Source organism: Geobacillus stearothermophilus ATCC 12980 (genome assembly GCF_030369615.1).
GTDB classification, from domain to species: domain Bacteria; phylum Bacillota; class Bacilli; order Bacillales; family Anoxybacillaceae; genus Geobacillus; species Geobacillus stearothermophilus.
On record NZ_CP128494.1, the window covers coordinates 2,674,159 to 2,729,714 of the forward strand.

The following is a 55,556-nucleotide window of genomic DNA, read 5'->3' on the forward strand; positions in this document are numbered from 1 at the left end:
AATTCCTAACGCTAAAAAGAAGTGATGGGCCACGACGCTGAACAAGGCGGCCACGCCAATCTGTTTCGCCTCCTTCCAACTGACTCGTTCCAGCTTGCCGAACCCCCATAAAAACAAAAGCACGACCAACCCGGCCGTTAGAATGCGCAGCGCTGTCAACGCGACGGGTGAAAAATGCTCCACCAAAACTTTCAACGCCGTCACATTCAGCCCCCAGGCAACCATGATCCCGACAAGCAACACATAAATGAATGATCTCTTCATCCCTCTCTCCCTCTCCTGCACGTTCGGTTTTTCTCAACATGGAAAAGGAAAAACGGAGCCGATGGACGCTCCGCTTTCCCACCCGTTTCCACATAGAACGAATGAATTCAATTCCGCTGCAATGGCTTCTACCCTCTATTTTACTACACCACAGCGGATTTTTTGACTCAAAAGCACCGTCATCTCAAGCCCGCAGCATGTTCTTCCTTTCTCCGCCCATATCGGCCGTCCATTGTGCATATCGTATAACAGAGAGGAGAGAAGACCCCATGTTTCCACGCTACCGTCAAAAAACGATCCGAGCCAGGACGGGGGTGGCGGTTCTCACTGCCGCCGCCGTGTTGGTGGCGATTTTGACCCTGTTTCTTTCGAACGAACAAAATGAGGCGAAGGAAATCGTGGACAAGTTTTACCGCTATGAACAGGCAGGGGATTTTGGCAGCTCTTGGGGGCTGTTTCACCCGCTCATGAAAAAGAAATTCCCAAAAGACGTCTACATCCAGCGCCGTGCCCACGTCTTTATGCAAGACTTCGGCGTCGAGACGTTTGACTACCGCATCGATGAGGTGGAAAACCTGTCGTCATGGTCGATGTCTGATGAGAACAAACCGCTTCACGACGTGTATCGCGTCCGCGTCATTCAGACGTTCCATAGCGCTTTTGGCGTGTTCGAAATCCATCAAGACGTCTTCGTCGCCAAAGAAAAAGGGGAAAAGAACATTTTGTTCCCTTACCGCCCGTAACCCCAACATCGACGCGGCCCCGATATCGACCGGGCGCCGCTTTCACCGCTCCTTCCATTCCTCAGTGATCTCAAGCGTCCGATTCATGCCGACATTGTATATCAACAGCTTAAGCAAGTTTTCCCGCTCCTCTTTCGTAAAAAAGAGATCGCCGTCAATGATCTCAAGCGGGACAGGGGAGAGCTCGGCATACAGCTCATCATCAACCTTCTGTCCTTCCGGTTTTAGGACAAACGTTCTCATTCGCGCCATCCTCCTTTTCCCCTACACGTTTTGACAAGAAACACCCGTTAGGCAACGCTCCCTGTCAAGTATAGACTAACGCACAGCGCGTTCATACGGCATGGCGGCCGCATGCCATGCGCATGAGACTCTCTTCCCATTTGAGCAACCTTATTCGAATCTTCTCATACACTAATGTATCATCAATCGGAGCTATTTTCTCCATCCAGCGAAAAAAAGGAGCGAAATGCCATGTACAAACATATCGTCAAACACGGGGAAACGATCGCCTCCATCGCCCGCGACTACCGCACATCTGTTGAGGCGCTCCTTCGCGCCAATGGTTTGACCGCCGCGTCCGTCATCTTTCCCGGGCAAGCGATCATCATCCCCCACCTCCCGGCGAAAGGCTCGATTCCGTATACGATCCATGTATCGATCAGCCGCCGCCAGCTGACGTTAAAACACCGGGGACGAACGATCCGCACCTACCCCGTCGGCGTCGGCAAAATGGTCACCGCCACGCCTGTCGGCGATTTTGTCATCGTCAACCGCCAGCCGAACCCGGGCGGTCCGTTCGGCGCCATGTGGCTCAGCTTATCCAAAATCCATTATGGCATTCACGGCACGAACGACCCGTCCTCGATCGGCAAATACGTATCCAAAGGCTGCATCCGCATGCACAACAAAGACGTGCTCGAGCTCGCCTCCATCGTCCCGAACGGAACGGAGGTGTTCATCCGGCCGTGAGGGCAAAACAGCGCCATTCATCCATCTGTTCCGGGTCGCAACCCGTTTGATTTTTCAGGAAGATGTCATTCACTCCCATCGAACGAACACCGTGTTTCCGCTCACGATGGCAGCTGACAACCGGTCGGGCAAGTAGTATAATTGAGATAAAAAGCGAATAGAGTGGAGACGATGCCGGGCGGGATCTCGCATCACGCCAAAGACATTTTGTTCAAATCACTCAGCGCATTGTACCAAAACCAAGCCCTCGATGTATACGGACTTCACGGACTCCCGCGGATCAAAGCACTGCTGCCAACCGAATTTCCGTCTGTTCGGGCGGACGAACGGCGCGCCGACACCGTGTTTCTTCTCGAAGACGATTCCATTTTGCTTCTGGAATACGAAAGCAACGAACGATTTCTCGACAACCATTTGAAGTATCTCGATTATGCCTGTCGGCTCCTCCACACATACTATCAACAGGAAAAACGAATCCGCCCGATTCGCATCGTTGTGATCTACACAAGCGATGTCACGAGCGCCCGCGAACAGCTTGACGCCGGCGACGTGCTTCTTTCATCCAAAGCGGTGCTGCTTGGCGAATTCAACGGCGATGCCATTTTCCATGCCATTGAAGAAAAAGTCCACAACGGCGAACCGCCCACTCCGGAAGAAACGATGAAACTCATCCTCGTTCCGCTCATGCACACCCGCTTCGACCGGCAAACGATGATCGAAAAAACGATCGAACTGGCGAAAACGATCGACGACGAACCGAAACAGCTGCACATCATCGCCGGCGTCCTGACCGCCACAGACAAATTCATCGACCGGTCATACGCCGAAAAAGTAAAGGAGTGGATCAAAATGAACAAAGTGTTTCGCCTGTTAGTCGAAGAACTTGAACAAGAAAGAGAAGAAATGTTGAAGTAAAGTGATGCAGGAAAAAGAACGAGCTGTGCAACAAGCTCTGCAAGAAAAGGAGCAGGCGATCAAGCAAACGGAAAAAACGGAAGGCCATCGAAATCGCCAAAAATTTGCTTGACGTCCTCCCCATTCACGAAATCGCCAAACGGACCGGCCTGACCGTCGCCGAAGTCGCCGATCTTGCAAAGGAAATGGACAAATAGGCAGCACAAAAGAGCCGCAACCGCGCGGCTCTTTTCATCTTCCCTTTGCTGCTTGGCAAGATCTCAATTTCTTTTGTTTCCTTTTTTTCTTTTGTTTCTCCAGCCAAAATAGTATAATGGATATAAACATCAAGGAGGGAAAGAAAAATGAGTACTTTGTCCCGCAAAACAGAAACCCGAAAGACAGCCCCCCCACCTCTTCACGAAACTGTACTAAGCGACAACGTTCGACGTTATGTAGAATTGGTCCAACAGTCGCTTGAACTTGAGAAGCGAAAAAAAGAAATCTATTCCAACCTAAGCGACCAGGAAAAACAGAGCGTACGGCATATTCTTACCGAAATGGCGGAACAAACAATTCCAGATGATCTCCATGTCCGCGATGTGGCTCTTCTGCTTGATGTCACGCCGCAAATGGTGCGTCGTTATTGCGCAGAAGGAAAAATCGAGGCTTACCAACGGCTTGGAGACAGTGGAAAATGGATCATCCCGGCCGCACAGTTTTTTCACCACCCAAACTGGCCTTCATTTCTCCAAATGAGAGAACAGCTGAAAAGCCAGTCGATTCGTATCGCGGAAAAAATGGAAAAAGAGTTTGGAGAATAGGAGAAAGTTCTTCATGAGCGGAAACGGCACGGAAACAAAAGCATATTTGCTGGATACAAACGTATTCCGATACAAGTCAAGCCCATCTGCCCACACGAACCACAAAAAAGCCGCCAAGCGTTTTTGGAAAGATGTTTTGCAGGAAGTTCGCCATGAAGAGGCTGTGCTCTATATCCCTAAAGAAGTCATCCGAGAGCTTGAATTGCAATCCTACACACTTGGCGAAAAGGAAAGGCAACGGATCTCGGAATTGTTGGAAAATATAACGATAACGATTCCCGATTGGACAACTCCCGATATGGAACATCAAGTAAGGAAAATGGCGGCTTATATTCGCTCTGAATACCAGAGGAAAATCAATGCCATGAGAGACATGGAATACGGCAGCGTGTCTGATGCCCGTATCCTGCTAACCGCTTGGCAATACGACTGCATTCTCGTCACAGCCAATATAAAAGATTTTGCGCTTTATCCTCTTCTGTTTCCTCAACACGAACATAGACTGCTTAATCTTTTATCAAATGATTATGTCACCATTTCCCCGAGCATATATGACACCATTCATCATGACCCAATATTCACGGGCATGCTCCAAGAATTGAATGACTTCATCAACAGATGATTTAGACCGCATCGTCTTCCTAAAAGCACAACAAAGTCATTTCTCTATTTTGCCGGTCGCCAATGGCAAACCGCAGAGCCGATCAAAACGAAACAAGCATTCCTTGTTATCACTTCCTCCCAGAATGATGTTCCTGATGCCGGAAACAACAAAGCGAACCGGGCTGACCGTCGCCGAAGTCGCCGACCTTGCAAAGGAAATGGACAAATAGGCAGCACAAAAGAGCCGCAACCGCGCGGCTCTTATCACTGGTCTTTTCCCTATGGCTCTTGGCGTGTGGAACAAGCAACAGTCGGACTTTTCCCTTGGCCTTTGGCCGCCAAAGCGAGCGCACGTCCCAGTGTGTCAACCCCTCTACTCGCCGCTTGCCAATCGCTGACGGGCTTCATCCGTTAACAACAAATACGGACGGCGTTTCCCCTCCTCCTGGCGCATCACTTTCTCCGTCCACGGGTGAAGCAAAAACAGCCCTAACTTTAGACGGGATTCTGGGTCCACCATTTTTTGCCGCACGCCATCTTCATGGGCGATGAGTTTTTCAATCACGTTGAGCATCGCCTTCTTGCTTAGAAACACTTCCTTTTCCTTCGAACTCAAGCGCACGGTAATCCCCTCATCGGAAAACGAGACGACGCGAAACGCTTCCTTCCCTTTGAACGTCGATACGATTTTTCCTTCGTACAGTTCAACCAACAACGATTTCCACATGTTCTCGACAAACGTTTGTCGATCCATCCGTTTCACCCCCTATCCTTCTTTATCCCTCATTCCATTCGCCCCATCCGCACCGCTCGAACTGAACGAACGCCGAACATCCGCCAATTGCAACGCCAGTTTTTCCAATTCATCAGCGCAACCGATCGCTTCCACAAACCGCTTCGGCAGCTGGCTGTATCCGATTTCCAGCCCTTTCAGTCCTCCCGCAATGGCTGCAATCGTATCGCTGTCTCCACCCATATTCGCCGCCGAAATGACGACATCTTCGAACGAGTCACAACGGAGCAGCCAATGCAGCACCCACCCCATCGTATGGACGACATACCCGTCAGGAGGGTAGACAGGCGTCACCATAAGCAGCGGCTCATAACGGGTATGCTCCACTTCTTTCCGAATCGCCTTGGCGAGCGGCTCTCCTTGAAGCACCCGAAAGGCGACCCATGTCCGTCGATGTAGATGTCCGTTGTTTAATTTCGACCTTTTTCCTCAGAACCCTTTTCCTTCCATAAAATTTTTAAGAACGAAGACCCAGGACATAGGGACTTCCCAGCATTTCGGTGTTGACTAGTTCACAGATTTTTTCCCATAAATAAACCGCTCTATCATCAGGACGGACTTCCCGTTGGCATATGGTTCGTTATACGATGTTCGTTTCCATAGATTCGCCAATCCCTAACATTTATGCGCCATCGTTCGCCCGCCTTTGCCGTTTGACTGCCCGACTGCTCCCCATCTGATCCAAAATCCCCAGACAGGACTTTGCATTCCTATGCCTCCCAACATACAAGTTAGGCAAGACCCCTCCGCAGATACGCGGCAAACGACAATCAGCAACGCATGCTTGGGCCTCTCCCCCCATAGCCATCAAGTTAAGAAAACAGGAATAAATGACAGAAGGAAGGACAATGGAAACAGAAGGCGAAACGAAAAGGGGCCGCGTACGTGACGCGACGCCCCCACTCAATATATGTATATATCACCAATATTCCAGCGATTGATACCTCTTTGCACGACATTCATACGCTGTATTCTCTTCGCTGGCAAATTGAATTGGTATTTAAGACATGGAAATCCCTCTTTTTTACTTTAAAAAGAGGGCTCGGACTCCTTATAATAAGAGTTTTCTAACTCCTTCTCTCCTCTTTTTCCTACGTTTTTAAAAACCTTTAATGGATTTCAAGGCAAGTCCACACGGTAATTTCGAATCATAGTGCACAGGCGCGCAAGAAAAAAGAAGAGCGCACCGCCTTCGCGGAAACGCTCTTCCGATAATCTTCATAGGGAAATCAGACGTTTGTCATTTTAAGTTGCCCGGAACGGATTTAGAAAGTCTTCCCGAGTTGGACGCCGCAACTGGCGATACCGCTGGACGTAAAATGCGCATATCGTTTCACCTCCTCCTTTGCCATCCCGTTAAGCACTCAAACCGCCTAACAGCGCGGCATCATCGCACCGACGTTACTTTGATTTCGATTGCTGCGCATGAATCAAGCGCAGTACCTGTTTAATTTTTCGTTTTTCATAAGGACAAGGACGCTCTCCTTTACGTATGCGATACAACGGACAATGATTCCCTTGGCATGCCGGGCGGAAAAAACAGGCTTGGCACATTTCGTCTTGTTCTTCTCCCGACGTGACCCATAAGGCCAATTTATCAAAATCAATATCCATCGTTCCATCGGCATGAAGCCATCCGACATGGTTATATTCCTCGCCAAGGAAACACGTACATTTATACACTCGACCGTTGGCCCCAATGACGAACGAATGCGGCTTGGCCGCGTAACAAACCGCCCCGGAAGGCATAAGCATCGACTCAATAATCGAGCTCATATGCAACCCTTTGTTGATCCCTAATTCCGTAAACTCCCATATTTTCGTTTCCGCGGTACGATGGTCGCAGATCGGCAGCCCTTCATCGTTCGCTCCGCCCCATCTTCCAACAGGACGACAAAAAATTTGAAAGCGCGAGTCTCCGGCAAAATAACGGGCCAACTCCTCTAAAAACGCTGGAACGTGGGAAAGATTGTCTTCATCAAAATTAATACGAATGTAAATTTCAAACGAATCATCTAACGTCTGGATATCGAGCAAATGGTTGACGATCGTCTCGTACGTCGGCCCCCGATTCGCAAGAGCCCGGCGCGAATCATGCACGTCTTTGCTTCCATCCAGCGTCACCATAAAGCGATTCACTTTATATTTCAATAAACGCTGCAATGTTTCTTTGGATAAATAATAGCCGTTCGTGGACATTTCCGCTTGATACGTGACGCCGTGCCGCTTTGTCCATTCGACGATCGCTTCGCTTAACTCTTCGATGATGTCCAGCGCCAGCAACGGTTCACCGCCAAACCAGCTGACCGTAAGATGCTCGAGCCGCGGAATTTTCTTTTCCAAAAAACGTTTTAACCCATTGATCACATCACGGCTCATATTTCCGCGCGAAAAATCTTGATAACAGTATGTACAGCGAAAATTACACGCTTCTGTCGGAAGGACAATCAGATGCATTACATCCGTCCGATGCAGCGTCTGATGCAAAAACCGCGCGCGCTGTTCCTCGTTTACGCTCTCTGCGACGAGAAATCCGCATTCGACAAGCGTTTTTTCAACAGGCAATAAGTCCCGCTCGATGCCGCTTCTCTTTAACGCTTGCATCACCGTTTTTTTCTCTTCCTCCGCTACAACGCCGATCGCCCCTGTATAACTGTTGTAAAGAATGAGCTCACTGTCTTCCGTTTGCGAAATCGCATTAAATCGAGATGGAATCCACTTCATGCTTCTCTACACCCTTTTAACATCATAATAAAAATTTGCCGCTGTCCGCTGTTACATCGGTCACAACACCAACTTTCACACGCAGCGCCGCTAATTATTGTAAAAAAACAAACAGCGAGAAACCCATCTTGTTTTTGAATATTAGGTTGATATTTTCCGAAAAAAATTTGACAAGGAACAAACAAGAGGAAAAGAAATGGAGATGCTTTGGACGAAAGATCTAATGGCAGAATGTCCCAGAGGTAAGATGAATCTCCCATTAGAGGAGCATTCCTGGAATGAAGAAAATCGGGGGAAAGTGTGAACATTGGTTGATTTATGCATAGATGATGGTTTTGCAAGGTACCGTCAAGAATTTTGGGTAATGCGAAGATAGATAAAAATAGATAGCGGACTGATTTTCTCCACACAGGGGACTGAATATTCAGTCTATTGCGCAGACAGAGGAAATCCCCTTGTTCATCGACAAGTGGCAGGCACCCACACAATCCCAAAGGAGAAGAACAATAAAAAACGGAGACCCTGCAAGCTCCGTGTTTTAATACTTTTTCCCTATCGCTTTCGAGCGATGAGCAAGCGCCCCGAATTCATCCAATACACCGCTGCCTAAAACGACGCCGAGCACAATCAAAATAAATCCCATCATTTGGGTAAGGGAAATCGATTCTCCGAGAAATAAATAAGCTCCCAGCAAAGAGAACAAAGGATTTAAATTAATGAAAATCGCCGATTCCACCGCGCCAATATGTTGAATCGCTTTGTTGTAAAACATATGGCCCAGCGCAGTGGCAAATACAGCGGAAGCAAGGAAGATCATCCATAGGGATGGTGTACCGCTTGCCAAGCTCGATAAGCCGTTCGGTTCCATCCACAAACTAATGAAAAATAAAAGCAAAGACCCAAACAACAACATCCAACCTGTCATCACACGCGCATCGACCGTTGCTTTTTTAATCATGATAAAACTGATTCCTTGCGATAATACGGCCAGAAATACATAAAAATCGCCAATGGACACATGGTGAATGCCGCTTTTGCCGTTTAACACGACAAACGCCACGCCGATAAACCCGAGGAAAATCCCAACAAACCGGAACACTGTAAGCCGATTGCCTAAAAAGATGGCCGCCAACACCGATGTCACCAGCGGAATAAGCCCTAAAATCAACCCAGCATTGGACGCTGTCGTTTTTGTTAATCCGAGCGCAAGAAAAAGGTGATGGGCAACGACACTGAACAAAGCAGCTATGCCAATATACATCACTTCCTTCCAAGTTAATTTCCGCAACTGCCCCATGAATAGCAAAATCAGAATCACAACGATCCCTGCAGTAAAAATCCGAAACGACGTTAACGTCACCGGCGAAAAATGTTCAACTAAAATCTTGATGGCAATCACGTTCAATCCCCAAACCATCATAATCAAGACGAGGGAGATATAAACGAACGATTTCGACATGTTTAAACTCCCCTCACGCAAAACATGAAGTCATAAAAAAACTATTTTGGAAAAGTACTGCCCAAAGATGCGGCATGCATTATTCTAGCAACCATCCAACGGAATGACAATCAAAGTGATATTCAACGGATGATAAATTGTTCGTGATCCATTCCTATAATATGTATGTGTTTCTTCACGACATCATGTTTGTTGTTTCCATTATGTAATATGAGTTGCGAATAACATCTGGTGCACCGAAGAGAGAAGCTTTCCCGATCCATCAACGTCACGATGATTGGGGGAACACTTTTTGCATTACCTTTTTTACAGATCAACAATAGCACATATGTTCGTTTGTGCGGAATAAAAAATTGCCGATCCGTCTCCTCCTACACGCTGTTTAGAAGAGAGAGGCTTCTCGAAGAAAATGTTACTTCTTGTTCTCAATAAAGAATTCCAAATGGTGACAGGCATGCAACGATGACATACATTCCTCTCAATACTACTTATGATTATTCCCTTTAAAAATTGGTTTTAACTGATGAACAAGCTCCTGAACCATGTCTTTCGCGGTAATATTGGCGGATAATTCCCCGCGTTGATACGCTTCGATTAATATATGTTTGAAACGCTCGGTTTCTGGTCGCAGAGGCTTTTTCTTCATAACAGAAGTCACCTCCAAATAGGAAAAATAAATGCAGCCTCCCGCTGAAATCATTCAGAGGGAGGCTTTCTATTATTCTGTATTTTGGCTATGCCACTTCCATGCACTTTCGATGATTTGTTCTAACGAATATTCCGCTTTCCAGCCGAGTTCTTCATAAATTTTTTGCGAGGATGCGACAAGGCGAGCCGGATCATCCAGACGGCGGGCGGTGGATTCAATAAAGGCTTTGCGGCCGGTTACTTTTTCACATGTTTCCATCACTTCTTTAACGGAATAGCCTAAGCCGTTGCCAAGGTGGTAAGCGGCGGTTTTCTTTTTGCCTGACAACAATGCTTCCAGTGCTAAAATATGCGCCTTCGCTAAATCGGTAACATGAATATAGTCACGAATGCATGTCCCGTCTGGAGTATCATAGTCCGTACCGAAAACGGAAATTTTGTCGCGCTGGCCTAACAAATGCTGCAAGACAAGCGGAATCAAATGTGTTTCCGGGTTATGGTCTTCACCAATTTCCCCCGACTCGTGCGCCCCAGCCGCATTAACGTAGCGAAGGATAATATAGTGGAATCCATTCCAGAGGCAAAATCGCCGAAAACTAATGGATTTGTTCGTTAATCATATGAAAATTAATATTCACCGGTATAAACTTCTTTATACGCTCAATATCCCGCTTCTTGTAGTCCATAATCACAATGCCAGTAATGACCTCATCCTCTTCAGAAAACCGGATAAACACACCAGGAGCTGCTTCGTCATCGTACGACACTTTTGGTTCGCCCAAATAAATATAAAGAACATCGTGATCATAGTCATAGGAGTATTTAACGTTTTCCTGTAAATTTTGGACGAACATAAATCGCACCTCCTGTCTCTTGGTTTAACCTGCTTTTGGCGATGACGGTAACAACGTCACCATACGCTTCATCTTCATGGTCGACAATAACGACCAACGCCTTTAGCGACTTAAACTTAGGCAATTGCACAAGATCTATATATTTTTGTCTTGTATCATGCTGATCGTCCGGATTATTTGGCAATATAAAACAAGGATCTTGAATGACGCTCTTGACCATATCTTCTTGGCCTATAAACTCTTCCCTTGTATGATCCCCACCAACAATATGATAATTCCACGTTGTGCTTTTAAGCCGCACCTCTCTGCCTAGAGGGTTCTCACATCCGAAAGCATAAAGCGAAACAAGAACACGTTCCTTTGCCTCTTTCACCGACGCATCCGGCAACCCAACAATCACCATCGCCGCAATCCCAGGCACCTCCTGCACCTTCACCTGCACCCGATACCCTTCTAACCCCCTTAACCCAATGCTTAAAATCTTCACCGTCACTCATCCATCCCTCCCAATCACAGAACATTAGTTCTCGCCCATCATTGTAATACCCTCCCATTTATCTTTCAATTACTAATATTTCGACAAATTTCGGGCGGTGACAGGCACCAAACCCAATAAGCAAAGGAGTCTCCATATGGGAAAACTTCTGGATCGATTTTCAAACTATATCGGCCAACTCACCCATGCAGAAAAACACGTTTTGTACTATATCGATGGACATGTGGAACAAGCGAAACAATTATCGCTAACTGCTATGGCGAAAAAAAACAACGTCAGCACCACCACCATCATCCGTATGTGTCATAAACTGGGCTTAGAAGGTTTCTCAGAGTTGAAATATATTCTGAAAACGATCGACGACCAAGCCATTCCGGTTGGAGAAAATACGATTGAACGGTACAAAGCCGATATGAATCAGACACTTGATTCGTTGGAACGAAAACATGCGGAAGAAATTAGCCAGTTGATTTTTGAGGCCAATCGGGTGTTGATTGTGGCAGTTGGTCTATCCAAAATGATCGGGGAATATTTTAGCAAACTTCTCATCCAAGTAAACAAACCGAGCTCGTATGTGTATGAATCACATATTATTGACCTTTTACCCAACATGGTTCAACCAAAAGATATGGTCATTTTCATTTCATCCAGCGGAGAGACAAAAACCATTGTGCAAGCGGCAGAGAAACTTCGCTTTAAAAACATCGAAACGGTAGCGATCACGAACAGCGCCGATAGTACATTAGCCAAGCTTGTACGAAAACATATCAGCGCCTACGTGCAACGTGTCCAGTTTGCAGGTTATGACCTATCTGCCCGTTCGACCCTCGTTGTTCTGATTGACATTTTATTTGAATTTTTCATGAAAAACTATAAAGCATAACCAGCGGTATCGAAACTGCCTTTAAGCCACGTTCACTTCATTCGCTGCAACAATTGATTAACCGCCTTTCCACCTGAATGGAGACTCGTAAAGGACGAGAAACAACTGTTTCTTGCCACACAATGTTCTCAAGAGCCATCGAGAGGAACATCAAATCGTTTTTCCAACTACATCACCATCCTTATTCATGCCATGAAGCACATAAAATGGCCCTTGTCTATTCGACAAGGGCCATTGTCATGATCAAATACTTTTTCGTTCACTTCATTTGGCGCATGGTTGATCGTGTATCTTCTTGAAAAAACGAAATCTTTTCGCATCGCGAGAAAAGGAATGCTTGATACATAGTGACGTCAGCCGGGAAAGAATCTTAAACCATTTCACAGCTTTTTCTCGGATCGCCTACCAAACCGTGGTTCTCTCCCATTCATCATTTCAAATGACCAGGCACTGATTTCGTCAGCCGCCCAGAATGGGACAACGCAACAGGCGATGCGGCAGGACGCAAAATACGCATATTCTCACCTCCCTTTCCCTTCATCTCGTACGAATGACTGCGCATCAATCAGCCGGAGCACTTCTTTGATTTTTCGCTTTTCGTGAGGGCAAGGACGATCCCCTGTTCGCAGGCGGTACAACGGGCAATGATTTCCTTGACACGCCGGCCGGAAAAAGCAAGCTTGGCACTGTTCATCCGTTTCCTCGCCTGACGTTACCCATAGAGCGAGCTTATCCATATCGACATCCATCGTTCCATCGGCATGCAGACGGCCGATACGGTTATATTCCTCGTCAAAGGCGCATGTGCATTTATACACTTGGCCGTCGGCCCCGATGACGAAGGAATGTGGCTTCGCCGCATAACAAACCGCCCCAGAAGGCATCAACATCGACTCCACCATCGAGCTCATCGAAAGTCCTTTCTTGATTCCGTATTCCGTCAACTCCCATATTTTCACCTCTGCCGTCCGATGGTCACAAACCGGCAACCGCTCATCATTCGCCCCGCCCCATCTCCCAACGGGACGGCAAAACAGCTGAAAACGCCGGTCCCCGGCAAAGTAACAAGCCAGCTCGTCTAAAAACAGCGGAATCCGGTCAAGGTTGTCTTCATCAAAATTGACCCGGATGTCCACTTCAAATGATTCGTCAAGCGTCTGAATATCACGCAAATGGCCAAGAATCGTCTCGTACGTCGGTCCCCGATTCGCCAGCACCCGCCGCACATCATGCACGTCTTTACTTCCATCAAGCGTCACCATAAAACGGGTCACTTCACACCGCAACAAACGCCGCATCGTTTCTTTCGACAAACCGTAGCCGTTCGTTGACATGTCCGCTTGATACGCAACGCCATACCGTTTCGTTTGTTCGATGATCACCGTGCTAATCTCTTCAATCACATCGATCGCCAACAGCGGTTCGCCGCCAAACCAGCTGACCGTCAAATGGGTGAGACGCGGAATCGTCTTCGTCAAAAAACGTTTCAACCCGTCAATGACCTCACGCTTCATCTGTCCGCGCAAAAACTCTTGATAACAATAGACACAACGGAAATTACACGCCTCCGTCGGCAAGATCACGAGATGCATCACATCCGTCCGGTGCAACGATTGATGCAAAAACTGCGCCCGTCGCTTCTCATCGACGTTCTCAGCGACAAGAAACCCACACTCCACCAGCGTTTGTTCCACCGGTGACAGTTCGCGGTCAATCCCGGTTCTCTTGAGCGCCTCAAGCACGGCGGCTCTCTCGCCTTCCGCCACCGCGCCAATCGCCCCTGTATAGCTATTGTAGAGAATCAATTCACCTTGCTTCGTTTGCGCCATCGCGTTAAATCGGGACGGAATCCACTTCATGTCTCCAACACCTTTTTGTTTACCATTCTATCAATCCTTGCCGTTTTCCGCTGTTAAATCGGTCACATTGGTACTCCTAGACAACCTCATTCATCAAGCTGCGGCACAGGCTAGACCGGCCATCGCCAAAGCGGCAAAGGCAATGGACAAATAGGCAACACTAAAGAGCCGCACAGTCAGCCGCCCTAGGAGCTATGATCTTCTCGTATTTTAACGATAGCCTATTCTGGGTCATTAACCGTATGCTTGGAATAAAAGAAGTGAAAGAACAAATTTTAACATGGTCAATTCCAACAACTCTTGCATGGGATGTATCCTTAATCACGCTACTAATCGTTAATGCATTTTTTGGATAATATATAACTCACATTTCGCACCCTCTCGACGAAAATCGGGAGGATTTTTTCGTTCCGATGTCGAATGAATCCTTGACACACAAGGAACGTAAAGGAGTTTTTCTCTTATGAACGTTCAAGTCAAAAAGGTCTATCGCAATTCTTATTTACCCGTGGTGCTAGATAAACTTGAGCAAGCATAAAAATAGCCCTTGCTGGCGGATCTCCTGTAGAATGAAAGTGCGACCTGCCATTCGAAAGGAGAATCCCCATGCAAGAGCACTTTCATTTTACTACAGATCGAGCCAAGATTCAAAAGCAATATGCCGCCATTTTCGTTTTTGTTTCTGCTCAACTTTCATGCATTCAGGTGCATCTTCATCGTCGAAATCGCCATTTGGTCAAGCAAGAGGACGCTGTCATCATCGCCATTCATCTTTTAGGAAAGCTGCTCGGTTTTACATCCGAACGGGCATGGCATCGTTTTGTCACGGGAAATTTGTTCACAAACGGCTCGTTTCTCGAACGTTCCCGGTATAACCGCGCTGCCGGGCGCTTGGCTTCGCTATCAAATGGATCCGTCATGAGCTGGCAAAACGCGGTCAACATCATGCCTATGCCGTCGTTGACAGCTTGCCGCTCCCGTTGTGCCATACGGCAAGAATGCATCGCGTCAAACGGTTTCAAGAGATCGCCGACATCGGGTATTGCGCTTCCAAAAAGCAATGGTACTACGGGTTGAAGCTGCACCTTCAAGTGACCGATCAAGGGCTGCCGATGGGATATGTTGTCACTGAAGCGTCTTGTCACGACCGGGTGGCCGCTGAAACCGTCATGACGCAAATTCCACATCCGTATAACTTCGGTGACAAAGGGTATATCAGCCAAACGCTGCGAAAGAAGCTGTACGAAGAGCACCGAGTCGCGTTTTGGACGCCCGTCCGAAACAATCAGCGAATTCGCCAATCGGATGCATGGAAACAATGGATGAAGCGAAAACGTAAAGTGGTGGAAACCGTGTTTTCGATTTTAGTCGATTCGTATCGGATCACCAAGATTCGCGCGAACTCGGTTTCTGGATTTGAAACGGCACTGGATGGTATTTTACTGGCTTACTCACTTGTTGTTCTCGGGCTAGTTGAGCGCTAAAGCTCAACTAGCACCACGGGTGTTTGCTTTTTGATTTCTTATTGTGTACTGCACATCTATTGCAACTGCGTATTCCCTAAAAAAATCATTTTTTTTTGCTGGAGCTAACCCCCACTTTCTATCTCTCCTCCTAAATTATTGATTACAGGAGTCCCTTAAACTTCTCCAAAGTCCTTTTCTTTTTTAAGAATTTGTTCCATAAATTGAATCAAATCTTCTCTTAACTCCTCATTCTGCAACGCAAACTCAATCGTCGTCTTAATAAACCCGATCTTTTCTCCGACGTCATAACGCTTGCCTTCAAATTCGTAGGCAAACACACGCTGAATTTCGTTCAGCTTTTGAATCGCGTCGGTGAGCTGGATTTCGCCGCCGGCGCCGGCTTCTTGTTTTTCAAGGAATAAGAAGATTTCCGGTGTAAGTATGTATCTTCCCATAATGGCTAAGTTCGATGGCGCGGTGCCTGGCGCTGGTTTTTCGACGAATTGGCGGACTTGGTAGCGGCGTCCGTTTTGTTCGCTCGGGTCGATGATGCCGTAGCGGTGTGTTTCGTTGTCAGGTACTTTTTTGACGCCAATCACAGAGCTAAGTGTTTGTTCGTATTGATCGATTAATTGTTTTAAACACGGCGTTTCCGCTTGGACGATGTCGTCACCAAGCAGAACGGCAAACGGTTCGTCGCCGATAAAGTTGCGCGCGCACCAGACGGCGTGGCCGAGCCCTTTCGGTTCTTTTTGACGAATGTAGTGAATGTCGACTTTCGATGGCTCTTTTACTTTTTCGAGTAAGTCGTATTTGCCTTTTTCAATTAAGTTTTGTTCAAGTTCAAACGCGTTGTCGAAATGGTCTTCGATGGCGCGTTTTCCTTTCCCTGTGACGATGATAATATCTTCAATCCCTGATGCGATTGCTTCTTCAACGATGTATTGAATCGTTGGCTTGTCAACAATCGGAAGCATTTCTTTCGGCATCGCTTTCGTTGCTGGCAAAAATCTTGTGCCGAGCCCCGCTGCCGGGATGATTGCTTTGCGTACTTTTTTCATGTGGTACGTAACCCCCTATGTATAGTTGGGCCCCTATGCCCCCGCGCATCGGTGCAACCGCAGCTGCGCCGATGCGCCGATGCATATGGGCATAAAAAACAGCCCCTTTTCGGGACTTAGTTTGGCAGTTTTGATTTCAGATTTAAAATTTCTTTTTCATGATCGATCAGTTTGTCAAACATCACATCGGATCGGCGCTGCAAGTACGAGACGGTGACATCGACGGATTTTCTGATGCTCGTGACATCGTTTAAAATGAGGGCTTGATTGTGTTTGGAAATGCGCAGCTCTTCGAGGATTCGCTCTTGCATCTGCTTCATGCCGGCCATCTCGTGTTCTAGTGTTTGTTGGCCTTGTTGCAGCTGGGTGATGTCTTTTTGGATTTGGGAGACCGTCGTTTCCAATGTCCGTTGGCCTTCTTGGAGCTGAATGACCTCACGCTGCAATGCATTCTGGCCTTCTTGCAACTGGACAATGTCTTTTTGAATTTGGGAAACCGTCGTTTCCAATGTCCGTTGGCCTTCTTGCAGTTGGGCGACATCACGCTGCAACGCCTTCTGCCCTTCTTGAAGCTGGGCAACGTCCTTTTGAATTTGGGAAACCGTGGTTTCTAATGTCTGTTGGCCTTGTTGCAGTTGGGTGACATCCTTCTGAAGTTGTGATACGTCTTGCTGCAGCTGCGATACGTCTTGACGAATGTGCCCGACTGCGCCTTCCAACCGCTCAAGCCTGTCGTGGACTGGTTTCAGTTCTTCTTGCAAGACGGAACGAAGCAATTCTTTCAGCTCTTGGCTCATGGCTTCACCTCCCTGATCTGATTATAGCATGGCCAGTGAAACACATAGAAACAAAGTCAGTTAGATCGGGCATCTAACCCGCCCTCACGCCACACCCTCGACGACGGGCGTCTAAGGTGCCGGGACCGTCATCGTCCCCACCCACGGCATGGCCGAGTGCCTCCGTTGATAACGGTAAGGAGACATCACCGGAAAAAGCGCGAAGCAAGAAAACGGCCTGTCTTTAAGACAAAGAAGCCGCTGCTAGGAATCTCTCGCCGCGCGCCGAATTGTCTTAAAGAAAGAGCCGCTGCTATTGGATGCCGTTCGACATGATCCTGAATCGTTCTACAAGAAACAAGCCATGTTTCGACACCGAACGGACAAAAAAAGAAGTATCTCTTCTACTTTTTTATATCATACTCCCAACTATTTCTAAAAGAGGCCGAGGAACTTTTTCTTTCTCACTCGCTGCGGCTCATCGCGGAATACGGCTTGGCCGCGGATGAGCTGCTCGGCGTTTTCGCGGAAGTAGTGGAGCGCCTCGGTGCCGAATTCTTTGCGGACCGTTTCGTACGCCTCGCGAAGGCGGAACGGCCGCGTTTTCGTGTTATGGACGTCCGAGGCAATGAAGTGGGCCAAGTTCGCTTCGATCAGCTGAAAGGAGAACGTTTTGATGTTCTTGCCGAAATGGCCTGTAACGCTTGATGCCGTCAGCTGGGTCAAGGCGCCGCGTTTGACGAGCTGGTACAGACGCTCTGGATATTCGATGATTTCAACGTTTCGCTCCGGATGGGCGATGATCGGGGTGAACCCTTTTACTTGCGCATCAAAGAGGAGCTGTTCCGCATACTTCGGCACATGATCGGACGGAAATTCGATCAAAATGTATGGCGTATCGGCAAGCGTCATCACCTCGCCGCGAGCCAGGCCGTCAAGCAAGTCGCCGTGGATGCGCACTTCCTGGCCTGGAAGCACGTTCAAGGTAATGCCGCGCCGTTTCAATTCGTCGTTCAACTCAGTTGCCAAGGAAAGGACAGCTGGTCTTGGGTTTTCATACGTCCCATTTTGATGATGGGGAGTGGCAATGATCGTCGTGATTCCTTCCTTGGCCGCAGCCTGCGCCATGGCGATGGCGTTCTCCATCGCAGCCGCTCCGTCGTCAACACCGGGCAAGATATGGCTGTGAATATCGATCATCGTCCACTCCTCCTTTTTTCGCTCTGCTAAACATCTATGTATGGTAACATAGGAAAAACAGTCTATCAATGGGAGGAATTTGTCTAGTGTTGTCGAAACAAAAGGGAGTTCCCATTGGTAATAGGATCCATAAGGAAACGATTGAAAGTTCAGTTGTCTTCACTCGGAAAACGGTCTATAATCGAAATGGCATGCACGAAAATTTCGCAATGGAAAAGGAAGAGTGCGCATGAGAGCAGAACGTCGAAAAAAGAAGAAAACATGGCTCCGCTGGGTGGCGGGATTGCTTGTCGTGTTATTCGCTGGAGCGGGAATATTCGCCTATTCTATTTATCATCATGTGAAACAGACGGCAAACCAAATGCACGAGAACGTCAACTGGGAGTCGGAGAAGCGGAAAGAGGACGTTTCGTTTGAACGGAAAACGCCGATTTCCATTTTGTTGATCGGTGTCGATGAACGCAAAGGGGATCGCGGGCGTGCAGATACGCTGATTGTCATGACGGTGAATCCGAACAAGCAGTCGATTGAGATGGTCAGCGTGCCGCGCGACACGAGAACAGAGATTATCGGGAAAGGGACGGAAGATAAAATCAACCACTCGTACGCCTTCGGCGGGGTGGAGATGACGATGGCGACGGTGGAGCATTTCTTAGATATTCCGATTGACTATTACATTAAAGTCAACATGGAAAGCTTCCGCGACATCGTGAATGCCGTCGGCGGGGTGACGGTGAACAACCCGTTCGCGTTTACGTATGAAGGAACGCATTTCCCGAAAGGCGAGATTACATTGAACGGAGACGAAGCGCTGAAATATTCGCGCATGCGCTACGACGACCCGCGCGGCGATTTCGGGCGCCAGGACCGGCAAAAGCAGATCATTCAAGCGATTATTGAGAAAGGCGCCAGCTTCTCGTCGCTCACAAACTACAGCGATGTGCTCGCGGCGATCGGGAAAAACGTGAAAACGAACTTGACGTTTGAGGAAATGAAAGACATTCAGGCGAATTACAAAGACGCCCGCAAGCACATTAAGCAGCTGCATATTACGGGACAAGAGACGAAAATCAACGGCATTTATTACTTGCTTGTGCCGGAGAGCGAACGGTTGGCGATTTCAAATGAGTTGAAGGAGCATCTGGAGTTGAAGGCAACAGCGGCGAAGTAAATGAGACGCGCACCTTGTAAGGTGCGCGTTTTTATTGGGCGATGAAGCGCTTGGCGAGCGCATTGGCCCACACTTTGGCGCCTTCTGCGGTCGGCAGGTCGGTTTGCGGGTCGACATAGCGGTTCAGTTCTTCGCTTTGATCGTCGGGCCAGGCGGGCCAATGGTTGAGATACGGATAGCCGTTCTCATTGGCGAACGCTTCGAGCCGTTCCACTTGACGCGGATAGTAGGTCGCGTTGTAAATCGGGTTCGGCGGCTGCAAGATCACGACCGCATTCGGGGCGGCGGATTTGAGCTGGTCGATGATCGATTGGATGTGGGCGAGCGTGTCGTCGATCATCACGACGCCGTTGTCGTTTAATAAAAACGGTTCAAGCAAGACAAGATCCGGCTTATCCTTGGCCCAGTCGGCGGCGATACGCTGCCGATCGGCGTCGGCGGTCGTCAAACCGTCGTATTCGTGGACGGTGATGTGAAACTGTAGAGCTGCTGCTCCGATTTCGCTTGGTTGACGAGAATTTGTGTCGATGCCTGATAAATCGGCGTTAATAGAAAATAGCTGACCACACCGCTTACAACGGTCGCTAGCGCGGTGATCAGGACGATGAGCCAAAGCCGTTTGCGCAATGTTTCGAACAGCTCACGCAGGCTGATTGTTTCTTCCACCAGTATTCCCCCTCTCTTGTCTGTCTCCTTCTTGGTTGACGTTCGCGGTACGTACGCCCCCTCTGATGCAAAAGGGAAGGTTGTACAAATGTTTCCTCCGCAAGAACATCCCGATGTTCGACCTCTGTCCCGATCTTTCGAACATGAATCGACATTCCCATTATAGCGAATGAAGCGAAACATATCTAGCCGAAATCGGTACTAATTTTGGCCAAATGAAAAGGCCGCCTCGATCGGCAGCCTTTTTTCGTTATTCGTCTATATTATCTTTGTCGTTAGCGTCTTGCGGGTCTTCAATTGGGTCTTCGCGGTCCGGAACCGTATCGCGCTCATCATCGCCCGGTCCGTTGTTCGTGTCATCTCCCGGCGGGAGTTGATTGTTTTGGTTGTCGTTCAAATCAACATCGCGGTTGTCCGGGATGCCGTCATTGTCTTTGTCGTTGTCGACGTCATCGTCTTGGTTGATGTCATCGGCCGGGTTCACGTCTAGGTCGTTGACATCGTTTTTATTGTTGTTTGGCGGCGGCGGATTGTCTTTGTCGCCATTGCATCCGGACGCTAAAAAGAGGGCGACGATGGCGCTGAACAGTTTGAACAGCAACGCCTTTTTTTTCATGGCACCTTCTCCTTTCTTCGTGTTGTTGTGACCTTATGTAAGACCGGTCCTTGTTTATCTTTCCCAGAAGAGCGCATTTCATGCAAGGGGAATGAAACAAATGCGGAGGTGGCGTTTAGGGGAATGAACATACGCGCCCCGCAAAGGAGCGCGCGTTGGTCAGCCGTTTGTTTTCTCACCAAGGGCGAACATGAGCTCTGTTTCGCAGACGAGTTCGCCGTCGACGGTGGCGGTGCCTTTGCCTTTGCCGATGGCGCCGCGGGCGCGGAGAATTTCGACTTCCAGGCGAATTTGGTCGCCTGGTTTCACTTGCCGCTTAAAGCGGCAGTTGTCGATGCCGGCGAAAAAAGCGAGGCGGCCGCGGTTTTCTTCGCTTTGCAGGAGGACGACGGCGCCGACTTGGGCGAGCGCCTCGACGATCAACACGCCGGGCATGACCGGGTATTCGGGGAAGTGGCCGGCAAAAAACGCTTCGTTGGCGCTGACGTTTTTGATGCCGACGGCGCGCTTTCCTTCTTCGATTTCCAGAATGCGGTCAACAAGCAAAAACGGATAGCGGTGCGGGATGATGGACTGGATTTGTTGGATGTCAAGCATAGAAACACTCCTTTTTCATGATCATCAAGACGATGACGCGGCGAGGTGCTGCTTACGTCCCTTTTTCGACAAAGTCGAGAATGTGCTGCCACGTCGAGGGGCGGAACACGTCAAGCCACGCTCCGTCGCCGATGGCGCTGTAGCCAACGACCGCTCCCGCCGCAAGGCAGATGGCCATAAGAACGGTGACGATCACGAGCCGAAGCCAGATCGGGATGAGCCGGGTGCGCGCGAAACGGCGCGGCGCGGCCGCCTCCTCTTCAGCCGGAAGGGCTTGGGCTTCCGGTTCAGCGGGAGCCGGCGGGCTCTTTCTCACTCGGCCTTTCCGCCTTGCCATCCGGGAAGACGGCCGATGCATACGCTCTTGATGCCTCTCGTCACTCATCGCGATCCTCCTTATGAGGAGCGCATGCCGTTAATCAGCCCGAGCATTTGTTCCGAAATGGAAATGGCGCGGGCGTTCAGCTGATACGCTCGGTTTGTCGCCATTAGGCCAACCATTTCTTCGCCAAGGTCGACGTTCGACTGTTCCAAGGCGCCTTGCTTGACGCCGATTTGGCCACGCAAATTGCCGTTGAGCTCCCGAGCGGCGCCAGGGACATCCGGCAAGGTGAAGACGTTGTCTCCCTGGGCTTCGAGAAGCTGCGGACGGTCAATGGCGGTGACGCCAAGGTTCACGCGGGCAACAACCGCACCGCTGGCATCAGTGGCCGTCAGCATCCCGGTTGGGGAGAGCTGAAAGCCGGTTGTGCCGGTGGGAAATTCGATGGGCCGATTCGCTTCATCGAGCACCGGGCGGCCGTCGCTTGTCACGAGGGCAAGACGTCCGTCCATAGGAGTGACAGAAAAGTTGCCAGCGCGGGTGTAGCCGATCGTTGTGTCACCGTTGGCATTGGCGACTTGAACGCGAAACCATTGGTTGGCGGCGGTGAAGGCGAAATCGAGCGCGCGGCCGGTCTCGACGAGCGTTCCTTGAACAGACACAAGCATCGTCGAGGCGAGGCGCGCCCCGTTGCCGTAACGCACGCCGGCCGGCGTCTCACGTGGCGCTTCGTCGGCGGGAAGGCGGTCGACTTGCTGGGCGAGGAGCTCAGCGAAGCGCGCTTCGCGCCGTTTAAAGCCGACGGTGTTGCTGTTGGCGATGTTGTGGCTGATCGTATCAAGCCGCTCTTGCAAGGCGTTCATCGTGTTGGCGGCGGTGAGCATCGAACGAAGCACGGGCTTGTCCTCCTTTTGTCATCATTTCAGGCGGCCGACTTCATTGACGGCCTTGTCCAAGCTGCGGTCGTACGCTTGGATGATTTTTTGGTTTGCTTCAAACGTTCGGTAAGCCGCGAGCAAGTCGGTCATCGTCCGCTCAACGTCCACGTTCGACCGTTCGAGAAACCGCTGCTTGACGGTATACGTGACATTGCCGGGCGCCTGCGGCAATGGCCCTGCCGTGCTGCGGAACAGGCCGTTTCCTTCCTTCACCAATGTTTGCGGGTTGGCGGCGAAGGCGACGCCAAGGCGGGCGATTTCCCGGTTTCCGGTGATGATCGTCCCGTCGTCGCGGACGGCGAACGTTTCATTCGGAACGGCGATGCGCTCGCCGTTGCCATCGAGCACATACCAACCGTCTTGCGTGGTTAAATAGCCGTCCGGGCTCACGGTGAAATGGCCGTTGCGCGTGTACCGGATGTCGCCTTGGCCGTTTTCGACGGCAAACAAGAGCGCCCCGCGCTGCCCGCTTGCCGGGTCGACCGGGACTTGTCCATCGACTAAGGCTACATCAGTGGAGAGACCGGTTTCTTTAATATCCCCTTGGCGGAAGTTCGGGATGAGTTCTTGCATATAGACACCCGTCTGGAGCGGCCCGATCGCCGTTTGCGTCAGAATGGCGCGCGGCGGGGCGGTTGGAATCGGCTCGTCCTCGAGGCGGCTCATCAACAGTTCCGGAAACGCTCTCATCGCTCCTGCATCAGCTTTGTATCCCGGCGTTTCGGCGTTCGCCAAGTTGTTGGTCAGCATCTCGACGCGCCGCTCCTGGGCGAGCATGCCGCTCGCGGCGGTATACAATCCTCTTAGCATGACAGCTCCCTCGCTTGTCCATGAAAATTCGTGGCAGAAAGCCGCTGCCGGCGTTGGCGGGCGGCTTGTTGATTCCATTATAGGCGGGCGGGGGCGGCAGCCGCATCCCCTGCTTTTCCTTTTTTACACCAACTGCGATTTCGACGCGCGGTCGATGTTCTCAAGCATCAGCCCGGTGCCAAGGGCGACGCAGTCCATCGGATTTTCGGCGATGAACACCGGCAGCTTCAGCTCTTCGGCAAGCAACTGATCGATTCCATGCAAGAGGGCGCCGCCGCCCGTTAAGATGACGCCTCGGTCGATGATGTCGGCCGACAGTTCCGGCGGCGTGCGCTCGAGCACGCTTTTCGCGGCTTGTACAATCAAGGACACCGGCTCGCGAAGCGCCCGTTCGATCTCCTCCGAACGGACGGTGATCGTGCGCGGCAGTCCGGTGACGAGATCGCGGCCGCGGACGTCGATTTCTTCGGTCCGTGCGCCTGGGAATACCGTTGCGACTTTGATTTTAATCTCCTCGGCCGTTCGTTCCCCGATGAGCAGCTTATATTCGCGCTTGATGTAGTTTAAAATTTCCATATCGAACTTGTCCCCGGCCATTTTAATGGAAGAGGCGGTGACAATGTCCCCCATCGAGAGAACCGCCACGTCGGTCGTGCCACCGCCAATATCAACGACCATGTTTCCGCACGGCTGAAAAATGTCCATTCCGGCGCCAATGGCTGCGACTTTCGGCTCTTCCTCCAAGTACACTTTTTTGCCGCCGCTTTTTTCTGCTGCCTCTTTGATCGCTTTCCGTTCGACCGATGTCGTGTTCGTCGGGCAACAAATCAAAATGCGCGGTTTGGCGAAAAAGCCTTTTAGGTCGAGCTTGCTTAAGAAATGCTTCAGCATCGCTTCTGTAATGTCAAAGTCGGCAATGACGCCGTCTTTGAGCGGCCGAATGGCAACAATATTCCCAGGAGTACGTCCGACCATTCGTCGTGCTTCTTCGCCGACTGCGAGCACTTTGTTCGTGTGTTTATCGATCGCCACGACGGACGGCTCATTGAGCACGATGCCTTTGCCTTTGACGAAAATGAGGACGTTCGCCGTGCCTAGGTCAATGCCGATATCTCGTGAGAACATACATGCTCCTCCTTGCCTCTGCTCTGAAATCATTCCTAATAGATTATTCTACCATATTTGCCCCCCGGAATGATACTGCAAACGGCAGATGGCAAGGAAAAAGTCAGTTGTTTTTCACCGTCTGCTTTTTATACTTTTTCTTCGTTGCCTCCCCGCCCCGCAAATGGCGGATCGATTTATGGTAATCGAGGATTTGTTTCACTTCTTGGGCCAGCTCCGGATTGATCTCCGGCAGCCGTTCGGTCAAGTCTTTATGCACGGTGCTTTTCGACACGCCAAACTCTTTCGCGATGACGCGAACGGTTTTCCTCGTCTCCACGATATACTTGCCAATCTTGATCGTACGCTCTTTGATGTAATCGTGCACACCACTCGCCCTCCCTAAGTTGGATGTGAGAAGTGAGAAGTGTGAAATGAGACTCGTCTTGCCACTGATGAGCGCCGCTTTCGTTGGATGTCTTGGAAGCGTCTTCGCCGCGTCGCTTGCCGGTTGTGAACGATCCCCACCTCAACCACTCTCATTGCTGTTCAATTTGTAACATTTTATTAGACAAAACGGGAATATATACCAGAAATATCAAGGCGGACAACGGTTTTTTCACAATTTTTTTGCGGTTTGTAACGGAAGGGAAATGGGAAACGACTATGTATAGAGAGGAAAAAAGGAGGATCTGGCATGGGCAAAGGAAAAATGATCGGCGTCGCAGCCGTGTTGGCCGGGGTGGCGGCGGCGAGTGCGCTGTTTATGTATAATAGCGGCAACGAGCGCCCGCAGGCGAAAGATGATTTGCTTGGCCCCGCTCCAGCGGGCAAACCAGCGCCCACAGGCGGGAAAGGGATCATCGCCGGAACGTTGGAGCCGTCACTCACATACGAAAAGCAAAACGATGCTTACGTGTTTACGTTTACGGTCAAAAACCAAACGGAGCGCGTGCAAACGGTGACGTTCACGAGCTCGAAAAAGTATGACTACATTTTGTACCGCGATGGCCAAAAGGTGAAGCAGTACAGCGAAGGGAAGATGTTTGCACAAATTTACGAAGAGCGCACGTTAAAACAAGGGGAAGAGCTGTCGTTTCAGGAGACGTTCCGCGGCCTGGAGCCCGGAACGTATACGCTTGAGTGGTGGCTCGCCGACCAAAACTGGCCGAACGCGCGGGCGAAAGTGACGTTTACGGTGCAATGAGGCTTCGGGCGAATGACAAGTCAAACGGCCGGCCGCATGCGGCGCATGCCAAACGCCGCTCGTGCCGAGTTGGCCAACAGCCCGGTGAGAGAGGGCGTCCGTTCGCCTGTCAACGGCAACAATGACGACAAGAGGGATGTTTCCGTCACTGTGAGGAAGCATCCCTTCCATCTTTCTTTAGCCATAGAGGCCATTCATGGCGAGAGAAACACCGCCCCGTACACGAGCGCCAAGGCGATGACGTACGCCGGATGGAGGCGCCATTTGCCGAACATCAACAGGGCGCTGGTGGCAGCGAGACACACCATTTGGACGAGCCCGGCTCCTTCGTACGACTCGCGAAAAAAGTCGATCGCCATGATCCCGAGCATGACGACGCGAAAAAAAGCAAGAAATAAATGCCATTGGTTCATCGAAGTCATCCCTTTATCGTGAGTCTCACCAAGCGGCGACCGCCCCGTCCGTGTGCGGCTCCGTCCCGGCGGCAAGCACGCCGGTGTCAGGATCGCGCCAAATGATTTGTCCGCGGCCGAACGGACCTCCGTCTAAGGCAAAGCGAATGTCATGCCCTTTGCGGGCGAGCGCTTCGGCGATATGGCGCGGGAAGTGCGGCTCGACGAGCACCGTTTTTTCTTCCATCCACTGCCAGCGTGGCGCATCGAGCGCCGCTTGCGGGTTCAAGTCAAAATCGATGGTGTTCATGATCACTTGCAAATGCCCTTGCGGCTGCATAAATCCGCCCATGACGCCGAACGGGCCGACCGGTGCGCCGCCTTTCGTCAAAAAGCCGGGGATGATCGTATGGTACGGCTTTTTCCTTGGCGCCAGCCCGTTCGGATGGCGTTCATCGAAGACAAAGTTATGGCCGCGGTTGTGCAGGGCGATGCCCGTGCCTGGGACGACGAGGCCGGAGCCGAAGCCCATGTAATTGCTTTGAATATAGGACACCATATTCCCTTCGCCGTCGGCGGCGGCCAAATAGACCGTGCCGCCTTTGGGCGGCGTTCCCGGCTCCGGCGTCAGCGCCTCCGCGCCGATTTGCGCCCGGCGCATGGCGGCAAACGACTCCGACAACAGCTCGTCTGGGCTGCAGCTCATATAACGGCGGTCGGCGATGTACGCTTTTCCATCGGCAAAGGCCAGCTTCATCGCCTCGATTTGCCGGTGGTGCGTCTCGACATACGGGACGCTTGGCACGTCAAACCCGTTCATGATGTTGATGGCCATCAACGCGACAAGCCCCTGCCCGTTCGGCGGGATTTCCCACACTTCATAGCCGCGATAGGAAACGGAGATCGGCTCGACCCATTCCGGTTCGTACTCGGCGAGGTCGTCCGCCGCCAAAAAGCCGCCGTATTGCTTCGAGAAGGCGGCGATTTTTTCCGCCAGCTCGCCGCGGTAAAAGCTTTCCGCCTCCGTTTCGGCAATGGAGCGCAGCGTCGCCGCATGATCCGGAGAAGCCCACACTTCCCCGATCTTCGGCGCGCGGCCGCCCGGCGCAAACGTCGCAAACCACGAGGCGAACTCCGGCCCGTTCAGCGCTTCTTTGTACACCCGATAAGCGTTCGCCCAGTATTTGCCCAGCACCGGCGATACTTGACACAAAAGTGCTTGCACAAGCCAAGTTACACGACATGACCTATCGTCTACTTCGATCAAGCGTGCCAAGTACAAACGAATGCGAAAAACCCTCCAGCAAAAAGGGACGGCTTCTGCGCGTCGGAAGTTGAAAACAATCGGACAACGAGAAAACCGTTGGATGACGGATGTGAACCATGCTGTCACGAAGGCACTCGTTCGTCAATATGGAGAACGTACCCTTTTGGTCGCTGTGCTTCCCCGTTTGGATTTCGAAACATCAAAACCAAAAAGACCCGCCCGCTTGTCTTGGCAAACGGACAGGCCTTTTCGTCGCGTTTTTCGTTTCCTCTTGCTCGACGCCTTGTCGATTACGCTCTCGCCATGCCGATCGAGGCGTCTGGCGTTTTGTAGGAAGACGCGTCATCATGTTGGTCTTGCTCATGGTCGCTTGGCGCCGTTTTGTTGTCATCAGCCGGCGTTTGTTCGGTTTCCTTGGCCGGGCTTTGTTCACTCGGCGCGGTTTCGTCGCTTGGCGTCACGTTCTTCTCTTCGCTTGCGTTGGCGTTATCTGTTCCGGCGTTGTCTTCGGCTTTGTCGGTCAAGGCGGTCAACGGTTTGTCGATATAGTCGATCGGGTTGACCGGTTTGCCGTCTTTGCGAATTTCAAAGTGGACGTGGATGTCTGCTTGTTTGTTAAACTCGCTTTGCCCTGCCTTGCCAATCACTTCGCCTTGTTTCACCGTATCGCCTGCTTCCACTTTCACGTCGGCCAGCGATTGATAGACGGTCGTGACCCCTTGTTCATGATTGATTTCCACAACGTAGCCTAAAATCGGGTCTTTTTCCGCTTTCGTTACCGTGCCGCTTAATGCAGCCGTAACGTCAAACGTTTTGCCGTCTTGGCGCACAAGGTCGATCCCTTGGTTCGGATGGTACGTATGATCGTAAAAGACGAGGGCTGCTTCCTGTTCCTGTTCTGATGCGTTGTCATCATAGAACGGTGTTTTGACTTGCACGGCGTTCGGGTCAAGCACAGGCATCGCGATGTTTTCGACCGTTTCATTGACCGGAACAGCCGGGTTTTCCTGCTGGGCGGTGCCGTTTTTCACGGTGTCGTTTTCACCCGACTTCTCTTGTTTGCCCACTTGGAACCAAAGTGCGCCTGCGACGATCAACGCTGCGCAAGATAGATAAATAGCCGGAAATACCCAACGCTTGCGGAAGAAACGCTTCAGCGACGGTTGTTTTTGTTCCTCTCTCATGTTCATCACCTCAACAACCATTTTGAACAGAAAGAGGAAAAGATATACACGCCGAATACAATTTTTTCGCTTATTTTTTGATATTCCCCCGCATTTTATGCAAAAAAAAAAAATCGGAGCGGACGCCCCGTCATTGTTTGGCGGTCAACTTGTTCAAAAAGGCGGTCGCTGAAGAGATGCGGACGCCTCGGTAATAATGCTTCACGATGTCGGCGTACGTTTTCCCTTCTTTGGCCATAAAGTTGGCGCCGTATTGACTCATGCCGACGCCATGGCCGTAACCTTTCGTCGTAATGATGATGTCATTCCCGCTACGCACCCAGGTGAAATCACTCGACGGCAAGCCGAGCCGTTCACGCACTTCGCGGCCCGTGAACGTCTTTCCGCCGATTTTCACCTCGCCGACTCGACGGCCGGGCGTGCGCGATAAAATGACACCGACGGATCCGTCTTTTGGCAGCACGATTCCGAGCCTCCGCTCAAATTCGACGACAGACATCGTTTTTCGCTGATAAAACTTCGGGGATTGTTTGTCCCATAGGCTGACGACGCTTTTTAAATACGGGATATCGTTTTTCCAGTACGCTTCAGAATTTTCTGTATACCCGTTGCTTGTGGAAAAGAAGAGCGCTTCAATCGGTTCGTTGTTGTACGTTAAAATTTGCCCGCGCGTATCCAGAACCGCTTTGGTCACTTTTTTGATCTTCCAGTCGTAATCGCTTCCCCATAACTTCCGCAGTTCGTCATCGCTGTAATACACTTGGTGCGCCACTGTGTCGGTCACATTCGCTCCTTGCGGCAGGCGGAACGGCTGGTTGGCGAGCATCTGTTTGACGATATACGTTCGTGCCGTTAAGGCCTGCGCCTTTAACGCCTCGAGCTCAAATTCGGCCGGCATTTCCGCCGCCACCACTCCGATGACGTACTGTTCAAGGGGGATTTTTTCCACGCGCTGTTCTTTGCTTCGGTAAACCGCCACGTCAATGGACGGCCCTTCGGCTGCCTGCGAACGCTGGAGTTGTTCGTGCTTCTGCAACTGTTCCGTCAATTTCGCCACCTTCCCATCGTAAAACGGCAGGACAAGCGCTGCAGGAATGACGAGGATGGCCACAAACAGGCATAGTGCAAGTACGATGACCGGTTTCAGTCGTTTCACCATAGCCGAGCCCCCAATATGCATTTTCTAAGCCCAAGCGGACATGATCAATCAATGCCTGCATGGCTTCCGTTCGTTACTTATAGTTATGGGCTCGGACAAGTATATATGACTGTTTTCTTTCGCGTCTCCTCCTGTCCTTGAACGAGCGGATGCGCGCCCTCTTCCGTGCAGCGGAAAGCGGAGAGCCGGCATTGGCCGGCCAAGCGGGGGGGAGAGAATGCAAAAAACGACCATTCGATAAGCGTCAATTCCCGTTTTTAGGTCTGGGCGTGAGAAAATGCAAAAAACGACCATTCCCCGCCGAAACAGGCAGTTCACGGTCGTTTTTTCGCCATTATCCGTTCCATTCGATCGCTTGGATCGGGTCGAGTTGTTCTGTTTCTTCCCGAACGCGTTCAATGTCAGCGCCAAGCGCGGCCAGTTTTTCATGAAAGCGGACATAGCCGCGGTCAAGATGACGAAGCTCGGTCACGCGCGTGTAGCCGTCCGCCGCAAGTCCAGCCAAAATCAAAGCGGCGGCAGCACGCAAATCGGTGGCCGCTACTTCAGCGCCTTGCAGCTGGCACGGACCGTTAATAATGACAGAGCGCCCTTCAATTTTAATATCAGCGTTCATCCGGCGGAATTCTTCCACATGCATGAAGCGGTTTTCAAATACCGTCTCGGTGATCATGCTTGTGCCTTCGGCTTTTAACAAGAGAGCCATCATTTGCGATTGCATGTCAGTTGGAAAACCTGGGTATGGCATCGTTTTAATGTCGACGGCTTTCAACGTTTCCGGACCGATGACGCGCACACCGTTTTCTTCTTCGATAATCGTCACGCCCATTTCTTCCATTTTGGCAATGAGCGAGCTTAAATGTTCGGGAACCGCTCCTTGCACGAGGACGTTGCCGCCGGTGATGGCGGCTGCCACCATAAAGGTGCCAGCTTCAATGCGATCCGGGATGACGGTGTGGGACGTGCCGACGAGCTCGTCAACTCCCTCGATTCGAATCGTGCCGGTCCCGGCGCCGCGCACTTTGGCGCCCATCGCGTTCAAAAAGTTCGCCAAATCGACAATTTCCGGCTCTTTGGCGCAGTTTTCGATCACAGTTGTACCTTCCGCGAGCACCGCGGCCATCATAATATTTTCCGTTGCCCCAACGCTTGGAAAGTCCAAGTATACTTTGGCGCCGCGGAGACGGCCGTTCACTTCTGCATCGATAAAGCCGTTGCCGACTTTCACGGAGGCGCCCATTGCTTCAAATCCTTTTAAATGTTGATCGATCGGGCGCGAACCAATGGCACAGCCACCCGGCAAGGCGACGCGGGCGCGGCCGTTGCGGGCCAACAGCGGTCCCATGACGAGCACGGAAGCGCGCATTTTCCGCACATATTCAAACGGCGCTTCCACCGTCAGCGGAGCGGTCGCATCGACCGTTACCGTATTGCCGGCGATTTGCACATCGGCGCCTAAATAGCGGAGCACCTCACTGATTGTATATACATCGGAAAGAGCAGGCACATCATGAATCGTGCTAGTTCCTTTTGTCGCTAATAAGGTGGCAGCAATGACGGGCAAAACGGCATTTTTTGCGCCTTCCACTTTGACGGTGCCGCTCAACCGGTTTCCGCCACGGACGATGATCTTTTCCAAGGCATTCCCCTCCGCGTCCAATTTCTCTATATTAATATTCAATGGTAATGATTGGGGTTCCAACAACGACGCGCGTCTTGCCGCCCAATCTTTCCCTCAAGGCGAGTTGCAGGTTGATCGGCTGTTGCTTGGCGGCCGGGAGAACGTTCTTCCACTGCCCAGTATATGCAGACAGGGAAACGAATGACTCTTCCCGCAACCACTCAACCGGTTTCGCTTGAAAGTTGCGCACCAGCCGAGAAGCCTGATCGAACAAACCACCTTTCATATTACCATTGAATTCGCCTTCAATACAAGCATAAAATGTAGGGTCGTTCACAAATAGGCCGTTCGTCTTCATTTGAATCTGGCGTGCTGCTTCTTTCCACCCAATCCGGCTCCATTTGGGGCCCGTTGCTTCATAGAGGATATACGTTTGCGGCGTACCGTTTGTGACGGTCATCACGAGCTGGATTTGTTCTTGGAAGAAGGCGTGCTCGTTTTTGCCGATCGCTTTTTGCCAATGTCCGCTTTTGGCAAACGACCAGTGAAACGAACGATATGTTTGTTTCAATTCCGCCATTTTTTTGAAAAAGTCCGCATCATTTTGAATATCGCGGGCATACTCTCTTGTGTAAATGACCCAGCGGCCAAGCGAAGCACCGTGTTGCGCCAGCGTGCGCGCCATCGTTTCCATCGGTTTTGACCATTCGTCCCCCTGCGCGCCTTCCGTCCGGTATTGCCAGGCGGCGAAAAACAGGCTGGCCAGCATGAGCGCCAGCAGCCATTTCATCCGGTTTTTTCTCATCTTCGTTCCCTTCCTCTCCTTACTTGTTATTGTTGCCACCAGGACAGGGAACATACGTCCAAAAAATCGACAACCGGTGATTTTTGAAATCGTTTTCATGCATAAAAATAGAGTGGACGGATCGTCCACTCGGCCGAAAAAGACCCGGCCACCCATGCAGATCAATGGCGCCATATGGAAGATGCGTCGGCCGCGCGCGGCCGATCGCATAGCCTGTTGCGGCCAAAACGAGCGTGTCGGCGGCATGAAGCCTGCCCTGCCGCAGACGGGGCGCTGCTAGTCGCGAAACAAATACGGCAAATCGGTCGACCATGCCCAATAGTCGAGGAAAAAGTTCGCAACCGTTGAGCCGATCGCAATCGTCAATAAAATGTACAGCAGCCGCCCTTGGACGACGCGGTTCGGCTTCAGAAGCACTTCAAGCCGGACAGCTTGCAGCGTCCACCACGTCACCGCCATGAACACTAAATGAATGATAATCGACAGCAGCGCCTGTTGACCGATGATGGGCATCACCGCGCTCCACCTCCTCCTAAACCATGCAAACGTCCCCCATCCTCTTGATGAGGCGGTTTCCCCTCTGTTCAACAAAAAAGAGGAGAGGGTTCCCTCTCCCCTTATTGTACCGTTACGGCAAAAAATCGCCAAAATGCCCAAATTGGGCGAGCACATCGTAGGCAAGTCCCGGCATCCAGCCGATCACCAGCGTTCCGAGCGCGCATACGACCACATCGGCCGACAGCCCGGCCGGCAGCCGGCCAAGCGGCGCGAGGGAAGCCGGACGGAAAAAGAGTTGAACGAGCAAATTGAAGTAGTATACATACGAGATCACCGTCGTCACCGCCATCACCGCCGCGAGCACGTAATGGCCCGGCTCGGTGACGACAAGGCCGATGAACAAATAGAGCTTGGCGATAAAGCCGGCCGTCCCCGGAATGCCGGCGAGCGAGAGCAAGAACAGCCCGAGGGCTGCAGCGAGCAGCGGGCGATGGCGGTACAAGCCGGACAGCCCATCGAAATCATCGGAGCCGGTCTGGTGCGCGATATGCGCAACGATGGCAAACGCCCCGATGTTCATAAACACATAAGCGAGCAAGTAAATCCAAAGCGAATCGATCATCGCCCACGACATCGCGGCAACCCCGGCGAGCAAGTAGCCGGCGTGGGCGATGCTTGAATAGGCGAGCACATGTTTCAACTCGCTCTGCCGGATCGCCAACAGCGCGCCGTACAATACGTTTATGACTCCCACCACCGCGATGACGCCAGCAAACGTGCGAAACTCGTCCGGAAACAAGCCGATCCCGAAGCGGATCATCCCGTACGCCGCAATCTTCAACAGCACCCCGGCGTGAAGCATGACGACCGGCGGCGGCGCTTCGACGTGCACGCGAATGAGCCAGCGGTGAAGCGGAACGGCCGGCAGCTTGACGGCAAACGCCAACAACAGCCCGCCAAGCAGCCAATGCCGCCCCTCTTCGGTGAGCGGGGCGATCAGCTGCCCTTGAGCGACCGGGTTATGTAACATCTCACGGAGCAACGCGAAGTTTGCGGTCCCGGTGCGGGCGACAAGGACGGCGATCACAACAAGCAGCAAAGCCGAGCCGAGCCCGTTGTACAACAAGTAGCTGTACGCCGCCCGCTCGCGCTCAAACCCGCCCCACTTGCCGACAAGCAAAAACATGGCGACCAACGTCACTTCGAGGAAGAGGAAAAACCAGATGAAATTGGCGGTTGCAAATACGCCGAGCATGCCGATCTCCAATGCGAGCAGCCACATAAAATATCCTTTTTTCTCCGCTTTGACCAACAAGGACGTGGCAGCCGCCAAAGTCGCCAACACCGCGGTCAGAACGATAAAGACAAGCGACAGCCCATCGATGCTGAGCTCATAGCGGATCACATACGCTGCATCCGTTAAAAACGGAAGGTTGGCAAGCCGCACCCAATCGTGCGCCTCATCGAGCCGCTCGAGGCGAAACCCGCGTCCAGACTGAATGAAAGCAAACAACGCCAAAATGAGCGGCGGTACGGTGGCGGCCGTTCCGAGCCATTGAATCATTCGTTCATCCGTTTTGCGGACAAACAGCAGCAACATGATGCCTAACAGCGGCGAAAAGACGAGCAGCGATAAAAAAATCATAGCCAGTACCCCCCTGTTAAGGCGAAAATGACGACCAAAATCGCCAATCCGGCCACCGTCACCGCCCCATACGTCTGCGCCTGCCCGTTTTGCCCGCGCGACCCAGCCGAGGCGGCCGCGCCGACAATGCCGGCGGCAAGCCGGGCGAGCCCTTCAACAAGGAAGCGGTCGACATACGCCAACAGGCGGCTGATCCATGACACAAGCGACACGACCGTCAAACGGTAAATGTCATCGATGTAGTAATGACGACGCAGCAGCTCATCAACATACGGAACACGCGCGGACAACCAATCGCGCGGCATTTTCTGCGCCCCGTACATCAGCCAGGCGAGAAAAATCCCTGCAAACGACACGATGGTCGCCAAAACAGCGATCCATCCCGGCGCCGCTTCATGATGGTAGGATCCGTCCGTCAGCCACTCGCCGAGAAACGAACCGAACCACGGCGTTTGCATGTATCCGGATGCAATCGACAGCACGCCGAGCACAAGCATTGGCGCCACCATCGAGGCCGGCGCTTCATGAGCATCCTCATGATGCCGCGCTTTGCCGGCAAAGACGAGGAAAAAGAGCCGGAACATATAAAACGACGTCAACAGCGCGGCAGCGACCGCGAGCCAAAAGAGGAGGCGCGGCCCGTTCGTCCAGGCGGCGGCCAAAATTTCGTCCTTGCTGAAAAAGCCGGCGAATAGCGGAACCCCGCTGATCGACAGCGCCCCAATGAGGAACAGCGGCGCGGTCCATGGCAGCCGCTGCCAAAGTCCGCCCATTTCCTCAATGTTTTGCGTACGGACGGCATGAATGACGCTCCCGGCGGCCAAAAAGAGGAGCGCTTTAACTTCCCTCCGAAAGAAGTCTCCTACTTCTAAACGTGAAGGTGCGCCAGCACCAGTGAAAGTGGGAGATGAATATTGGTTGGCGTTAGCCAACGAATAGGATAGAATATGGCTAGAACGGACACCTTCGGAACGAAGGGAAGCGTAAAGGGTTCTTGTGTGTGGCTTACCGTTCAGCGAACACACACAAGTCGCTTGAAGCCCCCACCTCTAAGCGAAGCGTAGGTGGTGGGTAGTTCACTTTATGAATGCCGTAAATGAGCGCCGCAGGGTTTGGTGGACAGCCAGGTATGTACACGTCAACTGGGACGATTTGGTCAACCCCTTTGACGACGCTGTATGATTTCACATACGGCCCGCCGGCTGTTGCACACGAACCCATGCCGATCACCCATTTCGGCTCCGGCATTTGCTCGTACAACCGGCGCAACAGCGGCGCCATTTTTTTCGTCACCGTTCCCGAGACGATCATGACGTCTGATTGCCGCGGCGAGGCGCGGAAAAACGAGCCAAACCGGTCGAGATCGTAATGGGCGCCGCCGACCGCCATCATCTCAATCGCGCAACAGGCAAGGCCGAACGTCAGCGGCCAGAGCGAATTGCTGCGCGCCCACCCTTTTAACTGCTCGAGCGTCGTCAAAAAAACGTTGCGCTTCACTTCTTCCATTTCCGCTTGCGAGAAGCCATCCCATTTTACATCCATCGTAACACCTTCTTTTTCCAAGCGTAGATCAAACCAATGGCAAGCAAGAAGATGAAGATCACCATTTCAATCAAGGCAAACAGGCCGAGCTGGTCGTAAACAACCGCCCAAGGATATAAAAACACCGTCTCGACGTCAAAAATCACAAATAGCAAGGCAAATAAATAATAGCGGACTTGAAACTGGATGCGCGAGTCGTGAAAGGGTATGTTACCGCTTTCATAGGTCGTTGCCTTCGCCTCGTCCGGCACATGCGGCCGCAACAAGCGTCCAACCGCAAGCGCCCCGATCGGCAGCAGCACCCCGAGGCAAAGGAAGACGAAAATAATCAAATAACTGTTCGCATAGACGTTGCTCAACACGCTCGCCCCCCTTCCGGTTTACTACATACGTATGGTGTTAATGTTAAATTTTTCAATAATTCCTTCGATTTTATTAATTATAACATTTATATCTAGCCGTTTCAGCAAAACTTCGGGTTCTCCCTGTCAACATGATGGCAAAGCTCCGCGGAGTATGATGCCAATGCCATGGCTGCAATGATGCCCCTTGATCGTTGCCGCCTCAAAGGGGAAAGGGGGAAAGGACGAGGAATGACGCATGTTTCGGCTTGCAGAAAGACCGCAACGCAGAGGAGAAAGCCGCGGCTTCAAGTGATCTGGCAATAAAAAAAGCAGAGGAACATCCGCTCCTCTGCTTACTTCATTTCCGCTACATTCAAACGGTTCAAGGCGCGTTTCAACGCCAGTTCGGCCCGGTTGAAGTCGATGTCATCCTGCTGGCTTTGCAGGCGGCGCTCCGCCCGCTCTTTCGCCGCTTTGGCGCGGAGGACGTCAATGTCCTCCGCCCGTTCAGCAGCTTGAGCCAAAATCGTCACGTTGTCCGGGCGGACTTCCAAAAAGCCGCCGCTGACAGCAATGTATTGCGTTTTGCCGCCTTTTTTCAGCCGGGCCGCGCTGATCTCGAGCGGGGCGACAAGCGGGATGTGCCCCGGCAAAATGCCGAGCTCGCCGCTTTTCGCTTTGATGCTGACCATTTCAACATCGTCTTCGTACACCGGGCCATCAGGAGTAACGACGCTCACGTGGATCGTTTTCATTGTCCAATCCCCCTATCCCGGGTCACACTTCGACACCCATCGCTTTCGCTTTTTCAACGACTTCTTCAATGCGGCCGACTAAGCGGAACGCATCTTCCGGAAGATGGTCGTATTTGCCTTCCAAAATTTCTTTAAAGCCGCGCACCGTTTCTTTGACCGGCACGTAGGAGCCCGGTTGGCCCGTGAACTGCTCCGCCACGTGGAAGTTTTGCGACAAGAAGAACTGGATGCGGCGGGCGCGGTGAACGACGAGTTTGTCTTCGTCCGACAGTTCTTCCATCCCCAAGATGGCGATGATGTCTTGCAATTCTTTATAACGTTGCAGCGTTTGCTGCACTTTGCGGGCGACTTGATAGTGCTCCTCGCCGACGATTTCCGGCGCCAGCGCGCGCGACGTCGAGGCGAGCGGGTCAACGGCCGGATAAATCCCCATCTCCGCGAGCTTCCGCTCCAGGTTCGTCGTCGCATCCAAGTGCGAGAACGTCGTGGCCGGAGCCGGGTCCGTATAGTCGTCGGCCGGGACGTAAATCGCTTGAATCGAGGTGATCGAGCCTTTCGCCGTCGACGTGATCCGCTCTTGCAATTGGCCCATCTCCGTCGCCAATGTCGGTTGGTAACCAACAGCCGACGGCATGCGTCCTAACAATGCCGATACTTCCGAACCAGCCTGCGTGAAGCGGAAAATGTTGTCGATAAACAGCAGCACGTCTTGCCCTTGCTCATCGCGGAAGTACTCCGCCATCGTCAAACCGGTCAAGGCGACGCGCATCCGCGCCCCCGGTGGCTCGTTCATTTGCCCGAACACCATGGCGGTTTTGCTGATAACGCCGGAGTCTTTCATTTCATGGTACAAGTCGTTCCCTTCGCGCGTCCGTTCGCCGACGCCAGCAAAGACGGAAATCCCGCCGTGCTCTTGGGCGATGTTGTGGATCAGCTCTTGAATCAAGACCGTTTTTCCTACGCCAGCGCCGCCGAACAAACCGATTTTTCCGCCTTTAATATACGGGGCAAGCAAGTCAATGACTTTAATCCCCGTTTCCAAAATTTCGACTTCGGTCGCCAATTCCTCGAATTTTGGCGCCGGACGGTGAATCGGGTCGCGGCGGGCGTCAGCCGGAATGTCGCCTTCGAGGTCGATCGGCTCTCCCAAGACGTTGAACACGCGGCCAAGCGTGACTTCGCCGACCGGCACCGAAATCGGTGCACCGGTATCGATGACTTCCATGCCGCGGATGAGGCCGTCTGTGGACGCCATCGCGATCGTCCGTACTGTATCATCGCCAAGGTGCAAGGCGACTTCCAATGTCAAGTCGATGTCGACTTCGTTTTCGTTGCGCGCTTGATGTTGAATTTTCAGGGCGTTGTAGATCGCCGGCAAGTGGCCGTTCTCAAACTTGACGTCTACAACCGGACCCATGACTTGGATAACGCGTCCTCTTGTCATCGTTTTCCCTCCTAACTTGCTAGTCCGCTATTGCAAGGCGTTTGCTCCGGCGACAATTTCCGTAATTTCTTGCGTAATCGCCGCTTGGCGAGCGCGGTTGTAGGAAAGCGTCAATGTGCGAATGAGCTCGTTCGCATTGTCCGTTGCGTTCTTCATCGCCGTCATGCGGGCGGCGTGTTCGCTTGCTTTTGCATCGAGCAATGCGCCGTAAATGAGGCTTTCCGCATACTGCGGCAATAAGACGTCCAAAATTTCTTCTTGCGACGGTTCAAATTCGTACACCGTGCGCTGCTTATTCTCCGCCAAGTCAGTGAGCGGAAGAAGCTTCCGTTCCGTCACCTCTTGCTGGATCGCGCTCACGTAATGGTTGTAATACATATACAGCTCGTCAAACGTACCGTCGGCGAATAACCCAACCGTTTTGCGGGCGATTTCTTTAATATCGTCAAACGACGGCTGGTCCGGCAAGCGGGTGATGTCGAGAATGACCGGCATGTTCCGCTTGCGGAAAAAGCTCAACCCGACGCGGCCGATGACAATGATCGCATATTCGTCCGGAGAAGCATGGCGTTTTTGGATCGTTTGGTACACGAGGCGCAACACGTTGCTATTGTACGCGCCAGCCAGACCGCGATCCGACGTGATCACGAGATAACCGGTTTTTTTCACCGGGCGCGAAACGAGCATCGGATGCGAAGCCCCTCCGGCGCCAAGCGCCACATTGGCCACGACTTCTTGAATTTTCTCCATATATGGAACGAACGATTTCGCGTTTTGCTCCGCGCGGTTCAGCTTCGACGTCGAGACCATTTCCATCGCTTTTGTAATTTGGCTTGTCTTCTTCGTCGCATTGATGCGCGTTTTAATATCGCGTAACGATGCCAAAGGTTTCACCACCTTTTTGCTGCACGGGTTCTAACAGGCATGAGGGGGCGATATGCCCCCGCCGGCCTTATTGTGAAACGACAAACGTTTTCTTGAACGCTTCGATCGCTTGATTGAGATCGTCTTCGTTCGGAAGATCTTTCGTCGTGCGGATGTGCTCAAGCAAGTGTTGGCCGTTTTGGTCGAGCCACAAGTAAAACTCTTTCTCGAAACGGCGCACATCTTTAACCGGAATGTCGTCCAAAAAGCCGCGCGTCAATGCATAGATGATCAACACTTGTTTTTCGACCGGAATCGGCTGATGCAAATCTTGCTTCAGCACTTCGACCGTGCGCGCCCCGCGGGCGAGCTTCGCCTGCGTCGCTTTATCGAGGTCGGAGCCGAATTGGGCGAACGCTTCGAGCTCACGGTAAGCGGCCAAGTCCAAACGAAGCGTCCCGGCTACTTTTTTCATCGCTTTGATTTGTGCTGCCCCACCGACGCGCGAAACGGACAACCCTGCGTTGATCGCTGGGCGGACGCCGGAGAAGAACAAGTCCGATTGCAAGAAAATTTGCCCGTCCGTAATCGAGATGACGTTCGTCGGAATGTAGGCGGAAATGTCGCCCGCTTGCGTTTCGACGAACGGAAGCGCAGTCAACGAACCGCCGCCTTTGGCATCGCTCAATTTCGCTGCGCGCTCAAGCAGGCGGGAGTGCAAGTAGAAAATATCCCCCGGATACGCTTCACGACCCGGCGGACGGCGAAGCAAGAGCGACAATTCACGGTATGCCGCGGCTTGTTTCGATAAATCGTCATAGACCACTAACACGTGTTGGCCTTTATACATGAAATACTCGCCCATCGCCACACCGGCATACGGCGCCAAGAACAAAAGCGGAGCCGGCTGCGACGCCGAAGCGGTGACGACGATCGTATAGTCGAGCGCGCCGTGTTTGCGGAGCGTTTCGACAACGGTGCGGACCGTCGATTCTTTTTGCCCGATGGCGACATAAATACAAATCATGTTTTGGTCTTTTTGGTTGATGATCGTGTCAATGGCGACGGACGTTTTCCCCGTTTGCCGGTCGCCGATGATGAGCTCGCGCTGGCCGCGGCCGATCGGCACGAGCGCGTCGATCGCTTTAATCCCGGTTTGCAGCGGCTCATGCACCGATCTCCGGTCCATAACGCCCGGCGCCGGGCTCTCGATCGGGCGCGTTTCGGTCGTTTCCACCGGGCCTAAGCCATCGACAGGCTGGCCGAGCGGGTTGACAACGCGGCCGATGAGCGCCTCCCCGACCGGCACTTCCATGATCCGGCCTGTGCGGCGCACTTCGTCTCCTTCTTTGATGCCGGTATACGGCCCTAAAATAACAATCCCGACGTTGTTTTCTTCCAAGTTGAGCGCCATGCCCATCACGCCGTTGGCAAATTCAACAAGCTCGCCGGACATGACGTTATCAAGCCCATGAGCGCGCGCGATCCCGTCGCCGATTTGGATGACGGTGCCGACATCGCTCACTTGGATTTGCGATTCGTAGTTTTCAATCTGCTGCTTAATGAGCGCGCTGATTTCTTCCGCTCTAATGCTCATGCCTTTCACCCCTGTCTCCAAATGTTAACCAATGAGCTGCCGCTGAATCCGTTCAAGCTGCCCGCTGACGCTGCCGTCATAAATGCGGTTGCCGATGCGCAGCTTCACGCCGCCAATCAGTTCCGGCTCGACGATATTTTCAATGTGGAGCGTTGCTTTGCCAACCTTTTTGGCAAACACGTCAGAAAGCGCCTGCAGTTCTTCGTCCGTCAACGGGCGCGCCGAATAGGCGATCGCTTCAGCGATGCCGCGCGCATCGTTGGCAAGGGCGATAAACTGATCGGCCAGTTCAGGCACAAGGCCGAAGCGATGGCGCTCAAGAAGAAGCAAAAGCGTGTTTTTCACCGGAGCAGAAACGCCGGCGAACACTTCACGAACAAGCGCTTTTTTCTTTTCTAAAGAAAGATTCGGGTTGGAAAGAAGAGATAAAAACTCGCCGTTTTCCGCCAACGCTTGGCGTACGGCGCGGACGTCTTCCTCGATCCAGTCAAGCTGCTGTTGTTCGAGCGCGATTTGGAACAAAGCGGATGCATACCGTTTGGCGATCACTTCTTGGTTCATCGCGCTCCTCCTGCCTCTTGAACGTCTTTGATGTACGCTTCGATCAGCTTGCGTTGATCTTGCTCGGTCAACTCTTTTTCAATCACTTTCGAAGCGATGAAGACAGACAACGACGCCACTTGTTCGCGGAGCGCGGCCATTGCCTGTTCTTTTTCGCGCTCGATTTCTTGTTTCGCCGTTTCTTTCACCCGTTCCGCTTCCGCACGGGCCGAGGCGACGATTTGTTCTTTCTGCTCTTCGGCAAACTTGCGCGCATTTTCGATGAGCGCTTGCGCTTCTTGACGCGATTGCTTCATCAGTTCACGCTGCTCTGCCAGCAGTTTTTCCGCTTCTTGGCGGCGTTTTTCCGCTTGGTCGATTTCGTTCGCGATATGTTCTTCACGTTGTTTCATGATATTCATTAACGGCTGCCAAGCGAATTTGCGCAACAAGGCCAGCAAAATAATGAACATCAGCAATTGGTAAATAATCGTGCCGCCGCTGATGCCATGCGCCGCTTCGCCGAGCACCAATACGTTTGCCTTCCACAACACCGCGTTTCACTCCTTTCGACAGCTATCGCACCGACGCGGTCTCGCAAAACCGCACATAAAGGAATGGCGAAGGTGGTCGTTGACACGAACTTCGCCATCACTTTCCATATCGATTTCTTATCGACCTAAGTAAATGAACGAGAAGACGACACCGATGATCGGAAGCGCCTCAACCAACGCGACCCCGATGAACATCGTCGTTTGCAAAACCGGACGCAATTCTGGTTGACGAGCAATCCCTTCGATGGTACGGCTGACGATCAATCCGTTGCCGATGCCGGCGCCTAACGCCCCTAAACCTACCGCAATCGCAGCTGCAAGTACACCCAAACTCATGTTGATAGATCCTCCTTCACCATGTTAAAGTAATGTTTCAAGTCCTTAATGAAATGATAAGGAATGCTCAATGGTCATGACTGACCTTATGAGCCATATAAACCATGGTTAACATCGTAAAAATGAACGCCTGAATCGTTCCGACAAAAATACTGAACGCTTGCCACACCATCATCGGAATGGCTGCGCCAACAGCGCCAAGCACACCGTAATGCGTGCCAAGGCTGGCGAGCAAGCCAAGCAAAATTTCCCCGGCGTAAATGTTCCCGAAAAGACGCAAACCGAGCGTCAGCGTGTTGGCAAACTCTTCGATGATTTTAAGTGGGAACAACCAGGCGACTGGACGGGTGTAATCGCGCAAATAGTCGGATGCCCCTTTCATTTTCACCCCATAGTAGTGGGTGAGGGCGACGACCATCACCGCCAGCGTCAACGTAACGGTCGCATCCGCGGTTGGCGATTTCCACCAAAGTTCGCCGTTGACATGGACGGAAAACGGCAGTCCAAGCATATTGGCCACAAACACATACATGATGAGCGTGACCCCCAGCGTCAAAAAGCGGCCGCCCGTTTGCCAATCCATTGTGCTGTTAATGATGCCTCTAACAAAGTCAAAGACCCACTCCATAAAGTTTTGCATCCCCGTCGGGCGCAACTGAAGCGAGCGAGTAGCCGCAACAGCAATGATGAAAACGATCAAACAGGTGATCGTAATCATCAACATATCAGATAAATTAAACGTAAGGCCTAAAAATTCGACAAGCGGCGCTTTATGCTCCATCCTCTCTCACCTCGCTTTCTACACAGCTGATTAGTCATTATGTAAAAAATGATTTGCTACCAATAGGATATATGGGGTGGCCAAGCCGATGACGACCGGCATAACGGACAAATGTTGGGGATACCGGGACACAAACAGCGCAACGGCGGCAACCAGCGCAAATCGAATCATGGTCCCAAGCGAAGGAGGGCGCCGTCCCTCGGCCATCGCTTCTCCTGCTTTTATGACACGCCGGGCCAGCAAGCGAATGCTGTACAGCCCTGTTGCTGTTCCAATGAGCAAACTAAAAAACCACGCTTCATAACTGGTCAATATCCATCCTACCGCATAACCTACCATTAGCACCGACGATTGCTTTTGTATTCGTTTTATGATCCTATCAATCATTGTTTCTTATTCCCCAAAAAAACGCCGAATTGTTTTCAGCGTGGCGAACACTCCCGCTGCTAAGCCGAGCAACAAACCAATAACAAGGAAAAGCGGTTCACTGTCCAATTGTCGGTCAACCCATCTGCCGCCAAATAAACCAACTAATGTACAGCCGACTAGCTGTGATGTGATCGCTGACATCAAGCCGATGGCCCGAAAAGGATGACGGTTATTTTTTTTCATAATGGTTACCATACCTCGCCCGTTTAGACCAGAGATCATTTCCGACAGTGAAAACCTTCTCAATCTACCTAATTGTAAGCATCTACCTATTGTAAGCATACAATACCGCTTGGTCAATGTCAATGTGTTCCCACATAAAACATCATTCACACAGAGTAAATATTAATAATTTGGGACAATTCCTCATTTTCTTTTCACAAAAATGGTGTATAATGATATATTTTTTTGGACACTTCCCTGCCTACAGCAACCGACTCACTCTGGACGCGTCCCTGTTTCGATGTCGAAAGAGGGGGCCCCGTTTGGACGCGGCCCCCACACCCGTCAAGTTTAGCGGTATAAAATTTTTAAGACGATACTCGTGTTCATCCCCGCAGTGAATGATGGGGATCACATCCATTATTGGGCATACCAAATCCCCCTCCAGAAGAGGGGTGTTTGGTATTTATATCCATATCTAATTCTACCATATCTCTAATTTCGTTACGATATCTGATGCCGTTTCTTCCCCTTTCCTTCGACCTTTCTTGGCATGTTTTCGTAACAGGGAAAGGAGAGAGAAAAGGTTGATTTCCGCCATATGCGAACGCAAAAGCAACTGGTGCCAATACGATTGGAGAAGATCGAGCGCTTTCCGTTCACTGATTTCAATGTCTTCCTTTTGATGCCAATACATCCGAGCTTGAAACATCCCCATGCACAGAGAGTCAGAAAGGCTTCCGCCGTTAACGAACGCTGCCGCCGGATAAAGCCTGTTTTCCGTGCGAGACGGGTTCATTCTTCGGGAGAAAAGAGTTGACGAATGGTTTGAATCCATGCTTTCATTTGTTTTTCCATGAAAAAAATCCTTTCTAACGTGGAGTGTTCGTTAGAAAGGATACCGTGTTTTTGACGATGCACAAAGACCAAAATTCTTAACTTGATGGGTATGGACACGGCCCCCTCTTTCGACCGTACGGGCAACGGCCTGCTTCGGGTTATTTCGTGCCAAACAGCCGATCGCCGGCGTCGCCAAGACCAGGGACAATATAGCCGTGGTCGTTCAACCGCTCATCAAGGGCAGCGATGTAAATGTCCACATCCGGGTGCGCGGTTTCCACCGCTTTAACCCCTTCCGGCGCCGCGATCAGGCACATAAATTTAATGCTTTTCGCACCCCGCTTTTTCAGCGCATCGATCGCCGCCACCGCTGATCCGCCGGTTGCGAGCATCGGGTCGACGATGATAAAATCGCGCTCTTCGACATCGCTCGGCAGCTTGACGTAATATTCGACCGGCTTTAACGTTTCCGGATCGCGATACAAGCCGATATGGCCGACTTTCGCCGCCGGGATGAGCTTCAGGATGCCGTCAACCATGCCGATGCCGGCGCGCAAAATCGGGATGACGCCGAGCTTTTTGCCGGCAATTACTTTCGCTTTCGCTTTGCTGACGGGGGTTTCGATCTCGACTTCCTCAAGCGGCAGATCACGTGTAATTTCAAACGCCATCAACGTCGCCACTTCGTCGACAAGCTCTCGAAATTCTTTCGTGCCCGTATTCTTGTCGCGAATGTAGGTCAATTTATGCTGGATGAGCGGATGATCAAAGACGTACACTTTTCCCATGGGTCAACTCTCCTCTTCCGTATGTATGCACTACACTTCTATACATTCTACTGGAAAACGAGCGCCTATTCAACTGCCGAACGAACGGAAAAAGGCGCACCGCCAAATCCGGAGGCGGTGCACCGTACGGTTTCGGACGAAGCGGCGGCGCTTAGTCTTGATAGAGCGGAAACTTTTCCGTCAAAGCGGCGACGCGTTGGCGCGCTTCCTCAAGCGCTTGTTCGCTGCCGACGTTTTTCAGCACAAGGCCGATGATCGCGGCGATTTCGTCCATCTCTTCCAATCCGAAGCCGCGCGTCGTCACCGCAGCCGTGCCGATGCGAATGCCGCTCGTGACAAACGGGCTTTCCGGATCGTACGGAATGGTGTTTTTATTCACTGTAATGCCAACTTCATCCAACACTTTTTCCGCCGTTTTTCCGGTCAGCTGCTGCGGGCGCAAATCGACAAGCAATAAATGGTTGTCCGTGCCGCCGGATACGAGGGTGAACCCTTCGTTTTGCAGGGCGGAGGCAAGTCGTTTGGCGTTATCGACAACGCGCTTCGCGTACGCTTTAAAGTCGTCCTGCAACGCTTCGCCGAACGCCACCGCCTTGGCGGCAATGACATGCATCAGCGGCCCGCCTTGAATGCCAGGGAAAATGGCTTTGTCGATCTGTTTGGCGAACTGCTCCTGGCATAAAATCATCCCGCCGCGCGGACCGCGCAACGTTTTATGCGTCGTCGTCGTAACGAAATGGGCGTACGGCACCGGGTTCGGATGGAGACCTGCCGCAACAAGACCGGCAATATGGGCCATGTCAACCATTAAATAGGCGCCGACTTCATCAGCGATTTCCCGGAATTTGGCGAAATCGATAATGCGCGGATAGGCGCTCGCGCCGGCGACGATCAGCTTCGGCCGATGAAAGCGCGCTTTCTCGCGCACGTCGTCATAATCGATGACATGGGTTTCCGGGTCGACGCCGTATGCGACAAAGTTGTATTGCACACCGCTGAAGTTGACTGGACTGCCGTGCGTCAAATGGCCGCCGTGCGACAAATTCATGCCAAGCACCGTGTCGCCGTGCTCAAGAACGGTGAAATAAACGGCCATGTTCGCCTGCGCCCCCGAATGCGGCTGGACGTTCGCATGCTCCGCCCCGAACAATTGCTTCGCCCGCTCGCGCGCCAACTCTTCGACGATGTCTACGTACTCGCAGCCGCCATAATAGCGGCGGCCCGGATAGCCTTCCGCGTATTTGTTCGTCAGCACCGATCCTTGCGCTTCCATCACCGCGCGGCTGACAAAGTTTTCCGAGGCGATGAGCTCAATCTTGGCATGCTGCCGTTTCCGCTCTTGCTCAATGGCCGCGAACACTTGCGGATCTTGTTGTGGCAAGTAGTTCATCAATAGCTCCCCCTTATGCGAAATCAGTGAATATTCGTTTTTATTTTATCAGCTTCAGCTAGGCAAGTTCAAAGGAAAAATGAATGAAATTGTTAGAAAGAACAGAAATTGTTCGGGTTTTCTAACGTATAGACGGCGCGGGCGCCACCGATCAGCTTTGGCCGCGTCTTCGCCAGCGTCACGCACGCCGATCCAATGTGCTTCACCGAAACGCGCACGGGAACGGCAACCGGCTTCAAATGCATACCGATGAGCGTATGGCCGATGTCAATGCCGGCATCGGCGCGAATCGCCTCGACAACGACCGGGTCAGCGAACTTTCGATAGGCGTAGGCGGCCATCGCCCCACCCGCTTTCGGCACCGGAACGACCGAAACGATCTCCAGCCCGTGAGTTTTGGCGGTTTCCCGTTCGACAACAAGCGCCCGATTTAAATGTTCACAACATTGAAACGCGAGCGCAATGCCGGTTTCGCGCCGCCACGCGTCAAGCTCGGCAAACAGCATGGCGGCAACGTCCATCGATCCAGCCGTGCCGATCCGCTCGCCAAGTACCTCGCTCGTACTGCAGCCGATCACAACGACATCGCCGCGGCCAAGCGGAGCCTGTTTGCGAAACTCATGCAAGATGGCTTGCCATTGCTGCCGCCATTCGGTCAATCGGGCGTCCATTCCTTTTCCTCCTTCGCACGGTGTGCCCCACACGATCCTTGACGAACACTAGAAGTCTAGTGATGTAACGGAAAATGCGGCTCCATCACATTGCTTTTCAAATGGAGAAACCTTATACATGCTGCTCTTCCTTCACTTTAGAATCATCCATTTCAAAAAACGGCTGTTTTTCAATGGCCTTCTATATAGATGCAACGAAATCGTTTAACATATCCTTGACGGAAAAGTGGCTCATCCATTTTTGACTGTCGAAGGCAAGCCGTAGGCTTGCCTCCGTCACGCTAAGGCGTGACGGAAGACCGAACCACGACTCGCTTAAAGACCCATTCATGGGTCTTTAAGCGGTGTTGTTCGGTCACTCGACAGTTGGATGAAATGACCGGTCAAAACGAAAAATGTTAAAGCTTTAAATTGCATCTATTATTATATAGTATTTTCACCAATGATTCGCGAAAGATGAACGGCGTTTGTTGTGAACATCGCCGGATTCCCAGCCTTTGCGCTGCTGCCCTCATGAAGCTAGACGCCCACACCTTTCGCTTATGGCCCACAGGCCGCATCCGCTCCGATGCGGCCCTGGTTCTGCCTACAAATGCTTGTTTTCATAGTCGGCGATTTTGCCGATTCGCCGCGCATGGCGTCCGCCTTCAAATTCGGTCTCAAGCCATGCCTTGGCGATTTCGCGCGCCAGGCCGGGGCCGATGACGCGCTCCCCCATCGCGAGAATGTTGCTGTCATTATGCATGCGCGTCAGCTTGGCGCTGTAGACGTCGTGGCAAAGGGCGCAGCGCACCCCTTTCACTTTGTTGGCGGCAATCGTCATACCGATGCCGGTGCCGCAAATCAAAATGCCGCGGTCAAATTCGCCGCGCGCCACTTTTTCCGCGACAGGGAGCGCGTAATCCGGATAATCGACCGATGTTTCACAATCGCAGCCGAAATCGGTGTACTCGATTCCCATTTCATCCAACAGTGCTTTAATTTCTTCACGAATGCGAACTCCGCCATGGTCAGAAGCAATCGCAACTTTCATCACATTCGGACGAGGAACCCTAGGCTTCGCCGTGATAGCGAAAGCCAGGGAGGAATCGCCCTTCCTCCTTTCGACAAATCATATTTGCCTGTGCATCAACGGGTGCGAAACCGGGCGACAGCCTCCTGCAATTGTTCGGCCTGTTCCACCAACTCGCCAGCCAGTTGATGCACATCGTTGATCGATGCAGCCTGCTCCTCGGTCGCCGCCGCCACTTCGAGCGCGCCGGCGGACGTCTGCTCAGCAATCGCCGCCACTTCTTGCGTTTGCGCCGCGACCCGCTCCATATGCCCCATTTGACGCTTCGCCAGCTCAGCGATGTCATGGACGGCGCGGATCACTTCATCAGCTGAGGCCGCCATGGCCGCAATGGCCTCATTCGTGCGCTCCCCTTTCGCCGCCTCAGCGTTGGCAGCAGCCACCTGCTTGTCCATTTGCGCCACCACACGGGCGACTTCATTTTTAATGTTGCCGACCAGTTCCGCGATTTTCTTGACCGCCTTGGCGCTCTCATCCGCCAGCTTGCGCACTTCCTCGGCGACAACCGCAAACCCCCGGCCGTGCTCGCCGGCGCGGGCTGCCTCAATGGAAGCATTGAGCGCAAGCAAGTTCGTCTGTTCGGCGATGTCCGCGACAAGCAACGTAATGTTGCCGATTTGATTGGCGTGTGCTTCGAGCTGCTTGACAGCCGCCCGCGACCGTTCTTGATCGTCAGCCAGCTGATCGATGCCGCTAATGAGCGAATCGGTGATATCGCGGCTTGCCTTCAACGTTTCGGCCATCCCATATACCGACTGTTCCGCTCGCTCGGCTGTTTCTTTGACTTGCACGGCGATGGCAAGCACATCCTCGGCCGCCGCAGCCGCTTCTTGGATCGCCTCGGCCGAAGACGCCGCCCCTTTGGAAATGTCGTCAATCGTCGCTGCAATATCGCGTGCACGGCTTGACGCTGTTTCGGACGCCTGCCTCATTTCCACCGTCTTTTCCGTCGTGCGCGCTGCGCTCTCTTCCACATTGGCGACGACGGCGCGCAAATGGCCGAGCATCCGGTTGAACGCGACAGCCAGCGAGCGAATTTCGTCATGGGAAGAGGGCAGCGGAACATCCTCATCGATATGCCCTTCTGTCGCCTTTGCCGCCGCTTCCTCGAGCCGTTGCAGCGGCCTTGTAATCCAGCCAGCGGCCAAATAGGCAAGCACTCCGGACCAAAAGATGCCAAGGAGCAACACGATCATCGTGAACACGCTTTTGTTCCATGAGGCGAACCACTGATCATACAAAACGTACAAGAAAAAGGCGCTCGTTGAATACGTGATCAGCGCCAACGCTGTCGTAAAGACGACGAGCTTCAGGCGCAAACCGAACCGATGACTTGTCCCCCCCATTTGTGTTCTCCCTCACTTCTTTACCTCATTGTTCTGTTTGCAACTTTTCCGCCAAGCGGTCAATGAGCGTCTCCAGCTCATCGCGCGCCGCCCGGTACACTTCAATCGGCCCACCGAACGGATCGGCGATGTCGCCGTCTGTTCCCGAGACGAACTGCTTCAATGTAAACGTTTTGTCCTTCGCTTCTGGGAAACGCTCGACGATCATGTCTTTATGGCCGGATGTCATCGCCAGCACGTGCGTCGCCCAGTCGATATGCTCTTTTTTCAGCTGCGAGGAGCGGTGGGCCGCTTCGATTCCTTTTTCCTTCAACACCATCTTGGCGTGAACCGACGCCTCGCTCCCTTCCGCCGCAAACACGCCGGCCGATTTCACCTCGACGCCTGGCAGCTGCTTATTCTCCAGCAGCGCAGCGGCCATCGGGCTCCGGCATGTATTGCCCGTGCAAACGAACAAAATGCGATATGGCATACAACCACCTCTTCACATCAATGACTTACCATCAATATACCATAGGGAAAAGAGCAAAAAAAGCAGGCAGCCCGCTTTTTCCCCGACTGGGAAGAAAAAACCGGTCCGCCCCGTTTGTTAAGAAAAAAGCAGCTTCAGCCCGAACGCGAGCAAAATGCTGCCGCCGAGCGCTTCGCTGTACGAGCCGAGCCATTGTTGAAAATGGCGGCCGACAAAGAGCCCAAGCCATGTCAGCACCGTGCTGAACAGGCCAAACAGCAAAATCGTCACCATCGTCCGCGCTCCGAAAATGCCGAGGCTCAGCCCGACGGAAAAGCTGTCTAGGCTGACGCTGAACGCAAAAAAAAGCAGCCCGGCGCCGTGCGGAAATAGTTGCGACCCGTCCTCCCGCTGGAACGAAGCCATAATCATCTGCGCGCCCAGCCATAGCAACAGCACCCCGCCTGCATATGTCGCGATGCTTCCAAACTCGCGCGACAACAAACGGCCGACCAACATGCCGATTAGCGGCATTACAATATGAAATAACCCGATCGTCACCCCGATATAAAAAATTTGCCGGAGCCGAAGGCGCAGCAGCCCCATCCCTAGGGCGACCGAAAAAGCATCCATCCCTAACGCCAGCGCCATCAGCGACAAGGCGATGATCTCGCCGATTAACGCGCCCATTTCTCTTCCCTCCCGGACTGGCCTTACTGCTAGCATATGCGCGTCCGGAGCTCTTTAGAAGCGGCGCGTGGCCCAGCCGCTTCCTGCCAACCCAAAGGCGAATGGCGGCGTTGTCCCGCCCTGCACGCCCACGGAACGGCCGCAGCCCGGCAAAGCAGCGATGGACAAAAAAACGACGATTTCCAAAGGCCGTTGCCACCGCCCTTGAAAACCGTCTCCATTTTGTTGCGAGCCGCGCGGATGAAAGATAGACCGCCCCCAAACCGTCTCCGTTTTGTTGCCGGTTCAGCCCGACGGCGCCGCTTTTTCTCGCCTGCCGGCCGCGTCATCCATCATCTAGCCGCTGATCACGCGCCCCCCGGCCGCTTTGCGCAGCCGGTTCATAATCGCCGCGCCGAGGCCTTCTTCCGGAAATGCCTCGCTGTAAATGAGATCGACGTTCGTTTCATCAAATCGGCGCAGCGTGTCGTACAGCCGGCTCGCGACCGTCTCAAGCGCCTGGCGCGTTCCGCACGGCAGCACGACATCGGCCGCATACCGGTCCTTGTTTTCCTCGGTCGTCAACACGCCGACCGTTTTCCCTTCCGCCCGGCTTTCGTCCACGAGCTGCTGCAAAAACGCCGGTGGGCCGGCGACAATCCAAAGCGGCGCTTTCGGGGCATAATGCGTATATTTCATGCCGGGCGCTTTCGGCGCTGCCTGTTCGTCCCCGCCGCCGGCCGCCTCGGCGACATGACCAATCACTTCGCTTAACATTTCTTTTGTCACCCCGCCCGGACGCAAAATCACCGGCACGTCCCCGCTGCAGTCGAGCACGGTCGATTCCACGCCAATGCCCGTCGGACCGCCGTCAATCACCCCAGCGATTCGCCCGTTTAAGTCCGCGAGCACGTGCGCGGCTGTCGTCGGGCTCGGCCTGCCGGAGCGGTCGCGCTTGGAGCGGCAAGCGCCAGACCGCTCGCCTCGATCAACGCCAGAGCCAGCGGGTGATCCGGCATGCGCACCGCCACCGTCGGCAGCCCGGCCGTCACTCGCTCGGACACGGCCCCCGCTCGTTTCGGCAAAACGAGGGTGAGCGGCCCCGGCCAAAACCGCTCCATTAACGTCTCAGCCACTGGCGGAAGCGGCGTGGCGACCGCCTCCGCTTGCGCACGACTGGCGACGTGGACGATGAGCGGGTTGTCGCTTGGCCGCCCTTTGGCTTCAAAAATTTTCTCCACTGCCGCCGTATTGGCGGCATCCGCTCCTAAACCGTACACCGTTTCGGTCGGAAACGCGACTACTTCCCCCGCCCGCAGCCATTCGGCCGCCTCTCGTATTTGTGGATAAACTTGCTGTTTATCAACAATATTATCCACAATCCAAACACGTGTTTTCACTCGTTTCACCTTCTCCATGATTCATCTTGAAAATGGCGGATTTTTTTACAAGCGTCAGATCGCCGCCCGATTTCTTTCCACAGTTATACACAAATTGTGAATAAACTTGTTATTTTTGTGGATAACTTTGTGGATAGATGCTTATGGAATGAGATGGCTGAGCCATTCTTTGAAGAAAAATTTGACTTCCACCGGCTGTTCCGGCTCGGCCATGACGACGAAGGACGATTCTTGATCATCCGTGTCCCCTTTGTCCTTCTCGCCATCCGCATGGATGGACGAAGCGGCGCGATCTTCGGTTTCCGCCATCGCATCCCTCTCCTCTTTCGGTTCGTCCTGCTCGATGGCCTGCTCGCCGCTTCGCATCGCCTCAGCTTCCGCTTCGGCGGCCTCGCTGTTTTGCGTCGACCCGGCTTCCATTGACCGGACGCTCTCAGCCGACACCGGTTCATTCGTTCCGGCGGGCGATCGGTTCGCCGCCATCATGACCGCATCGCCGTTGGAAAAATCGAGAAAACAAAGCGGTGGAAACAAGACGCACCACCAGTTTGCCCCTTTTCCTTCCCCGAGCGTAATGAGAAGGGCATCATACGTGCCGGCTGGATACACATAATTGCCGTACACTTTCGTCGGAAACTGAACTGAGCCAAACTGCACATGGTACGACTGGCTGCTTTGCTCTTCGCGAAGCACGCGGGCGACTGTTTGCTCGATCTCCGGCAAGTGCGAGCGGATGACGCGCTTCGCTTCGTCCACCGACGTAAGCTCCGCCACCCAGCCGTTGATTTGCGCATTGACCGCATCGCGCACTTTTCGCTTTAGCTGTTGATCTTTGTCGGCGTCACTGTTCGCCAAGATGCGCAGGCGAATCGCCTCATCGGGAATGGCGACAACGGCGTTTGCCCCGGCGTTCGTCTGCTGGCCGTACAAGTTAATGAGCACACCTGTGATTAATAGAGTGATATATAAACAAATCGCGAGCGAATGTCCCTTGATCACCATGATCGGCACCGTCCTTTCATCTTCCATTGTGGACGGCGCCGCTTCATTTTAAACCTATCAATCTAATTTTTTTCTTGTCATATATACCATCCGCTCTTTGCCGTTCAAATCAACGGCGACCTCAATCTCAGCATCTGGAAACGCTGCAGCCAAGAGCGCCGCCACCGCTTTTCCCTGCCCGGCGCCGATTTCAAATGCCGCGAGCGAAGGGACACCGAGCACAAGCGGGAGCTCGCGGGCAAAGCGGCGGTAAAAGTCAAGCCCATCGCGGCCGCCAAACAGCGCCGTATGCGGCTCATGCTCTTTTACGACAGGCGAAAGGACCGCCGCATCCATCTCCGGGATGTACGGCGGGTTGGACACGACAACATCAACCGTCTGTCCGCCTTGTATAAACGGCTGCAGCAAATCGCCGCATCGAAATGCGACGCGCGCGCCAAGCCGTTCGGCGTTTTCCTTGGCGACAGCGAGCGCTTCTTTGGAAATGTCGGTAGCGGTCACGGACAGCCGCTCGTTTTCAAGCGCCAGCGTGATGGCGATCGCCCCGCTACCGGTGCCGACATCAACGACATCGATCCGTCGGCGGCCGGCAAACAGGCGGGGAAGGCGCTCGAGCACCCCGAGCACAAGCTCTTCCGTTTCCGGACGCGGGATCAACACGTGGCGGTTGACGAGAAACGGCCGTCCATAAAACCATTCATAGCCAATCAAATATTGAATCGGCACATGCTCCATCGCATGGCGACGCACATCGGCCGCAAACCGTTCGTACAACGCTTCCTCAACCGGCTCCCGCCAGCGGGCGAACAGCCCGGCCCGATCGACGGCCAAATGATGGCACAGCAGCCACTCCGCCGCCCGTTCTTCTTTTCCATGGGCGCGCAAAAAAGAAGAAGCCCAGGCGAGGACTTCGTGGACGTTACGACGCATCGTTCGCTTGCTCCAATTTTTTCGCCTGATCGTCCAAAATGAGCGCCTCGATAATTTCGTCGAGGTGGCCATCGAGCACTTGATCGAGCTTTTGGATCGTCAATCCGATGCGGTGGTCCGTGACGCGGTTTTGCGGGAAGTTGTACGTCCGGATGCGCTCGGAACGGTCGCCGGTGCCGACTGCCTGCTTGCGCGTTTGGTCATATTCGGCGCGCGCTTCTTGCTGGTACTTGTCATAAATGCGGGCACGCAATACTTTCATCGCTTTTTCTTTGTTTTTGATTTGCGATTTTTCGTCTTGGCACGTGACAACAATGCCGGTCGGAATATGGGTGAGGCGCACGGCCGACATTGTCGTGTTGACGCTTTGCCCACCCGGTCCGCTTGAGGCGAACGTGTCGACGCGAATGTCTTTTTCATTGATTTCGACTTCGATTTCTTCCATCTCCGGCAGGCAGGCGACCGTCGCCGTCGACGTATGGATGCGCCCGCCTGACTCCGTTTCCGGGACGCGCTGGACGCGATGCGCGCCGTTTTCAAACTTGAGCTTCGAATATGCGCCTTTTCCGTTGACCATAAAAATGATTTCTTTATAGCCGCCGAGGCCGGTCGGGCTCGCTTCGATCACTTCCGTCTTCCACCCTTGCGATTCCGCATAGCGCGTATACATCCGGTACAAGTCGCCGGCAAACAGCGCTGCCTCTTCACCGCCGGCGGCCGCGCGGATTTCCATAATGACGTTTTTCTCATCGTTCGGGTCTTTCGGCAAAAGCAGCACTTTCAGCTTTTCAACAAGCGCCTCTTCCCGTTCTTCCAGCTCGTCAATTTCCTCTTTCACCATCTCCCGCAGCTCCGGATCGAGCTTTTCCTCAAGCATCGCCTTCGCTTCCGCGAGTTGGTCGCGAACCGATTTGTATTCACGGTACGTTTGCACCGTTTCCGCCAAATCAGCCTGCTCTTTCGAATAATCGCGCAGTTTTTTCGGATCATTGATGACTTCCGGATCCATTAAAAGTTCATTCAGCTTCTCATACCGTTGTTCGACAGCTTCCAACCGGTCAAACACATCACTCACCTCTGTTTTTCCACACAGTCTAATTTCAAATTATATCATGAAAAAAGGCCAAA

Annotated in this window: 57 protein-coding genes and 11 pseudogenes (1 of these 68 running past the window's edge); 12 read left to right on the forward strand and 56 right to left on the reverse strand. The window is 52.5% G+C overall.

Annotated features, from left to right (window positions below; all coding sequences use genetic code 11):
• Window positions 1-264: the beginning of a DMT family transporter gene (locus QSJ10_RS14490; protein ID WP_053532363.1), read on the reverse strand. 669 nt of this gene lie to the left of the window's left edge; the window shows 264 of its 933 coding nt (coding positions 1-264); the start codon lies at window positions 262-264; its stop codon lies beyond the left edge, outside the window.
• A gap of 269 nt (window positions 265-533) precedes the next feature.
• Here QSJ10_RS14490 and QSJ10_RS14495 point away from each other — a divergent pair, with 269 nt between their 5' ends.
• A complete protein-coding gene (locus tag QSJ10_RS14495) occupies window positions 534-1,007 on the forward strand; it encodes a hypothetical protein (RefSeq protein WP_053532362.1) in 474 nt (157 codons plus the stop codon).
• Between the two features lie 42 nt (window positions 1,008-1,049).
• On the opposite strand, the gene QSJ10_RS14500 is transcribed toward QSJ10_RS14495, so the two are convergent.
• The gene (locus QSJ10_RS14500; RefSeq protein WP_053532361.1) at window positions 1,050-1,250 is read right to left on the reverse strand and encodes a hypothetical protein; all 201 of its coding nucleotides are present in this window, start codon (window positions 1,248-1,250) and stop codon (window positions 1,050-1,052) included.
• Window positions 1,251-1,481: 231 nt separating this feature from the next.
• On the opposite strand from QSJ10_RS14500, the gene QSJ10_RS14505 reads away from it, so the two are divergent.
• The 4 genes and pseudogenes from QSJ10_RS14505 (at window position 1,482) to QSJ10_RS14520 (ending at window position 4,319) form a co-directional block, all read left to right on the forward strand.
• Window positions 1,482-1,979, forward strand: a complete 498-nt coding sequence (locus tag QSJ10_RS14505) for a L,D-transpeptidase family protein (protein ID WP_033013712.1) — start codon at window positions 1,482-1,484, stop codon at window positions 1,977-1,979.
• Between the two features lie 171 nt (window positions 1,980-2,150).
• Window positions 2,151-3,091, forward strand: a pseudogene (locus tag QSJ10_RS14510) (RpnC/YadD family protein).
• 147 nt (window positions 3,092-3,238) lie between these two features.
• Window positions 3,239-3,697, forward strand: coding sequence for a MerR family transcriptional regulator (locus tag QSJ10_RS14515; RefSeq protein ID WP_013524778.1), 459 nt, complete (start codon window positions 3,239-3,241; stop codon window positions 3,695-3,697).
• Window positions 3,698-3,710: 13 nt separating this feature from the next.
• Window positions 3,711-4,319, forward strand: coding sequence for a DUF4411 family protein (locus QSJ10_RS14520; protein WP_053532359.1), 609 nt, complete (start codon window positions 3,711-3,713; stop codon window positions 4,317-4,319).
• A 354-nt stretch (window positions 4,320-4,673) separates the two neighbouring features.
• Here QSJ10_RS14520 and QSJ10_RS14525 read toward each other — a convergent pair whose 3' ends face one another.
• Window positions 4,674-5,054 (reverse strand): hypothetical protein, encoded by a 381-nt coding sequence (locus QSJ10_RS14525; RefSeq protein ID WP_080985659.1) that lies wholly within the window; start codon window positions 5,052-5,054, stop codon window positions 4,674-4,676.
• Between the two features lie 12 nt (window positions 5,055-5,066).
• Complete coding sequence (locus tag QSJ10_RS14530) at window positions 5,067-5,462, reverse strand: ADP-ribosylglycohydrolase family protein (protein WP_230847111.1); 396 nt, start codon at window positions 5,460-5,462, stop codon at window positions 5,067-5,069.
• A gap of 465 nt (window positions 5,463-5,927) precedes the next feature.
• On the opposite strand from QSJ10_RS14530, the pseudogene QSJ10_RS14535 reads away from it, so the two are divergent.
• Window positions 5,928-6,116 (forward strand): annotated as a pseudogene (locus QSJ10_RS14535) (transposase); the annotation flags it as partial.
• 378 nt (window positions 6,117-6,494) lie between these two features.
• Here the strand turns inward: QSJ10_RS14535 and QSJ10_RS14540 are convergent.
• From QSJ10_RS14540 to QSJ10_RS14565, 6 genes and pseudogenes are all read right to left on the reverse strand, one after another.
• Window positions 6,495-7,817, reverse strand: coding sequence for a radical SAM/SPASM domain-containing protein (locus tag QSJ10_RS14540; protein ID WP_033013709.1), 1,323 nt, complete (start codon window positions 7,815-7,817; stop codon window positions 6,495-6,497).
• Window positions 7,818-8,355: 538 nt separating this feature from the next.
• Window positions 8,356-9,276 (reverse strand): DMT family transporter, encoded by a 921-nt coding sequence (locus tag QSJ10_RS14545; RefSeq protein ID WP_053532358.1) that lies wholly within the window; start codon window positions 9,274-9,276, stop codon window positions 8,356-8,358.
• Between the two features lie 484 nt (window positions 9,277-9,760).
• Window positions 9,761-9,922 carry a YwzD family small protein gene (locus QSJ10_RS14550; protein WP_162839622.1) on the reverse strand — a complete coding sequence of 54 codons (162 nt, stop codon included), beginning with the start codon at window positions 9,920-9,922 and terminating at the stop codon, window positions 9,761-9,763.
• A 72-nt stretch (window positions 9,923-9,994) separates the two neighbouring features.
• Window positions 9,995-10,521 (reverse strand): annotated as a pseudogene (locus tag QSJ10_RS14555) (NAD-dependent epimerase/dehydratase family protein); the annotation flags it as partial.
• The gene (locus QSJ10_RS15665) at window positions 10,521-10,778 is read right to left on the reverse strand and encodes a DUF2283 domain-containing protein (protein WP_011888351.1); all 258 of its coding nucleotides are present in this window, start codon (window positions 10,776-10,778) and stop codon (window positions 10,521-10,523) included. The pseudogene QSJ10_RS14555 and the gene QSJ10_RS15665, both read right to left, overlap by 1 nt.
• 319 nt (window positions 10,779-11,097) lie before the next feature.
• Window positions 11,098-11,271 (reverse strand): annotated as a pseudogene (locus tag QSJ10_RS14565) (YifB family Mg chelatase-like AAA ATPase); the annotation flags it as partial.
• Window positions 11,272-11,410: 139 nt separating this feature from the next.
• Between QSJ10_RS14565 and QSJ10_RS14570 the strand changes: the two are divergent.
• Window positions 11,411-12,157: a MurR/RpiR family transcriptional regulator gene (locus QSJ10_RS14570; RefSeq protein ID WP_053532357.1), complete on the forward strand. Its 747-nt coding sequence runs from the start codon at window positions 11,411-11,413 to the stop codon at window positions 12,155-12,157.
• Window positions 12,158-12,678: 521 nt separating this feature from the next.
• Here the strand turns inward: QSJ10_RS14570 and QSJ10_RS14575 are convergent.
• Window positions 12,679-14,016, reverse strand: a complete 1,338-nt coding sequence (locus QSJ10_RS14575) for a radical SAM/SPASM domain-containing protein (RefSeq protein WP_053532356.1) — start codon at window positions 14,014-14,016, stop codon at window positions 12,679-12,681.
• Between the two features lie 167 nt (window positions 14,017-14,183).
• Between QSJ10_RS14575 and QSJ10_RS14580 the strand changes: the two are divergent.
• Both QSJ10_RS14580 and QSJ10_RS14585 read left to right on the forward strand, forming a co-directional pair.
• A pseudogene (locus QSJ10_RS14580) lies at window positions 14,184-14,372 on the forward strand (GntT/GntP/DsdX family permease); the annotation flags it as partial.
• Between the two features lie 250 nt (window positions 14,373-14,622).
• A pseudogene (locus tag QSJ10_RS14585) lies at window positions 14,623-15,500 on the forward strand (IS982 family transposase).
• A gap of 155 nt (window positions 15,501-15,655) precedes the next feature.
• Here the strand turns inward: QSJ10_RS14585 and galU are convergent.
• From galU to QSJ10_RS14600, 3 genes are all read right to left on the reverse strand, one after another.
• Entirely contained in the window at window positions 15,656-16,543 is an 888-nt protein-coding gene (gene galU / locus QSJ10_RS14590; protein WP_053532611.1) for a UTP--glucose-1-phosphate uridylyltransferase GalU, read from the reverse strand.
• Window positions 16,544-16,659: 116 nt separating this feature from the next.
• On the reverse strand, window positions 16,660-17,340 hold the full coding sequence (locus tag QSJ10_RS14595) for a hypothetical protein (protein WP_053532608.1): 681 nt from the start codon (window positions 17,338-17,340) through the stop codon (window positions 16,660-16,662).
• 414 nt (window positions 17,341-17,754) lie between these two features.
• Window positions 17,755-18,519: a tyrosine-protein phosphatase gene (locus QSJ10_RS14600; protein WP_053532606.1), complete on the reverse strand. Its 765-nt coding sequence runs from the start codon at window positions 18,517-18,519 to the stop codon at window positions 17,755-17,757.
• 229 nt (window positions 18,520-18,748) lie between these two features.
• Between QSJ10_RS14600 and tagU the strand changes: the two genes are divergently transcribed.
• Complete coding sequence (tagU, locus tag QSJ10_RS14605) at window positions 18,749-19,690, forward strand: polyisoprenyl-teichoic acid--peptidoglycan teichoic acid transferase TagU (RefSeq protein WP_053532604.1); 942 nt, start codon at window positions 18,749-18,751, stop codon at window positions 19,688-19,690.
• A 31-nt stretch (window positions 19,691-19,721) separates the two neighbouring features.
• Here tagU and QSJ10_RS14610 read toward each other — a convergent pair whose 3' ends face one another.
• The 9 genes and pseudogenes from QSJ10_RS14610 to spoIIID form a co-directional block, all read right to left on the reverse strand.
• Window positions 19,722-20,138, reverse strand: coding sequence for an SGNH/GDSL hydrolase family protein (locus QSJ10_RS14610; RefSeq protein ID WP_230847132.1), 417 nt, complete (start codon window positions 20,136-20,138; stop codon window positions 19,722-19,724).
• A gap of 8 nt (window positions 20,139-20,146) precedes the next feature.
• A pseudogene (locus QSJ10_RS14615) lies at window positions 20,147-20,356 on the reverse strand (Wzz/FepE/Etk N-terminal domain-containing protein); the annotation flags it as partial.
• Between the two features lie 250 nt (window positions 20,357-20,606).
• Window positions 20,607-20,972 carry a hypothetical protein gene (locus tag QSJ10_RS14620; protein ID WP_053532602.1) on the reverse strand — a complete coding sequence of 122 codons (366 nt, stop codon included), beginning with the start codon at window positions 20,970-20,972 and terminating at the stop codon, window positions 20,607-20,609.
• Window positions 20,973-21,131: 159 nt separating this feature from the next.
• A complete protein-coding gene (fabZ, locus tag QSJ10_RS14625) occupies window positions 21,132-21,569 on the reverse strand; it encodes a 3-hydroxyacyl-ACP dehydratase FabZ (RefSeq protein ID WP_033013683.1) in 438 nt (145 codons plus the stop codon).
• Window positions 21,570-21,621: 52 nt separating this feature from the next.
• Window positions 21,622-21,954 (reverse strand): DNA-directed RNA polymerase subunit beta, encoded by a 333-nt coding sequence (locus QSJ10_RS14630; protein ID WP_033013682.1) that lies wholly within the window; start codon window positions 21,952-21,954, stop codon window positions 21,622-21,624.
• 11 nt (window positions 21,955-21,965) lie between these two features.
• The gene (locus QSJ10_RS14635; RefSeq protein WP_033013681.1) at window positions 21,966-22,787 is read right to left on the reverse strand and encodes a flagellar hook-basal body protein; all 822 of its coding nucleotides are present in this window, start codon (window positions 22,785-22,787) and stop codon (window positions 21,966-21,968) included.
• Between the two features lie 21 nt (window positions 22,788-22,808).
• A complete protein-coding gene (locus QSJ10_RS14640; protein WP_053532601.1) occupies window positions 22,809-23,639 on the reverse strand; it encodes a flagellar hook-basal body protein in 831 nt (276 codons plus the stop codon).
• A 123-nt stretch (window positions 23,640-23,762) separates the two neighbouring features.
• A complete protein-coding gene (locus QSJ10_RS14645; RefSeq protein WP_033013679.1) occupies window positions 23,763-24,764 on the reverse strand; it encodes a rod shape-determining protein in 1,002 nt (333 codons plus the stop codon).
• 103 nt (window positions 24,765-24,867) lie between these two features.
• Window positions 24,868-25,131 (reverse strand): sporulation transcriptional regulator SpoIIID, encoded by a 264-nt coding sequence (gene spoIIID, locus QSJ10_RS14650; protein ID WP_011232801.1) that lies wholly within the window; start codon window positions 25,129-25,131, stop codon window positions 24,868-24,870.
• Window positions 25,132-25,440: 309 nt separating this feature from the next.
• On the opposite strand from spoIIID, the gene QSJ10_RS14655 reads away from it, so the two are divergent.
• Window positions 25,441-25,950: a BsuPI-related putative proteinase inhibitor gene (locus tag QSJ10_RS14655; RefSeq protein ID WP_033013678.1), complete on the forward strand. Its 510-nt coding sequence runs from the start codon at window positions 25,441-25,443 to the stop codon at window positions 25,948-25,950.
• A 20-nt stretch (window positions 25,951-25,970) separates the two neighbouring features.
• On the opposite strand, the gene QSJ10_RS14660 is transcribed toward QSJ10_RS14655, so the two are convergent.
• The 3 genes and pseudogenes from QSJ10_RS14660 to QSJ10_RS14670 form a co-directional block, all read right to left on the reverse strand.
• Window positions 25,971-26,099: a hypothetical protein gene (locus QSJ10_RS14660; protein WP_259463369.1), complete on the reverse strand. Its 129-nt coding sequence runs from the start codon at window positions 26,097-26,099 to the stop codon at window positions 25,971-25,973.
• A gap of 45 nt (window positions 26,100-26,144) precedes the next feature.
• Entirely contained in the window at window positions 26,145-26,363 is a 219-nt protein-coding gene (locus QSJ10_RS14665) for a chromate transporter (RefSeq protein ID WP_230581297.1), read from the reverse strand.
• Window positions 26,364-26,388: 25 nt separating this feature from the next.
• A pseudogene (locus QSJ10_RS14670) lies at window positions 26,389-27,546 on the reverse strand (gamma-glutamyltransferase family protein); the annotation flags it as partial.
• Window positions 27,547-27,610: 64 nt separating this feature from the next.
• Here QSJ10_RS14670 and QSJ10_RS14675 point away from each other — a divergent pair.
• A pseudogene (locus tag QSJ10_RS14675) lies at window positions 27,611-27,778 on the forward strand (RNA-guided endonuclease InsQ/TnpB family protein); the annotation flags it as partial.
• A 121-nt stretch (window positions 27,779-27,899) separates the two neighbouring features.
• On the opposite strand, the gene spoIIQ reads toward QSJ10_RS14675, so the two are convergent.
• The 30 genes and pseudogenes from spoIIQ to prfA all read right to left on the reverse strand — a co-directional run bounded on the left by spoIIQ (window position 27,900) and on the right by prfA (window position 55,494).
• On the reverse strand, window positions 27,900-28,793 hold the full coding sequence (spoIIQ, locus tag QSJ10_RS14680) for a stage II sporulation protein SpoIIQ (protein WP_053532599.1): 894 nt from the start codon (window positions 28,791-28,793) through the stop codon (window positions 27,900-27,902).
• A 130-nt stretch (window positions 28,794-28,923) separates the two neighbouring features.
• Window positions 28,924-29,952, reverse strand: coding sequence for a stage II sporulation protein D (gene spoIID / locus QSJ10_RS14685; RefSeq protein ID WP_033013675.1), 1,029 nt, complete (start codon window positions 29,950-29,952; stop codon window positions 28,924-28,926).
• Between the two features lie 334 nt (window positions 29,953-30,286).
• Window positions 30,287-31,591 (reverse strand): UDP-N-acetylglucosamine 1-carboxyvinyltransferase, encoded by a 1,305-nt coding sequence (gene murA, locus QSJ10_RS14690; RefSeq protein WP_053532597.1) that lies wholly within the window; start codon window positions 31,589-31,591, stop codon window positions 30,287-30,289.
• A gap of 31 nt (window positions 31,592-31,622) precedes the next feature.
• Window positions 31,623-32,378: a YwmB family TATA-box binding protein gene (locus QSJ10_RS14695; RefSeq protein ID WP_049624887.1), complete on the reverse strand. Its 756-nt coding sequence runs from the start codon at window positions 32,376-32,378 to the stop codon at window positions 31,623-31,625.
• A gap of 276 nt (window positions 32,379-32,654) precedes the next feature.
• Window positions 32,655-32,894 carry a DUF1146 family protein gene (locus tag QSJ10_RS14700; RefSeq protein WP_033011771.1) on the reverse strand — a complete coding sequence of 80 codons (240 nt, stop codon included), beginning with the start codon at window positions 32,892-32,894 and terminating at the stop codon, window positions 32,655-32,657.
• 112 nt (window positions 32,895-33,006) lie between these two features.
• Complete coding sequence (locus tag QSJ10_RS14705; RefSeq protein ID WP_033013672.1) at window positions 33,007-34,521, reverse strand: NADH-quinone oxidoreductase subunit M; 1,515 nt, start codon at window positions 34,519-34,521, stop codon at window positions 33,007-33,009.
• Window positions 34,518-35,360, reverse strand: a pseudogene (locus QSJ10_RS14710) (proton-conducting transporter transmembrane domain-containing protein); the annotation flags it as partial. The pseudogene QSJ10_RS14710 and the gene QSJ10_RS14705, both read right to left, overlap by 4 nt.
• 166 nt (window positions 35,361-35,526) lie before the next feature.
• Window positions 35,527-36,063: a NuoB/complex I 20 kDa subunit family protein gene (locus tag QSJ10_RS14715; protein ID WP_053532765.1), complete on the reverse strand. Its 537-nt coding sequence runs from the start codon at window positions 36,061-36,063 to the stop codon at window positions 35,527-35,529.
• Window positions 36,054-36,422, reverse strand: a complete 369-nt coding sequence (locus QSJ10_RS14720; RefSeq protein WP_033010835.1) for an NADH-quinone oxidoreductase subunit A — start codon at window positions 36,420-36,422, stop codon at window positions 36,054-36,056. Before QSJ10_RS14720 ends, QSJ10_RS14715 begins: the two co-directional genes overlap by 10 nt.
• Before the next feature lie 338 nt (window positions 36,423-36,760).
• Window positions 36,761-37,162, reverse strand: coding sequence for a F0F1 ATP synthase subunit epsilon (locus tag QSJ10_RS14725; RefSeq protein WP_033017484.1), 402 nt, complete (start codon window positions 37,160-37,162; stop codon window positions 36,761-36,763).
• A gap of 22 nt (window positions 37,163-37,184) precedes the next feature.
• A complete protein-coding gene (gene atpD / locus QSJ10_RS14730) occupies window positions 37,185-38,606 on the reverse strand; it encodes a F0F1 ATP synthase subunit beta (RefSeq protein WP_033017483.1) in 1,422 nt (473 codons plus the stop codon).
• Between the two features lie 27 nt (window positions 38,607-38,633).
• On the reverse strand, window positions 38,634-39,491 hold the full coding sequence (locus QSJ10_RS14735) for a F0F1 ATP synthase subunit gamma (protein ID WP_033017481.1): 858 nt from the start codon (window positions 39,489-39,491) through the stop codon (window positions 38,634-38,636).
• A 67-nt stretch (window positions 39,492-39,558) separates the two neighbouring features.
• Window positions 39,559-41,067: a F0F1 ATP synthase subunit alpha gene (gene atpA / locus QSJ10_RS14740; RefSeq protein WP_033017480.1), complete on the reverse strand. Its 1,509-nt coding sequence runs from the start codon at window positions 41,065-41,067 to the stop codon at window positions 39,559-39,561.
• Window positions 41,068-41,091: 24 nt separating this feature from the next.
• Window positions 41,092-41,628, reverse strand: a complete 537-nt coding sequence (locus QSJ10_RS14745) for a F0F1 ATP synthase subunit delta (RefSeq protein ID WP_033017479.1) — start codon at window positions 41,626-41,628, stop codon at window positions 41,092-41,094.
• Window positions 41,625-42,158 (reverse strand): F0F1 ATP synthase subunit B, encoded by a 534-nt coding sequence (locus tag QSJ10_RS14750; RefSeq protein ID WP_183084009.1) that lies wholly within the window; start codon window positions 42,156-42,158, stop codon window positions 41,625-41,627. The genes QSJ10_RS14745 and QSJ10_RS14750 overlap by 4 nt, the downstream gene beginning before the upstream one ends.
• Window positions 42,159-42,278: 120 nt before the next feature.
• Window positions 42,279-42,497, reverse strand: a complete 219-nt coding sequence (gene atpE / locus QSJ10_RS14755) for a F0F1 ATP synthase subunit C (protein ID WP_011232830.1) — start codon at window positions 42,495-42,497, stop codon at window positions 42,279-42,281.
• 67 nt (window positions 42,498-42,564) lie between these two features.
• Window positions 42,565-43,278, reverse strand: coding sequence for a F0F1 ATP synthase subunit A (atpB, locus tag QSJ10_RS14760; RefSeq protein WP_015376063.1), 714 nt, complete (start codon window positions 43,276-43,278; stop codon window positions 42,565-42,567).
• Between the two features lie 30 nt (window positions 43,279-43,308).
• Complete coding sequence (locus tag QSJ10_RS14765) at window positions 43,309-43,665, reverse strand: ATP synthase subunit I (RefSeq protein ID WP_053532764.1); 357 nt, start codon at window positions 43,663-43,665, stop codon at window positions 43,309-43,311.
• Between the two features lie 6 nt (window positions 43,666-43,671).
• Window positions 43,672-43,890, reverse strand: a complete 219-nt coding sequence (locus QSJ10_RS14770; protein ID WP_033008425.1) for an AtpZ/AtpI family protein — start codon at window positions 43,888-43,890, stop codon at window positions 43,672-43,674.
• A 977-nt stretch (window positions 43,891-44,867) separates the two neighbouring features.
• Complete coding sequence (upp, locus tag QSJ10_RS14775) at window positions 44,868-45,497, reverse strand: uracil phosphoribosyltransferase (protein WP_033017312.1); 630 nt, start codon at window positions 45,495-45,497, stop codon at window positions 44,868-44,870.
• Between the two features lie 151 nt (window positions 45,498-45,648).
• Window positions 45,649-46,887: a serine hydroxymethyltransferase gene (glyA, locus tag QSJ10_RS14780; RefSeq protein WP_053532734.1), complete on the reverse strand. Its 1,239-nt coding sequence runs from the start codon at window positions 46,885-46,887 to the stop codon at window positions 45,649-45,651.
• 92 nt (window positions 46,888-46,979) lie between these two features.
• Window positions 46,980-47,558, reverse strand: a complete 579-nt coding sequence (locus tag QSJ10_RS14785; protein ID WP_049625224.1) for a TIGR01440 family protein — start codon at window positions 47,556-47,558, stop codon at window positions 46,980-46,982.
• Window positions 47,559-48,144: 586 nt separating this feature from the next.
• On the reverse strand, window positions 48,145-48,591 hold the full coding sequence (rpiB, locus tag QSJ10_RS14790; RefSeq protein WP_025949616.1) for a ribose 5-phosphate isomerase B: 447 nt from the start codon (window positions 48,589-48,591) through the stop codon (window positions 48,145-48,147).
• 95 nt (window positions 48,592-48,686) lie between these two features.
• Window positions 48,687-49,976: a methyl-accepting chemotaxis protein gene (locus tag QSJ10_RS14795; protein WP_053532733.1), complete on the reverse strand. Its 1,290-nt coding sequence runs from the start codon at window positions 49,974-49,976 to the stop codon at window positions 48,687-48,689.
• A 25-nt stretch (window positions 49,977-50,001) separates the two neighbouring features.
• Window positions 50,002-50,448, reverse strand: a complete 447-nt coding sequence (locus QSJ10_RS14800; RefSeq protein WP_033017317.1) for a low molecular weight protein arginine phosphatase — start codon at window positions 50,446-50,448, stop codon at window positions 50,002-50,004.
• A gap of 117 nt (window positions 50,449-50,565) precedes the next feature.
• The gene (locus QSJ10_RS14805) at window positions 50,566-51,117 is read right to left on the reverse strand and encodes a manganese efflux pump MntP (protein ID WP_033017319.1); all 552 of its coding nucleotides are present in this window, start codon (window positions 51,115-51,117) and stop codon (window positions 50,566-50,568) included.
• 336 nt (window positions 51,118-51,453) lie between these two features.
• Window positions 51,454-52,514: pseudogene (locus tag QSJ10_RS14810) on the reverse strand (L-threonylcarbamoyladenylate synthase).
• A gap of 123 nt (window positions 52,515-52,637) precedes the next feature.
• Window positions 52,638-53,525, reverse strand: coding sequence for a stage II sporulation protein R (spoIIR, locus tag QSJ10_RS14815; protein WP_033017324.1), 888 nt, complete (start codon window positions 53,523-53,525; stop codon window positions 52,638-52,640).
• 30 nt (window positions 53,526-53,555) lie between these two features.
• On the reverse strand, window positions 53,556-54,428 hold the full coding sequence (gene prmC, locus QSJ10_RS14820; RefSeq protein WP_033017325.1) for a peptide chain release factor N(5)-glutamine methyltransferase: 873 nt from the start codon (window positions 54,426-54,428) through the stop codon (window positions 53,556-53,558).
• Entirely contained in the window at window positions 54,418-55,494 is a 1,077-nt protein-coding gene (gene prfA / locus QSJ10_RS14825; protein ID WP_033008402.1) for a peptide chain release factor 1, read from the reverse strand. Before prfA ends, prmC begins: the two co-directional genes overlap by 11 nt.
• Between the last annotated feature and the right edge of the window lie 62 nt (window positions 55,495-55,556).

What these genes read in the sequence shown, in the direction of transcription:
- QSJ10_RS14495 (WP_053532362.1), top strand. Translation starts at nt 534, where the DNA reads ATGTTTCCACGCTACCGTCAAAAAACGATCCGAGCCAGGACGGGGGTG.
- QSJ10_RS14500 (WP_053532361.1), bottom strand. Translation starts at nt 1,250, where the DNA reads ATGAGAACGTTTGTCCTAAAACCGGAAGGACAGAAGGTTGATGATGAG.
- QSJ10_RS14505 (WP_033013712.1), top strand. Translation starts at nt 1,482, where the DNA reads ATGTACAAACATATCGTCAAACACGGGGAAACGATCGCCTCCATCGCC.
- QSJ10_RS14515 (WP_013524778.1), top strand. Translation starts at nt 3,239, where the DNA reads ATGAGTACTTTGTCCCGCAAAACAGAAACCCGAAAGACAGCCCCCCCA.
- QSJ10_RS14520 (WP_053532359.1), top strand. Translation starts at nt 3,711, where the DNA reads ATGAGCGGAAACGGCACGGAAACAAAAGCATATTTGCTGGATACAAAC.
- QSJ10_RS14525 (WP_080985659.1), bottom strand. Translation starts at nt 5,054, where the DNA reads ATGGATCGACAAACGTTTGTCGAGAACATGTGGAAATCGTTGTTGGTT.
- QSJ10_RS14540 (WP_033013709.1), bottom strand. Translation starts at nt 7,817, where the DNA reads ATGAAGTGGATTCCATCTCGATTTAATGCGATTTCGCAAACGGAAGAC.
- QSJ10_RS14545 (WP_053532358.1), bottom strand. Translation starts at nt 9,276, where the DNA reads ATGTCGAAATCGTTCGTTTATATCTCCCTCGTCTTGATTATGATGGTT.
- QSJ10_RS14550 (WP_162839622.1), bottom strand. Translation starts at nt 9,922, where the DNA reads ATGAAGAAAAAGCCTCTGCGACCAGAAACCGAGCGTTTCAAACATATA.
- QSJ10_RS15665 (WP_011888351.1), bottom strand. Translation starts at nt 10,778, where the DNA reads ATGTTCGTCCAAAATTTACAGGAAAACGTTAAATACTCCTATGACTAT.
- QSJ10_RS14570 (WP_053532357.1), top strand. Translation starts at nt 11,411, where the DNA reads ATGGGAAAACTTCTGGATCGATTTTCAAACTATATCGGCCAACTCACC.
- QSJ10_RS14575 (WP_053532356.1), bottom strand. Translation starts at nt 14,016, where the DNA reads ATGAAGTGGATTCCGTCCCGATTTAACGCGATGGCGCAAACGAAGCAA.
- galU (WP_053532611.1), bottom strand. Translation starts at nt 16,543, where the DNA reads ATGAAAAAAGTACGCAAAGCAATCATCCCGGCAGCGGGGCTCGGCACA.
- QSJ10_RS14595 (WP_053532608.1), bottom strand. Translation starts at nt 17,340, where the DNA reads ATGAGCCAAGAGCTGAAAGAATTGCTTCGTTCCGTCTTGCAAGAAGAA.
- QSJ10_RS14600 (WP_053532606.1), bottom strand. Translation starts at nt 18,519, where the DNA reads ATGATCGATATTCACAGCCATATCTTGCCCGGTGTTGACGACGGAGCG.
- tagU (WP_053532604.1), top strand. Translation starts at nt 18,749, where the DNA reads ATGAGAGCAGAACGTCGAAAAAAGAAGAAAACATGGCTCCGCTGGGTG.
- QSJ10_RS14620 (WP_053532602.1), bottom strand. Translation starts at nt 20,972, where the DNA reads ATGAAAAAAAAGGCGTTGCTGTTCAAACTGTTCAGCGCCATCGTCGCC.
- fabZ (WP_033013683.1), bottom strand. Translation starts at nt 21,569, where the DNA reads ATGCTTGACATCCAACAAATCCAGTCCATCATCCCGCACCGCTATCCG.
- QSJ10_RS14630 (WP_033013682.1), bottom strand. Translation starts at nt 21,954, where the DNA reads ATGAGTGACGAGAGGCATCAAGAGCGTATGCATCGGCCGTCTTCCCGG.
- QSJ10_RS14640 (WP_053532601.1), bottom strand. Translation starts at nt 23,639, where the DNA reads ATGCTAAGAGGATTGTATACCGCCGCGAGCGGCATGCTCGCCCAGGAG.
- QSJ10_RS14645 (WP_033013679.1), bottom strand. Translation starts at nt 24,764, where the DNA reads ATGTTCTCACGAGATATCGGCATTGACCTAGGCACGGCGAACGTCCTC.
- QSJ10_RS14655 (WP_033013678.1), top strand. Translation starts at nt 25,441, where the DNA reads ATGGGCAAAGGAAAAATGATCGGCGTCGCAGCCGTGTTGGCCGGGGTG.
- QSJ10_RS14665 (WP_230581297.1), bottom strand. Translation starts at nt 26,363, where the DNA reads ATGAACCAATGGCATTTATTTCTTGCTTTTTTTCGCGTCGTCATGCTC.
- spoIIQ (WP_053532599.1), bottom strand. Translation starts at nt 28,793, where the DNA reads ATGAGAGAGGAACAAAAACAACCGTCGCTGAAGCGTTTCTTCCGCAAG.
- spoIID (WP_033013675.1), bottom strand. Translation starts at nt 29,952, where the DNA reads ATGGTGAAACGACTGAAACCGGTCATCGTACTTGCACTATGCCTGTTT.
- QSJ10_RS14695 (WP_049624887.1), bottom strand. Translation starts at nt 32,378, where the DNA reads ATGAGAAAAAACCGGATGAAATGGCTGCTGGCGCTCATGCTGGCCAGC.
- QSJ10_RS14705 (WP_033013672.1), bottom strand. Translation starts at nt 34,521, where the DNA reads ATGATTTTTTTATCGCTGCTCGTCTTTTCGCCGCTGTTAGGCATCATG.
- QSJ10_RS14715 (WP_053532765.1), bottom strand. Translation starts at nt 36,063, where the DNA reads ATGGATGTAAAATGGGATGGCTTCTCGCAAGCGGAAATGGAAGAAGTG.
- QSJ10_RS14725 (WP_033017484.1), bottom strand. Translation starts at nt 37,162, where the DNA reads ATGAAAACGATCCACGTGAGCGTCGTTACTCCTGATGGCCCGGTGTAC.
- atpD (WP_033017483.1), bottom strand. Translation starts at nt 38,606, where the DNA reads ATGACAAGAGGACGCGTTATCCAAGTCATGGGTCCGGTTGTAGACGTC.
- atpA (WP_033017480.1), bottom strand. Translation starts at nt 41,067, where the DNA reads ATGAGCATTAGAGCGGAAGAAATCAGCGCGCTCATTAAGCAGCAGATT.
- QSJ10_RS14745 (WP_033017479.1), bottom strand. Translation starts at nt 41,628, where the DNA reads ATGAACCAAGAAGTGATCGCCAAACGGTATGCATCCGCTTTGTTCCAA.
- atpE (WP_011232830.1), bottom strand. Translation starts at nt 42,497, where the DNA reads ATGAGTTTGGGTGTACTTGCAGCTGCGATTGCGGTAGGTTTAGGGGCG.
- atpB (WP_015376063.1), bottom strand. Translation starts at nt 43,278, where the DNA reads ATGGAGCATAAAGCGCCGCTTGTCGAATTTTTAGGCCTTACGTTTAAT.
- QSJ10_RS14765 (WP_053532764.1), bottom strand. Translation starts at nt 43,665, where the DNA reads ATGATTGATAGGATCATAAAACGAATACAAAAGCAATCGTCGGTGCTA.
- QSJ10_RS14770 (WP_033008425.1), bottom strand. Translation starts at nt 43,890, where the DNA reads ATGAAAAAAAATAACCGTCATCCTTTTCGGGCCATCGGCTTGATGTCA.
- upp (WP_033017312.1), bottom strand. Translation starts at nt 45,497, where the DNA reads ATGGGAAAAGTGTACGTCTTTGATCATCCGCTCATCCAGCATAAATTG.
- glyA (WP_053532734.1), bottom strand. Translation starts at nt 46,887, where the DNA reads ATGAACTACTTGCCACAACAAGATCCGCAAGTGTTCGCGGCCATTGAG.
- QSJ10_RS14785 (WP_049625224.1), bottom strand. Translation starts at nt 47,558, where the DNA reads ATGGACGCCCGATTGACCGAATGGCGGCAGCAATGGCAAGCCATCTTG.
- rpiB (WP_025949616.1), bottom strand. Translation starts at nt 48,591, where the DNA reads ATGAAAGTTGCGATTGCTTCTGACCATGGCGGAGTTCGCATTCGTGAA.
- QSJ10_RS14795 (WP_053532733.1), bottom strand. Translation starts at nt 49,976, where the DNA reads ATGGGGGGGACAAGTCATCGGTTCGGTTTGCGCCTGAAGCTCGTCGTC.
- QSJ10_RS14800 (WP_033017317.1), bottom strand. Translation starts at nt 50,448, where the DNA reads ATGCCATATCGCATTTTGTTCGTTTGCACGGGCAATACATGCCGGAGC.
- QSJ10_RS14805 (WP_033017319.1), bottom strand. Translation starts at nt 51,117, where the DNA reads ATGGGCGCGTTAATCGGCGAGATCATCGCCTTGTCGCTGATGGCGCTG.
- spoIIR (WP_033017324.1), bottom strand. Translation starts at nt 53,525, where the DNA reads ATGGAAGATGAAAGGACGGTGCCGATCATGGTGATCAAGGGACATTCG.
- prmC (WP_033017325.1), bottom strand. Translation starts at nt 54,428, where the DNA reads ATGCGTCGTAACGTCCACGAAGTCCTCGCCTGGGCTTCTTCTTTTTTG.